General features: G+C 72.6%; 51 protein-coding genes (2 of these 51 running past the window's edge). 24 read left to right on the top strand and 27 right to left on the bottom strand.

The genetic code is table 11. From position 1 onward, the window contains the following. Positions 1–374 carry the 5' end (the start) of an alpha/beta fold hydrolase gene (locus tag OHT61_RS26670; RefSeq protein WP_329041701.1) on the bottom strand. It extends 457 nt beyond the left edge of the window, so the window shows 374 of its 831 coding nt (coding positions 1–374); its start codon is at positions 372–374; its stop codon lies beyond the left edge, outside the window. Between the two features lie 324 nt (positions 375–698). On the opposite strand from OHT61_RS26670, the gene OHT61_RS26675 reads away from it, so the two are divergent. From OHT61_RS26675 to OHT61_RS26700, 6 genes are all read left to right on the top strand, one after another. Continuing rightward, on the top strand, positions 699–1679 hold the full coding sequence (locus tag OHT61_RS26675; RefSeq protein WP_329041702.1) for an alpha/beta fold hydrolase: 981 nt from the start codon (positions 699–701) through the stop codon (positions 1677–1679). A 559-nt stretch (positions 1680–2238) separates the two neighbouring features. Continuing rightward, positions 2239–3240 carry a TIGR03842 family LLM class F420-dependent oxidoreductase gene (locus tag OHT61_RS26680; protein WP_329041703.1) on the top strand — a complete coding sequence of 334 codons (1002 nt, stop codon included), beginning with the start codon at positions 2239–2241 and terminating at the stop codon, positions 3238–3240. Between the two features lie 91 nt (positions 3241–3331). After that, positions 3332–4885 (top strand): NCS1 family nucleobase:cation symporter-1, encoded by a 1554-nt coding sequence (locus OHT61_RS26685; RefSeq protein ID WP_329041704.1) that lies wholly within the window; start codon positions 3332–3334, stop codon positions 4883–4885. A 240-nt stretch (positions 4886–5125) separates the two neighbouring features. Then, positions 5126–5473, top strand: coding sequence for a hypothetical protein (locus tag OHT61_RS26690; protein WP_443049539.1), 348 nt, complete (start codon positions 5126–5128; stop codon positions 5471–5473). Between the two features lie 175 nt (positions 5474–5648). Beyond that, positions 5649–7148: an amidase gene (locus OHT61_RS26695; RefSeq protein WP_329041706.1), complete on the top strand. Its 1500-nt coding sequence runs from the start codon at positions 5649–5651 to the stop codon at positions 7146–7148. 138 nt (positions 7149–7286) lie between these two features. Continuing rightward, positions 7287–9506: an NADP-dependent isocitrate dehydrogenase gene (locus tag OHT61_RS26700; protein WP_329041707.1), complete on the top strand. Its 2220-nt coding sequence runs from the start codon at positions 7287–7289 to the stop codon at positions 9504–9506. A 225-nt stretch (positions 9507–9731) separates the two neighbouring features. On the opposite strand, the gene OHT61_RS26705 is transcribed toward OHT61_RS26700, so the two are convergent. Continuing rightward, complete coding sequence (locus OHT61_RS26705; protein WP_329041708.1) at positions 9732–10283, bottom strand: DoxX family membrane protein; 552 nt, start codon at positions 10281–10283, stop codon at positions 9732–9734. A gap of 286 nt (positions 10284–10569) precedes the next feature. Between OHT61_RS26705 and OHT61_RS26710 the strand changes: the two genes are divergently transcribed. Together OHT61_RS26710 and OHT61_RS26715 are read left to right on the top strand one after the other, a co-directional pair. Next, on the top strand, positions 10570–11853 hold the full coding sequence (locus OHT61_RS26710) for a YncE family protein (protein ID WP_329041709.1): 1284 nt from the start codon (positions 10570–10572) through the stop codon (positions 11851–11853). Between the two features lie 118 nt (positions 11854–11971). Continuing rightward, positions 11972–12478, top strand: a complete 507-nt coding sequence (locus tag OHT61_RS26715) for a nucleoside deaminase (RefSeq protein ID WP_329041710.1) — start codon at positions 11972–11974, stop codon at positions 12476–12478. 197 nt (positions 12479–12675) lie between these two features. On the opposite strand, the gene OHT61_RS26720 is transcribed toward OHT61_RS26715, so the two are convergent. Both OHT61_RS26720 and OHT61_RS26725 read right to left on the bottom strand, forming a co-directional pair. Then, complete coding sequence (locus OHT61_RS26720) at positions 12676–13860, bottom strand: spore photoproduct lyase family protein (RefSeq protein ID WP_329041711.1); 1185 nt, start codon at positions 13858–13860, stop codon at positions 12676–12678. A gap of 240 nt (positions 13861–14100) precedes the next feature. Further along, on the bottom strand, positions 14101–14646 hold the full coding sequence (locus tag OHT61_RS26725) for a tellurite resistance TerB family protein (RefSeq protein WP_329041713.1): 546 nt from the start codon (positions 14644–14646) through the stop codon (positions 14101–14103). Positions 14647–14815: 169 nt separating this feature from the next. Between OHT61_RS26725 and OHT61_RS26730 the strand changes: the two genes are divergently transcribed. Both OHT61_RS26730 and OHT61_RS26735 read left to right on the top strand, forming a co-directional pair. Further along, positions 14816–16474 carry a PucR family transcriptional regulator gene (locus OHT61_RS26730; RefSeq protein ID WP_329041714.1) on the top strand — a complete coding sequence of 553 codons (1659 nt, stop codon included), beginning with the start codon at positions 14816–14818 and terminating at the stop codon, positions 16472–16474. Between the two features lie 81 nt (positions 16475–16555). Further along, positions 16556–17998 carry a diaminopimelate decarboxylase gene (locus OHT61_RS26735; RefSeq protein ID WP_443049541.1) on the top strand — a complete coding sequence of 481 codons (1443 nt, stop codon included), beginning with the start codon at positions 16556–16558 and terminating at the stop codon, positions 17996–17998. 18 nt (positions 17999–18016) lie between these two features. On the opposite strand, the gene OHT61_RS26740 is transcribed toward OHT61_RS26735, so the two are convergent. Next, complete coding sequence (locus OHT61_RS26740) at positions 18017–19081, bottom strand: lipoate--protein ligase family protein (RefSeq protein WP_329041717.1); 1065 nt, start codon at positions 19079–19081, stop codon at positions 18017–18019. Positions 19082–19371: 290 nt separating this feature from the next. On the opposite strand from OHT61_RS26740, the gene OHT61_RS26745 reads away from it, so the two are divergent. Further along, positions 19372–21177, top strand: a complete 1806-nt coding sequence (locus OHT61_RS26745; RefSeq protein ID WP_329041718.1) for a gamma-glutamyltransferase family protein — start codon at positions 19372–19374, stop codon at positions 21175–21177. Positions 21178–21222: 45 nt separating this feature from the next. Then, complete coding sequence (locus tag OHT61_RS26750; RefSeq protein WP_329041720.1) at positions 21223–22092, top strand: inositol monophosphatase family protein; 870 nt, start codon at positions 21223–21225, stop codon at positions 22090–22092. Positions 22093–22099: 7 nt separating this feature from the next. Here the strand turns inward: OHT61_RS26750 and OHT61_RS26755 are convergent, their stop codons facing one another. Further along, positions 22100–23014, bottom strand: a complete 915-nt coding sequence (locus tag OHT61_RS26755; protein WP_329041721.1) for a nucleotidyltransferase domain-containing protein — start codon at positions 23012–23014, stop codon at positions 22100–22102. A gap of 86 nt (positions 23015–23100) precedes the next feature. Between OHT61_RS26755 and OHT61_RS26760 the strand changes: the two genes are divergently transcribed. Further along, positions 23101–24516, top strand: a complete 1416-nt coding sequence (locus OHT61_RS26760; protein WP_329041722.1) for a phytoene desaturase family protein — start codon at positions 23101–23103, stop codon at positions 24514–24516. Between the two features lie 22 nt (positions 24517–24538). On the opposite strand, the gene ssuE is transcribed toward OHT61_RS26760, so the two are convergent. From ssuE to OHT61_RS26810, 10 genes are all read right to left on the bottom strand, one after another. Beyond that, entirely contained in the window at positions 24539–25096 is a 558-nt protein-coding gene (gene ssuE / locus OHT61_RS26765; protein ID WP_329041723.1) for an NADPH-dependent FMN reductase, read from the bottom strand. Positions 25097–25207: 111 nt separating this feature from the next. Next, a complete protein-coding gene (locus tag OHT61_RS26770) occupies positions 25208–25978 on the bottom strand; it encodes an alpha/beta hydrolase (RefSeq protein ID WP_329041724.1) in 771 nt (256 codons plus the stop codon). 61 nt (positions 25979–26039) lie between these two features. Next, entirely contained in the window at positions 26040–27380 is a 1341-nt protein-coding gene (locus tag OHT61_RS26775) for an NtaA/DmoA family FMN-dependent monooxygenase (protein ID WP_329041725.1), read from the bottom strand. A 48-nt stretch (positions 27381–27428) separates the two neighbouring features. Beyond that, entirely contained in the window at positions 27429–28292 is an 864-nt protein-coding gene (locus OHT61_RS26780; protein ID WP_443049631.1) for an ABC transporter ATP-binding protein, read from the bottom strand. Positions 28293–28297: 5 nt separating this feature from the next. Next, positions 28298–29188, bottom strand: a complete 891-nt coding sequence (locus OHT61_RS26785; protein ID WP_329041727.1) for an ABC transporter ATP-binding protein — start codon at positions 29186–29188, stop codon at positions 28298–28300. Then, the gene (locus OHT61_RS26790; RefSeq protein WP_329041728.1) at positions 29185–30066 is read right to left on the bottom strand and encodes an ABC transporter permease; all 882 of its coding nucleotides are present in this window, start codon (positions 30064–30066) and stop codon (positions 29185–29187) included. Before OHT61_RS26790 ends, OHT61_RS26785 begins: the two co-directional genes overlap by 4 nt. A 1-nt stretch (position 30067) precedes the next feature. After that, entirely contained in the window at positions 30068–31096 is a 1029-nt protein-coding gene (locus OHT61_RS26795) for an ABC transporter permease (protein WP_329041729.1), read from the bottom strand. Positions 31097–31128: 32 nt separating this feature from the next. Beyond that, positions 31129–32697, bottom strand: a complete 1569-nt coding sequence (locus OHT61_RS26800) for an ABC transporter substrate-binding protein (protein ID WP_329041730.1) — start codon at positions 32695–32697, stop codon at positions 31129–31131. A gap of 476 nt (positions 32698–33173) precedes the next feature. Next, positions 33174–34091 (bottom strand): DsbA family oxidoreductase, encoded by a 918-nt coding sequence (locus tag OHT61_RS26805; protein ID WP_443049543.1) that lies wholly within the window; start codon positions 34089–34091, stop codon positions 33174–33176. Beyond that, positions 34088–34522: an RrF2 family transcriptional regulator gene (locus OHT61_RS26810; RefSeq protein ID WP_329041732.1), complete on the bottom strand. Its 435-nt coding sequence runs from the start codon at positions 34520–34522 to the stop codon at positions 34088–34090. Before OHT61_RS26810 ends, OHT61_RS26805 begins: the two co-directional genes overlap by 4 nt. 141 nt (positions 34523–34663) lie before the next feature. Between OHT61_RS26810 and OHT61_RS26815 the strand changes: the two genes are divergently transcribed. Beyond that, positions 34664–35173 (top strand): cupin domain-containing protein, encoded by a 510-nt coding sequence (locus tag OHT61_RS26815; RefSeq protein WP_329041733.1) that lies wholly within the window; start codon positions 34664–34666, stop codon positions 35171–35173. A 96-nt stretch (positions 35174–35269) separates the two neighbouring features. On the opposite strand, the gene OHT61_RS26820 is transcribed toward OHT61_RS26815, so the two are convergent. Both OHT61_RS26820 and OHT61_RS26825 read right to left on the bottom strand, forming a co-directional pair. Further along, a complete protein-coding gene (locus OHT61_RS26820; RefSeq protein ID WP_329041734.1) occupies positions 35270–35608 on the bottom strand; it encodes a P-II family nitrogen regulator in 339 nt (112 codons plus the stop codon). Further along, positions 35605–36927 carry an ammonium transporter gene (locus OHT61_RS26825; RefSeq protein WP_329041735.1) on the bottom strand — a complete coding sequence of 441 codons (1323 nt, stop codon included), beginning with the start codon at positions 36925–36927 and terminating at the stop codon, positions 35605–35607. The genes OHT61_RS26820 and OHT61_RS26825 overlap by 4 nt, the downstream gene beginning before the upstream one ends. A gap of 260 nt (positions 36928–37187) precedes the next feature. Between OHT61_RS26825 and OHT61_RS26830 the strand changes: the two genes are divergently transcribed. After that, on the top strand, positions 37188–38729 hold the full coding sequence (locus OHT61_RS26830) for an AlkA N-terminal domain-containing protein (RefSeq protein ID WP_329041736.1): 1542 nt from the start codon (positions 37188–37190) through the stop codon (positions 38727–38729). Positions 38730–38771: 42 nt separating this feature from the next. Then, positions 38772–39290: a methylated-DNA--[protein]-cysteine S-methyltransferase gene (locus tag OHT61_RS26835; protein WP_329041738.1), complete on the top strand. Its 519-nt coding sequence runs from the start codon at positions 38772–38774 to the stop codon at positions 39288–39290. A gap of 145 nt (positions 39291–39435) precedes the next feature. On the opposite strand, the gene OHT61_RS26840 is transcribed toward OHT61_RS26835, so the two are convergent. Continuing rightward, entirely contained in the window at positions 39436–40017 is a 582-nt protein-coding gene (locus OHT61_RS26840) for a TMEM165/GDT1 family protein (protein WP_329041739.1), read from the bottom strand. A 315-nt stretch (positions 40018–40332) separates the two neighbouring features. On the opposite strand from OHT61_RS26840, the gene OHT61_RS26845 reads away from it, so the two are divergent. Next, positions 40333–40734: a (2Fe-2S) ferredoxin domain-containing protein gene (locus tag OHT61_RS26845; RefSeq protein ID WP_329041740.1), complete on the top strand. Its 402-nt coding sequence runs from the start codon at positions 40333–40335 to the stop codon at positions 40732–40734. A 90-nt stretch (positions 40735–40824) separates the two neighbouring features. Here the strand turns inward: OHT61_RS26845 and OHT61_RS26850 are convergent, their stop codons facing one another. Beyond that, entirely contained in the window at positions 40825–41559 is a 735-nt protein-coding gene (locus OHT61_RS26850; RefSeq protein WP_329041741.1) for an SIR2 family NAD-dependent protein deacylase, read from the bottom strand. A gap of 78 nt (positions 41560–41637) precedes the next feature. Between OHT61_RS26850 and OHT61_RS26855 the strand changes: the two genes are divergently transcribed. Continuing rightward, the gene (locus tag OHT61_RS26855; protein WP_329041742.1) at positions 41638–41838 is read left to right on the top strand and encodes a type II toxin-antitoxin system VapB family antitoxin; all 201 of its coding nucleotides are present in this window, start codon (positions 41638–41640) and stop codon (positions 41836–41838) included. A gap of 87 nt (positions 41839–41925) precedes the next feature. On the opposite strand, the gene OHT61_RS26860 is transcribed toward OHT61_RS26855, so the two are convergent. Continuing rightward, on the bottom strand, positions 41926–42462 hold the full coding sequence (locus tag OHT61_RS26860; RefSeq protein ID WP_443049544.1) for an NUDIX domain-containing protein: 537 nt from the start codon (positions 42460–42462) through the stop codon (positions 41926–41928). 89 nt (positions 42463–42551) lie between these two features. Here OHT61_RS26860 and OHT61_RS26865 point away from each other — a divergent pair, with 89 nt between their 5' ends. After that, the gene (locus OHT61_RS26865) at positions 42552–43667 is read left to right on the top strand and encodes a glycerate kinase (RefSeq protein WP_329041744.1); all 1116 of its coding nucleotides are present in this window, start codon (positions 42552–42554) and stop codon (positions 43665–43667) included. A 154-nt stretch (positions 43668–43821) separates the two neighbouring features. Here the strand turns inward: OHT61_RS26865 and OHT61_RS26870 are convergent, their stop codons facing one another. After that, positions 43822–44571 carry a PucR family transcriptional regulator gene (locus OHT61_RS26870; RefSeq protein ID WP_329041745.1) on the bottom strand — a complete coding sequence of 250 codons (750 nt, stop codon included), beginning with the start codon at positions 44569–44571 and terminating at the stop codon, positions 43822–43824. Between the two features lie 184 nt (positions 44572–44755). On the opposite strand from OHT61_RS26870, the gene OHT61_RS26875 reads away from it, so the two are divergent. From OHT61_RS26875 to OHT61_RS26895, 5 genes are read left to right on the top strand one after another with little or no spacing between them, the layout of a single operon-like run. After that, positions 44756–45553 (top strand): ABC transporter ATP-binding protein, encoded by a 798-nt coding sequence (locus OHT61_RS26875; RefSeq protein ID WP_329041747.1) that lies wholly within the window; start codon positions 44756–44758, stop codon positions 45551–45553. After that, entirely contained in the window at positions 45550–46326 is a 777-nt protein-coding gene (locus OHT61_RS26880) for an ABC transporter ATP-binding protein (RefSeq protein ID WP_329041749.1), read from the top strand. Before OHT61_RS26875 ends, OHT61_RS26880 begins: the two co-directional genes overlap by 4 nt. Further along, the gene (locus OHT61_RS26885; protein WP_329041750.1) at positions 46323–47213 is read left to right on the top strand and encodes a branched-chain amino acid ABC transporter permease; all 891 of its coding nucleotides are present in this window, start codon (positions 46323–46325) and stop codon (positions 47211–47213) included. The genes OHT61_RS26880 and OHT61_RS26885 overlap by 4 nt, the downstream gene beginning before the upstream one ends. Beyond that, positions 47206–48336, top strand: a complete 1131-nt coding sequence (locus tag OHT61_RS26890) for a branched-chain amino acid ABC transporter permease (RefSeq protein WP_329041751.1) — start codon at positions 47206–47208, stop codon at positions 48334–48336. The genes OHT61_RS26885 and OHT61_RS26890 overlap by 8 nt, the downstream gene beginning before the upstream one ends. After that, positions 48333–49592 (top strand): ABC transporter substrate-binding protein, encoded by a 1260-nt coding sequence (locus OHT61_RS26895; protein WP_329041753.1) that lies wholly within the window; start codon positions 48333–48335, stop codon positions 49590–49592. Before OHT61_RS26890 ends, OHT61_RS26895 begins: the two co-directional genes overlap by 4 nt. A gap of 69 nt (positions 49593–49661) precedes the next feature. Here OHT61_RS26895 and OHT61_RS26900 read toward each other — a convergent pair whose 3' ends face one another. From OHT61_RS26900 to OHT61_RS26920, 5 genes are all read right to left on the bottom strand, one after another. Beyond that, positions 49662–52028, bottom strand: coding sequence for a discoidin domain-containing protein (locus OHT61_RS26900; RefSeq protein WP_329041754.1), 2367 nt, complete (start codon positions 52026–52028; stop codon positions 49662–49664). A gap of 231 nt (positions 52029–52259) precedes the next feature. Then, a complete protein-coding gene (locus tag OHT61_RS26905) occupies positions 52260–54395 on the bottom strand; it encodes a SpoIIE family protein phosphatase (protein WP_329041755.1) in 2136 nt (711 codons plus the stop codon). Between the two features lie 153 nt (positions 54396–54548). Then, positions 54549–55400 (bottom strand): CDP-diacylglycerol--serine O-phosphatidyltransferase, encoded by an 852-nt coding sequence (gene pssA / locus OHT61_RS26910; protein ID WP_329041757.1) that lies wholly within the window; start codon positions 55398–55400, stop codon positions 54549–54551. Next, complete coding sequence (locus OHT61_RS26915; RefSeq protein ID WP_329041759.1) at positions 55387–56034, bottom strand: phosphatidylserine decarboxylase; 648 nt, start codon at positions 56032–56034, stop codon at positions 55387–55389. The genes pssA and OHT61_RS26915 overlap by 14 nt, the downstream gene beginning before the upstream one ends. A 181-nt stretch (positions 56035–56215) precedes the next feature. Then, positions 56216–56756: the 3' portion of an acyl-CoA dehydrogenase family protein gene (locus tag OHT61_RS26920; protein ID WP_329041760.1), read on the bottom strand. 674 nt of this gene lie beyond the right edge of the window; the window shows 541 of its 1215 coding nt (coding positions 675–1215); its start codon lies off the right edge, out of view; it ends in the stop codon at positions 56216–56218.

A 56756-nucleotide genomic window follows, 5' to 3' on the forward strand; every position in this document is an offset into this window, starting at 1 on the left:
GGGACGGAGCTGACGAGCACGGCCTTGGCGACCCGTCCGGGCTCGGCGCGGGCGACGTACCTGGCGACCTCGCCGCCGCCGGTGGAGTGGCCGATGTGCACGACTCCGCGCAGGTCGAGCGCCTCCACCACCGCCGTGACGTCGGCGGCGTACGTGTCCATCTCGTGGCCGGTGGCGCTCTGCGAGGAGCGTCCGTGTCCCCTCCGGTCGTGGGCGATGACGCGATAGCCCTTGGAGAGGAAGAACAGCATCTGGTTGTCCCAGTCGTCCCCGCTCAGCGGCCAGCCGTGGTGGAACATGATCGGCTCGCCGTCGCGCGGGCCCCAGTCCTTGTAGTAGATGGTCGTGCCGTCGATCGTGGTGACCGTACCCATGGTCGATCCTTCCGCTTGAACCACTGGGGGAGGGGGACGTGCGGCGGTGCGCCCGGCTCATGGGCGTGGGGCGTCGTTGCCGCCGCCGAGGGGCCGGGATCGCGAGCAAACGCCACAAACGATACCGCTAAGTGGCATAAGTCTCATTTTGTGCCCACCGATCGCCGAGGCGACCTCCCCACCGGGACGAGGGCGCGCTCCCCGCGCGGAGCCGGGGCCCGTGGACACGGTGTTCACCCGCCCGGACCGCCTGACGGTGCCGGGCGCTTTCCCCGGCGGCAGTGTCATCAGCGTTCAGCCTTCCTCCTCCTCGAAAGAGTGACCATGACGCAGCTACGGCACGCCCGGACCCGACGGTTCCTTCCTCTCGCGCTGCTCCTGCCGACGGCGGCGCTCATCACCGCCGGCCCCTCCCTGGCGTCCGAAGGCGCGGGCGACGCGCCGGCCCGCGAGCGTGCGAAGCCGACGGTCGTGCTGGTGCACGGCGCCTGGGCCGACGCCTCCGGGTGGGACCAGGTCTCGGAAAGCCTCCAGGCCAAGGGCTATCCGGTGGTCGCCACCGCCAACCCGCTGCGCGGCCTGTCCGACGACTCCGCCTATCTCGGGGCCCGGCTCAAGGCGATCAAGGGACCGATCGTCCTCGTCGGCCACTCCTACGGGGGCGCCGTCATCACCAACGCGGCCACCGGCAACCCCGCCGTCGAGTCCCTCGTCTACATAGCCGGCTTCGCCCCGGACAAGGGTGAGGAGACGCTGTCGCTCGCCGCCAGGTTCCCCGGCAGCCGCCTCACGGACGACCCGTCAGCCCCCGTCCCCACCGCGGTCGACGCCGTGCCGATCGGTACCGGCCCCACGGACGTGGACCTCTACATCAAGCCCGACAAGTTCGGCGAGGTGTTCCTGAGCAACCGTCTCGACGCGGCCAGGACGGCCGTCCTGGCCGCGTCCCAGCGTCCGATCACGCCCCTGGCAGGTGCGGAACCGTCCGGCACGCCCGCCTGGAAGACGATCCCGTCGTGGTACCTCGTGGCCACGGACGACCACACCATCGGCACCGAGAACCTGCGCTACATGGCCAAGAGGGCCGGCTCCACCACCGTCGAGGTGGACGCCCCGCACGCGGTCATGGAGACCGACCCCGGTGCCATCACCGACCTGATCCTGCGGGCCGCCCACGACAGCGGCCCCGGCCTCGCCAGGACCGGCATGTCCACGCAGGCCATCGCGCTCACCGGCGCCGCGCTCCTCGCGCTCGTGACCGGCACCGCTCTGGTACTCGGCGGCCGCCGCTCGAAGCGGGGCTGAAGCCCTCGAAGCCCGTCCGAGGGGGCGGGAGCCGGTTCCGCTCCCGGGGCGGCACGAGACCGGCCCGGGAGCGGCCCGGCCCACGCCGGCAAGCCGCGCCCGTCCGACACCCCTGTGCCGTACTCCGCCCCGCCCGCGCCCCGTCGTCCACGACGGGGCGCGGGCGGGGCGCGGTCGTGCGTGAGCTGCCGGGGTGTGCCCGCCGGACGCCGCCCCCGCCCGCGCCTGCCGCCCACCCGGTGCTCCCTTCGGGCACCTCGCCGCCGCGCCTCGCGCCCATGCCCGGGACACCGGACGCATCGCGCGTAGAGTGCCCCTTCCCAAAGCCCGCCGACAGGTCCAGGATTGTCCCCCCGCGACTCGCCTCCGCGCGGGGCCGCGGTGCCGGACCGGCCGCTGCCCCGTGTGGAAAGCTCACCCGGAGCGCACCACCGGGGGCGCCCCGCAGCCCCTCCTCCGGCGTGCCGCCGCCCGGCCGGCGGGACGTGCTTCTGCCGGCCAGGGCACGGCGGTTCCGCCCGCGCGCCATGTGTCAGTACTTCGACTAGGAGCATCTGTCATGGATTTTGGACTCGTCCTCCAGACCGACCCGCCGGCCTCGGCCGTCGTCGGACTCATGCGCCGCGCCGAACGGAACGGCTTCCGGTACGGCTGGACCTTCGACTCGGCCGTGCTCTGGCAGGAACCCTTCGTCATCTACAGCCGGATCCTCGAACACACCGAACGGCTCGTCGTGGGACCCATGGTGACCAATCCGGGTACCCGCACCTGGGAGGTCACCGCCTCGACCTTCGCCACCCTCAACGAGATGTACGGGAACCGCACCGTCTGCGGGATCGGGCGCGGGGACTCCGCGATGCGGGTGGCCGGCCGCAAGCCCAACACACTCGCCAGGCTCGGCGAGGCCATCGACGTCATCCGCGACCTCGCGGAGGGACGCGAGGCCACCGTCGACGGACAGCCGGTGCAGATCCCCTGGGTGAAGGACGGCAGCCTGCCGGTCTGGATGGCCGCCTACGGGCCCAAGGCCCTCGCGCTCGCCGGGCAGAAGGCCGACGGCTTCATCCTCCAACTGGCCGACCCCTACCTCACGGAGTGGATGATCAAGGCCGTGCGGCAGGCGGCCACCGACGCCGGCCGCGACCCGGACTCCGTCACCATCTGCGTGGCAGCGCCCGCCTACGTGGGCGAGGACCTGGCACACGCCCGCGAGCAGTGCCGCTGGTTCGGCGGGATGGTCGGCAACCACGTCGCCGACCTCGTCTCCCGCTACGGGGAGCACTCCGACCTCGTGCCCGAAGCGCTCACGGCCTACATCGCCGGACGTTCCGGATACGACTACAGCCATCACGGCCGTACCGGCAACCCGGACACGGCCTTCGTCCCCGACGAGATCGTGGACCGTTTCTGCCTGCTCGGACCTCCCGAGGCGCACATCGAGAAGCTCCGCGTCCTGCGCGATCTGGGTGTCGACCAGTTCGCCGTCTACAACATGCACGACGCGCGCGAAGCGACCATCGACGCCTACGGCTCCACGATCATCCCCGCACTGTCCGCCTGACGCCCCTTCACCCGCCCGCAACGGCCCGCCAGGCACCCCCCCGCACTCGCGCCCCGCACGGCACATCCCCCGAGCGAAGGGTCACGCCACCATGACCGCCACCGTCCCGCCCGTCCCGCCGTCCTCGTCCGACGGACGGATAGCCGACCCGTCGGGCCGGATCGAACTCGCCCCCGGATCCCTCCCCGACGACCCGCGCTTCGTCAACGACGACCTGCTGCCGGTGCCCCTGGAACGGCGCCGCTGGACGACGTACAACTTCGCGGCCCTGTGGATCGGGATGGCCCACAACATCCCGTCCTGGCTGCTGGCCTCCGGACTCGTCGCCCTCGGAATGGACTGGAAGCAGGCCGTCCTCACGATCGCGCTGGCCAATGTGATCGTGCTGGCCCCGATGCTGCTCACGGGGCACGCCGGCCCCAAGTACGGCATTCCGTTCCCCGTCCTGGCCCGCGCGTCGTTCGGGCTGCGCGGCGCCAACCTCCCGGCCATGATCCGGGCGGGTGTCGCGTGCGCGTGGTTCGGCATCCAGACGTGGATCGGCGGCGTCGGCGTCTTCACGCTGCTGGGCAAGATGTTCGGCGGCTGGGCGCGGGCCGGTGAGATCGGCGGCCAGCCCTGGACGCTCTGGCTCTGCTTCGTCCTGTTCTGGGTGCTCGAACTCGCCATCATCCACCGGGGCATGGACACCCTGCGCCGCTTCGAGAACTGGGCGGCGCCGTTCGTCATCGTCGGTGCGGTGGTGCTCCTCGTCTGGGTCGCGGTCAAGGCGGGCGGGTTCGGACCACTGCTGGACCAGCCCTCCGCCCTCGGGTGGGGCGCGGACTTCTGGCCGGTCTTCTTCCCCTCCCTGATGGGAATGATCGCCTTCTGGTCCACGCTCTCCCTCAACATCCCCGACTTCACGCGCTTCGGAGCCGGTCAACGGGCCCAGGTCCGCGGACAGTCGCTCGGCCTGCCCACGACCATGACCTTCTTCGCCCTGCTCTCCGTCCTCGTCACGTCCGGCTCGCAAGCCGTGTACGGGGAGGCGATCTGGGACCCGGTGCAGCTGGTGGCCAGGACGGACAACGTCTTCGGGCTGCTCTTCGGCCTGATCACCGTGCTGGTCGCGACGATCTCCGTGAACCTCGCGGCGAACGTCGTCTCACCGGCGTACGACCTGGCCAACCTCGCGCCGAAGCTCATCAACTTCCGTACGGGCGCCCTGATCACGGGGGTCGTCGGTGTCCTGATCATGCCGTGGAAGCTCACCGAGACACCCGAGCTGTACATCTTCACCTGGCTGGGACTGGTCGGCGGTCTGCTCGGCACGGTCGCCGGCATCCTCATCGCCGACTACTGGATCATCCGGCGCACGGTCCTCGACCTCCCGGACCTCTACCGGCGTGGGGGCCGCTACTGGTACACGGGCGGATGGAACTGGCGTGCCGTGGCCGCGTTCGGCGCCGGGGGCGTGCTCGCCGTCGGCGGCTCCCACTCGGCGCCCGGCAAGGGGCCGTTCCCCGACGGCGGACTGATCCCGTTCCTCAGGCCGCTGGCCGACTACGGGTGGGCGGTCGGCCTGGCCTCCTCGTTGGTGCTGTACGTCCTGCTGAGCCGCAACGCCAGGAGGGAACCGGCGTCCGGCCCGGCAGGGCACTGACGCCGGCCCCGCCCTCCGGGGGCCGGGTGGTCGTGGGCACCGGTGCGCCGAGCCGGGCAGGTCCACGGCCGCCTGCACCCCGTCGCCCTTGGGGTGGTGCCCGGGCCCTGCCGCGTGCCCGGCCGCCAGGTGTACGGAGGGTGAGGTTCGGCGCTGTTTTCGGCTACGGAACGTGGGGGAGGGGTGCCCTGAAGATCACCGGGAACGCCGGAACTCACCGGAAACAGGGGAGAGATGAACATGCACGTCAAGGGGAACGCCGTCCGCTCGCTCGCGCGCACCGCCGTCGTGGGGCTGACCCTCGCACTCGCCGTCCCGGCCACGGCGGCGGTGGCCGTCGCGCCCGCCGCCACACCGCCGGGACTGTCCTGCGACACGGGCAAGCACGCGATCGACGACTACACCGGCTACGCGCTCTGCCGGAACAACGGCTCGGCCACGCAGACCTTCTGGGTCCATCTGGTCTGCGGCTGGTCCCCGGACGTGGACGGGAATCACGTCACGCTCGGCCCGGGCCAGTCCGGTCAGTCGACCGCCCACTGCGCGGGGATCGGCACCGGCATCGGTGAGATCCACGTCCGTCCGTAGGACGCGCCGGGGGCCGCGCGCCCGTCCTCCGAGGGGCACGGGAGGACGGGCCGTGTGCCTGGTGCGGCGTGCTTGAGCGGGCCCCCACGCCTCGTTACTCTCCAGTAGATCCGCTCGGGCGGTCCCGGGGCGGCCCCGGGTCCGGTGCACGGGCGCACGCGAGGAGGCGGAAGCGATGTCCTCAGCAGACCCCACGGAGCGGACCGGGCCGGCCAGGCCGGAGGAGCCGTACACCGCGGAGCCCGGCCTCACCGACAGTGCGCGGGCCCTGGCCGAGGGCCGGACGACCTCCTCGGCCCTGGTCGCCGCGGCCCTCGCCCGCATCGAGGCGAGCCGCCACACCCTGAACGCCTTCCGTCAGCTGCGTACGGAGGCGGCGCTCGCCGAGGCCGCCGAGGCCGACCGGCGGCTCGACGCCGGGGAGCGCCTCCCGCTGCTGGGCGTGCCGGTCGCCGTCAAGGACGACACGGACGTCGCGGGCATGCCGACCTACTTCGGCTGCGACGGCGCCCTGCCGCCCGCCACCGCGGACAGCGAGGCGGTCCGCCGGCTGCGCGCCGCCGGAGCCGTCATCGTCGGCAAGACCAACTCCTGCGAGCTGGGCCAGTGGGCCTTCACCGAGGGGCCCGCCTTCGGCTGCACCCGCAACCCCTGGAGCACCGCGCACACCCCCGGGGGCTCCTCCGGCGGTTCCGCCGCCGCCGTCGCCGCCGGGCTGGTCCCCGCCGCGCTGGGTTCGGACGGCGCGGGCTCCATCCGCATCCCCGCGGCCTGGACCCACCTCGTCGGGATCAAGCCCCAGCGCGGCCGGATCTCCGTCCACCCCCAGAGCGACGCCTTCCAGGGCCTCACCGTCAACGGCCCCCTCGCGCGCACCGTCGCGGACGCCGCCCTCCTCCTGGACGCCGCGGCCGGCCCGCACCCGGCCGACCCGCACCGCCCACCCCGGATCGACGCGTCCGCCGCCGCCCGGCGGGACCCCGGCAGGCTGCGCATCGGCGTCGCCCTCCGTGCGCCGCTCACCCTCACCCGCAACGCCCCCCACCCCGAGGTCCTGCGCGCCGTCACCGAACTCGCCGAGGTCCTGGCCCGGCTGGGCCACCACGTGGAGGAGGCCCGCCCCCGCTACGGGCTCATCGGCCTCTCCTTCGTTCCCCGTGCCACCGCCGGCATCGCCGAACTCGCGGCCCTGCACCCCGAGCCGGGCCTGCTCGACCCCCGTACCCGCAGTGCGCTGCGCACCGGAACCCGGCTCGGCGGCCGGGTGGTGCGCGCCGCCCGCGCCAGGGAGGTACGCCAGCACGCGAGGCTCGGCGCCTTCTTCGACACGGCGCGCGGCCGACACGGTTACGACGTGCTGCTCACCCCCACGACGGCCACACCGCCGCCCCGCGTCGGCGAGTTCGACCGCCTCAGTGCCTGGCGCACCGACCTCGCGATGACGTCGGCCTGCCCCTACGCATGGCCCTGGAACGTCCTCGGCTGGCCCGGGATCAACGTCCCCGCAGGGTTCACCCGCGACGGCCTGCCCGTAGGGGCCCAGCTGCTGGGCCCCTCCCGCGGAGAGGCCCGGCTCATCTCGCTCGCCGCGCAGCTGGAGGCCGACCGGCGCTGGTACGAGCACCGGCCACCCGCTCCGGGGACGCCGCCGTCCGGCCCGGGCGGCGCCCGCTGAGGTGGGTGGGCCCCGCACCGCGGGTGCCGGGGCCCGGCCCCGCCTTCCCGCCGAAGGGCACGGGCCACTGTGGAGAGGGGGGCGGTCAGGAGATATCTTGATGTCAAGCAATGTTGCAGACGTGGAGCGGAGCACCCGGTGACTGACTCGACCATCATCTATACGCACACCGACGAGGCCCCTGCCCTGGCGACGTACTCGTTCCTGCCCGTCATCGAGGCCTACGCCTCGACCGCGGGTGTCACGGTCGAGCGCCGCGACATCTCGCTGGCAGGCCGGATCATCGCCGGCTTCCCGGAGCGTCTCGAGGCCGGCCAGCGTATCGATGACGCGCTCGCCGAGCTCGGCGAGCTGGCCAGGACTCCCGGCGCGAACATCATCAAGCTGCCCAACATCTCGGCCTCGATCCCGCAGCTCAAGGCCGCGATCGCCGAGCTGCAGGCGCAGGGCTACGCGCTTCCGGACTACCCGGACGACCCGCGGACCGACGAGGACAAGGACGTCCGCGCCCGCTACGACAAGGTCAAGGGCAGTGCGGTGAACCCCGTCCTGCGCGAGGGCAACTCCGACCGCCGTGCCCCCGCGTCGGTCAAGAACTACGCCAAGGCCCACCCCCACCGCATGGGTGCCTGGAGCGCCGACTCGAAGACGAACGTCGCCACCATGGGCGTCGACGACTTCCGCTCGACGGAGAAGTCCGTCGTCATCGGTGAGGCCGGCTCGCTGCGCATCGAGCTCGCGGGCGACGACGGCACGACCACCGTGCTGCGCGAGTCCGTACCCGTCCTGGCGGGCGAGGTCGTGGACGCCGCCGTCATGCGCGTCGCCGCGCTGCGTGAGTTCTTCACCGCCCAGGTCGCCCGCGCCAAGGCCGAGGACGTCCTGTTCTCCGTGCACCTCAAGGCCACGATGATGAAGGTCTCCGACCCGATCATCTTCGGCCACGTGGTCCGTGCCTTCTTCCCGAACACCTTCGCCAAGTACGGCGAGGCGCTCGCGGCGGCCGGCCTCACCCCGAACGACGGCCTCGGCGGCATCCTCAAGGGGCTCGACTCCGTGGACGCCGGCGCGGAGATCAAGGCCTCCTTCGAGGCCGAGCTCGCCGAGGGCCCGGCCCTGGCGATGGTCGACTCCGACAAGGGCATCACCAACCTGCACGTCCCGAGCGACGTCATCGTCGACGCGTCCATGCCGGCCATGATCCGCACCTCCGGCCACATGTGGGGCCCGGACGGCAACGAGGCCGACACCATCGCGGTCCTCCCGGACAGCAGCTACGCCGGTGTCTACCAGGTCGTCATCGACGACTGCCGCGCCAACGGCGCCTTCGACCCGTCGACCATGGGCTCCGTGCCCAACGTCGGTCTCATGGCCCAGAAGGCCGAGGAGTACGGCAGCCACGACAAGACCTTCGAGGTCCCCGCCACCGGCACCGTCCGCGTCGTCGACGGCAAGGGCGACGTCGTACTGGAGCAGGCCGTCGGTGCCGGCGACATCTTCCGGATGTGCCAGACCAAGGACCTCCCCATCCAGGACTGGGTCAAGCTCGCGGTCACCCGCGCCCGCGCGACCGGCAACCCGGCCGTGTTCTGGCTCGACGAGGGCCGCGCGCACGACGCCAACCTCATCGCCAAGGTCAACACCTACCTGGCCGGCCACGACACGGACGGCCTGGACATCTCCATCCGTACGCCGGAGGAGGCCACCGCCTTCTCCCTGGAGCGCATCCGCCGCGGCGAGGACACCATCTCCGTCACGGGCAACGTGCTGCGCGACTACCTGACCGACCTCTTCCCGATCCTCGAGCTGGGCACCAGCGCGAAGATGCTCTCGGTCGTCCCGCTCATGAACGGCGGCGGACTGTTCGAGACCGGCGCCGGCGGTTCCGCGCCCAAGCACGTCCAGCAGCTGGTCAAGGAGGACTACCTGCGCTGGGACAGCCTGGGTGAGTTCCTCGCGCTCGCGGTCAGCTTCGAGCACCTGGCCACCACCACGGACAACGCCCGCGCCCGCGTGCTCGGCGACACCCTGGACCGCGCGACCGGCACCTTCCTCAACGAGGACAAGTCCCCGAGCCGTAAGCTCGGCGGCATCGACAACCGCGGCAGCCACTTCTACCTGGCGCTGTACTGGGCCCAGGAGCTGGCGCGGCAGACCGAAGACGCCGCGCTCGCCGAGGCGTTCGGGCCGCTCGCCAAGACGCTGGCCGAGCAGGAGCAGACCATCGTCGACGAGCTCGTCGCCGTGCAGGGCAAGCCGGTCGACATCGGCGGCTACTACCAGCCCGACCCGGCGAAGGCGGAGGCCGTCATGCGTCCGTCGGCCACGTTCAACAAGGCCATCGCGTCGCTGGGCTGATCCCGGCCGCCGCGTCCGCGGACACGGCACCACCGCATGACGGCCGCCCCGGCAGGTGCAGACCTGCCGGGGCGGCCGTTCGCGTACCCGGAGAGGCGTGCGCGGGGAAACCGCGTGACCTGCGCGGGAAGCGTGCGCGGCCTGCGCGGGGAGCGTGCCCGGTCACCGGGGCGGGGGACCCTGCGTACGGAAGCGGGCGGGCCGCCCCGCCCCGGGCGCGTACGGTCAGCCGCGGACGAGCAGGACGAGTCCCGCCGCCACGGCGCCGAGGACCACGGCCGCGACGCCGTGGGCGAGGCGGTGGGCCCGCAGGACCGGCAGGAAGCGGTCCACGGCGAGCCGCCCCGGACCGGTGAGGGCCAGACCCGCCGCGGCGACGGCCAGCAGCAGCTCGTACTCGACGCCCTCGGGAGCGAAGAAGCCACCGCCCCACTTGACGGCCAGGGCGTTGATCATCGTGCCGAGGACCGCGGCGCCGGCGAGGGGCGTGAGCAGTCCGGTCACCAGGCCGAGTCCGCCCAGGGTCTCGCTGAGCCCGGCGATCAGGGCCATCGTCGTGCCTGAGGGGTACCCGCTCATCGTGAAGAACTGACCCGTTCCCTCCAGGCCGCCGCCGCCGAACCAGCCGAAGAGCTTCTGCGTGCCGTGCGCCGCGACGGTGAGTCCGACGGCGAGACGCAGCAGGAGCAGTCCTCCGTCGTACGCGTGGGGCGAGGTGGTGCCGGGGCCGGCAGTGGCGGCGGGCGAACCGGCGGCGGCGCGCAGCGTGGCGGACATGGAGGGCTCCTTCGTGGGGGGAACGGCACAAGCTTGAAACTTCAAAATGATTCTCGAACCTAGCAGATGCGTGAAACTTCAAGAAAGATGTCGTCCGATCGGACCACCCGTCCGTCGGCCGGTCCGCACGGCGCGGGCCGGCCGCTCGGCCGATGGGCGGGCCCCGGAGGATGCGCGAGGCTCGGAGCAGCGCACGGCCACGGGTACCGCCGGTCCCCGGGGGCCACGCCCCCGGCGGGCGCATGACCGTGAGCGGGAGAAGGACGAGGAGACGGAGGTGTCCGCGATGACACGCAGGGCGGAAGAGGCGTCGTGGGGCGGGGCGGCCGTACCCGGCCCGGTCCCGTCCACCGCGCGACGCGACGCGGGCCGTCTGCGCCGGACGCACGAGCGCCGGGGCCCGGCCGCCGTGACGGCGCTCCTCCTCACGGCCCTCGCCGGATGCGGGGCGGACGGCACGAGCCGGCCGGCGCCCGCCGGGGAGCCGGTGCCGCCCGGCCGGTCCAGCACGCAGCCCGGTGGCCGCGAACCGGCGCGCACGGCCGAGGGCACGCTCGTGGTCACCGACTTCGGGGCGGACACCGTCACCTTCGTCGACCCCTCGAAGCCGGACGGCGGCTCCGGCGGGACCTCGCTGAAGGTCGGTACCGCGCCCTACGGAATCGCGCTCGGCACGGACGGCACCGCATGGGTGGCGACGGCCGAGGGCGTGGCGGCCGTGGACACCGGCGCGCGCGAGCGCACGGCGCTGATCCCCTACGCGACCGACACCGGGCCCGTGACGACCGGCGAGTACCGCGGCGGAGGCATGGGCATCGCGCTCTCGCCCGACGGGCGGCGGGTGTACGTCGGAGTGAACGTCCCCGGCGGCGACGGTGTCCTGGAGGTCGTCGACACCCGGCTCCGGAAGGTGGTCGCCACCGTGCCCGTCGGGCGGAGGCCCTTCGACGTCGACGTCTCCCGCGACGGGCGGCACGTCTACGCGACCGGCCACGACTCGTTCGACGTGACGGTCGTGGACGCCCGCAGCCGGGAGAGCCGGCGCATCGAGGTGGCGCCCTACGGTACGGAGGGCGGGCTCGGGTCCTGGCTCAAGCCGCACTACGCGGCCGTGCGCCCCTCCGACGGTGCGCTGCTCCTGCCGTTCGAGGGCGAGCGGCTCGCGGTGGTCGACCCGGACCGTGGCCGGATCCGCGTCGAGCGCATGTCCGCCGACACCCACCAGCACGGGGCCACGGTCACACCCGACGGCACCCTGTACGTCGTCGGGACGGGCCCGATCGACCCCGCCGAGGACGAAGGGCCTTCCCTCACCGTCCGTGCCCCCGGCGGCGGGGAGCGGGTGATCCCACTCGACGGGCCGCACGAGGACGTCGCCGTGTCGGCCGACGGGCGGACCGCGTACGTCTCGGGCGGCTTCACCCGGGACGGCTACTGGAACGGCATCAGCGTCGTCGACGTCCCCACGGGTGAGGTGAGGCGCCTGCCGGTCGGCGAGCGCCCGCTGGGCATCGCGGTGCTGCAGGCCGAGCGGCCTGCCCGTCACACAGCTGAGCAGGCCCGCCGCTGACGTCCCGCGGACGGGCTGACATGCTCCCGGCGCAGCCGCGCATCCCCCTGAGCCGGACCGGTCCCCGGCATCCTGGCGGTCCCTGTGGTGATTCCCGACGCGAGGAACGAGTACACGGATGACGACCGCACCGCTGAGCGCCGCCGAACTCCTGCATGTGGAACGGGCCGTGGACCTGGCGGGTGAAGCCCTCGCCGCCGGGGACGAACCCTTCGGTTCGGTTCTCGTGGACTCCGGAGGACAGGTGCTGCGCGAAGCGCGCAACCTGGTCCGCAGCACCGGGGACCACACCCGGCACCCCGAGTTCGAACTGGCCCGCTGGGCGGCGGGCGAGCTCGCCCCCGGGGAACGGGCGCGATGCGTGGTGTTCACGTCGGGCGAGCACTGCCCCATGTGCGCGGCGGCGCACGGCTGGGCGGGCCTTGGCAGGATCGTCTACGCCCATTCCTCCGCAGAACTCACGCGGTGGCTGGGTGAACTCGGCGTCCCGCCGTCCCCCGTGCGCCCCCTGGCCATCGGGGAGGTCGTGCCGGGGCTGGACGTCCACGGGCCCGTCGCCGCTTTCACCGACAGGCTGCGGTCGATGCACCGCGAACTCCACGCGCGGGGAGGCGGCCGGCCCTGACGGGGCTTTCGGTTCGTGCGCCCGTGGCGGCGGCAAGACCGCCCGGGGCGGAGCCCTACGCGATCCCCGGTCCGTTCGCGCCCCCGGTCGGTTGGTGCTCCGGTCGGTCCGGGTCTCGGGGCCGGTCGGTCCGGGCCAGGGGCCGTTCGCTCCCGCGGTCCCGTCCGGATCACGGTCCGGTCCTCGCCCCTGGCCGGTCAGAACGCGTAGCGGATCGGCATCCAGGGGGTGTGCGCGGCCACGAGGCCGCGGACCGTCTCCACCGCCTCCGCCTTGACGGTGCCGCGGTACCGGACGTTGAGGCTGCCGTTCTCCGAGCGTTTGGCCTGCTGGATCTCCGGGCGCCAGATCGCGTCCTCGGCACGCGGGTGCCACGCCATGTTGACCTCGTGGAGGTCCCGGTTGTGGGTCAGCATGATGACCTCGGCCGCGGCCTGCTCCTTCACCGACCGCGGCAGGACGTCGTCCATCTGCTGGAGCAGCTGTGCCCACGCCTGCTCCCACCCGGGCCTGATGACGACGGGGGAGAGGTTGAAGTGCACTTCGTAGCCCGCCTCGACGAAGTCCGCCGCGGCCTCGATGCGCCTGGCGACCGGGCTGGTCCGGATGTCCAGGAGGCGTGAGTCGTCCTGCGGCATCAACGAGAAGCGCACGCGGGTGCGCCCCCGGGGATCGAACGCCAGAAGATCGGGATTCACGAACTTGGTCGCGAACGAGGCCTTCGCCGTGGGCCAGCGCGTGAAGGCGTGCACCAGGTCGGCGGTGTTGTCACTGATCAGTGCGTCGACCGAGCAGTCGTTGTTCTCGCCGATGTCGTAGACCCACGCGGCCGGGTCGCACTGGTTCGGCTCCCGCTTCGGGCCCTGCGCGATGACATGGCGCCGCAGCCGGCCGATCAGCGCGTCGATGTTCGTGAACACGGTGACCGGGTTGGCGTAGCCCTTGCGGCGGGGGACGTAACAGTAGGAGCAGGCCATGGCGCAGCCGTTCGCCGCGCCCGGGGCGATCCAGTCCGCCGACCGGCCGTTGACCCGCACGGTCAGCGTCTTCTTCTCGCCGAGGACGAGGACCGTGCTCTTGATGCGCACCCAGCGGTCCGCGTTTCCCTTGTTGCCGTGCAGTTCCGGGATGCGCCAGTGCGAATCCGCCGGGATGACCTCGGCGTCCGGATACCGCGCGATGATCGCCCGGCCGCGAGGGGAGGCGGCGGCGGCCGCCTCCGCGTGGATCTCCTTGACCGCGAGCATCCTCCGGGCCTCGTCGGAGTCGCGGAAGAGCGGTCCCGAGGGCCCGGGCGCCCCGGGACCGGCAGCGAGGTCGTCGAGAGCGAACAGCCCGTCCTGCTGCACGTCCGGGCCGCCGGACGAGTGGGGGGTGTGCATGGCCGCTCCAGGCTCGGTGGCATCAGGACCCCACCGTACGAGGAGTGACGCGGCACCGCGTCACGCGCTCTCCGCGGGGGACCCGTCCGGGGCGGCTCCCCCGCAGGCCGCGCGGCCCCTCCGGGCCTTCGTCGTCCCCCGAAGGAGACCGCCCGCCGGAGCGGCCTCGCCCCGGCACTCGTCCGGGCCTGTCCGCGCCGCTTCGGAGCCGGCCCCGAAGCGGATGCGGGCGAGCGGTCCTCAGAGCTGGAACTCGGCCGGCGAGAGCCCCAGCGCCGCGCACGCCTCCTGGAGCACCATGTGCTCGGCCTGCGAGAAGTCGCCGTCCGCCCCGGCGACGACGATGCCCGTCTGGACGACGGCCCTGGCCTCGACCGGCTTCTTCGCCGCCTTGGCGATCTCCTGCATCGCCTCCGCCTTGCCCTGGTGGAAGTCCCGGCTCAGCTGGTCCACATGCTTGTTGAACCGCTGGCGCAGCTGCTCCGCGGGGAAGTTCTGCAGGACGTCGTTGCCGAGGATCAGCGACTCCACGTGCTGACGCTCCGCAGCGTCCACGTGTCCGTCGGCGGCGGCCACGAGGGCGCACATCGCCATGCTCGCGTCGCGGTAGGCGCCGCTCTTGAGCTCGGTCTTGAGCGAGGTGAGCTGATTCTTGAGGGCGCCGACCAACTGGGCGCGCGAGCCGCCGCCGGACCGGGACCCTCCACGTCCGCCTGCCTGGGCGCGTCCCTGCTGACCCTGCTGCAGAGTCCTTGCCTGGTCCTTGAGCCGATCCCACACTGCCATCCGACGTCACCTCGGTCATCGTCTGAACTGCCGGTCGCGAAACCTCGCGTGTACACATGACCCAACGGCCCGCTGCGGGTAAAGGTTCCGCAAAGTGCGCTCACCGCCGTCCCACCGTCCGCGGCTCACCGCCCGCCGCACGGTTCCCTCCCGCTCGTATCCTCGGCGCATGACGTCAGGCACCAAGGGCAGCGGACCGGACCACGTCACCCTCAGGCAGATCCTCGACCACGACGAGGAGGGCGTCCTGCGCCTGCTGCTCGCCCCCACGGGGCAGGACGTGACGGTCGTCGGCGTGGTCATCGGTGACGAGGAGCCGGCCCGCACGCACGCCGGGCGGATCGTGCTGGCGGCGGGCCTGCCGCCCGATCCCGCCACCGCCGGCACGGCGGTACGGGAAGCGGCGCGGCGTGGCGCCTCGGCGCTCGTGCTCCGGGAGCAGGAAGGTGCGCCGCTGCCGGCACAGGCCCTTGCCGCGGCCGAGGAGTGCGGCATCGCGCTGCTCGTCCGTGCCTCGTGGGCGGACTGGGGGGACGCCCTCGCCCTGCTCCGGTCGGCGACCGCCTTCGCCGCGGCCGGGCGCGACGACCTCATGGCTGATGCCACCACCGGGGGTCTGGCAGCCCTCGCCGCGGCCACCGCACGGCTCTGCCGGGGTTCGATCACCGTGGAGGACCCGCAGTTCCGGGTGCTCGCGCACTCCGCCACGGGGCCCGAGGCCGACGGGCTGCGCCGGTCCACGATCCTGGGCGGCCGCGTACCGGAGTGGCGGGTCGCCGAACTGCGCCGCAGCGGGCTGGTGCAGACCCTCAGGACATCGGGTGACGTCATCCACCGGGCCGCCGACGGCGACACCCCCGAACGCCTCGTCGTGGCGGTCCGCGGCGGCGGCGAGATGCTGGGCTCGCTGTGGGCCGCCGCCGACGGCCGGCGGCTCTCGCCCGACGCCGCCCAGGTGCTCCGGCGTGCCGCCGCACTCGCCGTCCCCCACCTCCTGCGCCACCGGATGCGCGAGAGCGGCACCCTGCGGAGAGAGGCGCACGCCCTGCGCGGCCTCCTCCACGGAAGCGGTGACCGGCGGGCCCATCTGTGGTCGCTCGGACTGACGCCCGATGTTCCCTGCGCGGTCGTCGTGGGCGTGCGCGCGTCCCCCGAGGAGCCCGGATCGGAGGACCGCACCCTGGAGGCGCTTGCGGTCCAGGCCACCGCCCTGCGGCCCGACGCCCGTGTCCTGCGCGAGGTGGACACGATCGCCGTGCTGCTGCCGGCGCACGACGGCGGACAACCGCGTCACGACGCGGGACAACCGGGTGACGCACTCGCGCTGGCCCGGGAACTGGACGCACTCGCGGCCCGGACGCCCGGTGCGCCGCCCGTGTGGACCGGCGCCGGAGGGACGGTGGGTTCCGGCCTCGACGCCTCGCTGTCGTACGAGGAGGCGCTGCTGGTCGTGCGCGCGCTCCGGGACCGTGAGGGGCGGGGCCGGGACGCGCACCCCGTGCGCAGTGCCGGGCCCGACCAGGTCGGAGCGACGATCGAGGCCCTGCGCATGCTCGACGCGGTGCGGCCCGTATGGGAGTCGGGCACCGGCCCCGTGCACGAGCTGATCCGCACGGACCTCGCGGCGGGCGGCGAACTGGTGCGGTCCCTCGCCGCCTACCTCGAGACCCCGGGGGACGTCGCCTCCGCCGCCCGGCGTCTGACGCTGCACCCCAACACGCTCAGGTACCGCCTCCGCCGCGTCCGTGAACGCTTCGGCGTCGACCTCGACGACCCCGACACCCGGCTTGTCGTCACGCTCGCCGTTCGCCTGAGCGGGATGCCGTGAGGCACACCCTCCACGGCATGTGTCCGGCCCGCCAAAGCACGGGCGCCGCTTTGTGCGTGCCGACGATGACGCACAGGGAGCATGCGGGCCAGTCTGGATCCGTCCCGCCACGCGCCCGCCGGTGTGTGGCACGGCCCCACCGAAAGCCCTGCCGTGACCTCCGTGAGCACGTTCCCGACCGGACCCGCCGTCCCGACCACCGCGCACCGCGTTCCCGTGGTGCTGCGCCGGGCCCTCGCCACCGGGCTGGTGGGGGAGGAGCAGCCCGTCGCCGGGTTCCTGGACACCGACGGCATCCGAGCCTCGGTCGCGAGCCTCCAGGAGGCGTTCGCCCACGCCCCCGACGTGCTCCACACGTTCGCCGTCAAAGCGGCGTCCCTGGTCCCCGTGCTCCGGCTGCTCGCCCGGCTCGGCATGGGGTGCGAAGCGGCCAGCCCGGGTGAGCTGCGCCTCGCGCTCGACGCCGGTGTCCCCCCGTCGCGGATCGTGCTCGACTCGCCCGCCAAGACCCGGCAGGAGATCAGGGAGGCGCTCGCCCTCGGGGTGGCGCTCAACGCCGACAACCTCGACGAGTTGCGCCGCATCGACGCGCTGCGCCCCGCCGACAGCGCCTCCGTCATCGGTCTGAGGGTCAACCCCCAGGTAGGCGGCGGTTCCATCGGGGCGATGAGCACCGCGACCGCGACCTCGAAATTCGGCGTGGCGCTGCGCGACCCGGGCGCACGCGACCAGGTCGTGGCGGCGTTCGCCGAGCGGCCCTGGCTGACCCGGCTGCACGCGCACGTCGGTTCCCAGGGGTGCCCGCTCGAACTCATCGCCGAGGGCGTCGCGGAGACGTACCGGCTGGCCGAGGAGATCAACACCGCGCTCGGCGCACGACGGATCACCAGCCTCGACATCGGTGGCGGGTTGCCCGTCAACTTCGAGGACGATGCGACGCGCCCGGCGTTCGCCGACCACGCGCGGGTCCTGGGCGAGGCCGTGCCGGGGCTCTTCGACGGCCGCTACGCGCTCGTCACGGAGTTCGGCCGGTCGCTGCTCGCCAAGAACGGGTTCATCGCCGCGCGCGTGGAGTACATCAAGGAAGCGGGCGGCCGGCGCATCGCCGTCACCCACGCGGGAGCACAGACCGCCACGCGGACCGTCCTCATGCCCGACGCCTGGCCGCTGAGGGTGGGCGCCTTCGACGCCCACGGCGATCCGCGGACCGGACCGCACCTGCGCCAGGACGTCGCCGGGCCGTGCTGCTTCGCCGGTGACGTCGTCGCCCACGGCCGCGAACTGCCGGAACTGGCGGAAGGCGACCACGTCGTCCTGCACGACACCGGGGCGTACTACTTCTCGACCCCCTGGGCGTACAACAGCCTGCCCCGTCCGGCCGTGTACGGCTTCACCACGGGACAGGCCGGCGACGTACGGCTGGTCACCGTGCGGGCGCCGCAGACGCTCGACGAGATCGCCGCGGAGAGCGGACTGGCCCACGCCGACGCGCTGGTCGGCCCGGACGCCCCGGACGGGTCCTGAGCCCCGGCCGCCACGGCTCTACGGCACGCGCGCCGTCCACTCCGGGCTGCTGAACTTCGTGGCGGCCAGTTCCTCGGCGCGCGCCAGTTCCGCGGCGGTGACCTGTCCGGCGGCGAGCCCGTAGCGGCCCCGGAAGGAATCGACCATGCGGTCGATCACCGTCTCCCGGGGCAGACCCGTCTGGCGGCGCAGCGGATCCACGCGCTTCTTCGCGGACGCCGTCCCCTTGTCGGACATCTTCTCCTTGCCGATGCGCAGGACCTCCAGCATCTTCCCGGTGTCGATGTCGTAGGACATGGTGACGTGATGAAGGATCGCTCCGGGCCCGCCGTCCGGCCCGACCATGCGCTTCTGCGCGGCACCCGCGATCTTCCCGACGTCCGTCGCGATGTCGTTCAGCGGCTGGTACCAGGCCTTGATGCCCATGTCTCCGAGCGCCTCGAGCACCCACTCGTCGAGGTAGGCGTACGAGTCGGCGAACGACAGCCCCGAGACCAGGGACGCGGGGACCGAGAGGGAGTACGTGATCGTGTTGCCGGCCTCGACGAACATGGCCCCGCCGCCCGAGATACGGCGCACCACCGTGACTCCGTGGCGTGCCGCCCCCTCCGGATCCACCTCGTTGCGCAGCGACTGGAAGCTGCCGATGATGACGGCCGGCGCGCCCCACTCCCACACGCGCAGCGTGGGGGGCCGCCGCCCCGCGGCGACCTCGGCGGTGATCACCTCGTCGAGGGCCATGTGCAGCGCGGGCGACTGCGCACCCTCGCGGATGAGCTGCCAGTCGTAGTCGGTCCAGTCGGTGGCCTGGGCGAGCGCGCGGCGCACCGCCACGGCGACGCCTTCCGCGGTGATCCCGTACATGACGGTGCCCTCGGGCAGCGTGGCCTCGATGCGGGCCGTCAGGCCGGCGGCGTCGGTGTCGGCGGGGGCGCCCTCCAGGGCCTCGTCGATCGCGGTGATCGCCTCGTCGGGCTCCAGGAAGAAGTCGCCCGCCACCCGGACGTTGCGCAGTACGCCCGCGTGGTTCTCCAGATCGACCACGACGAGCTTGCCGCCAGGAACCTTGTATTCGCCGTGCATCGCCGAGCCTCCGCTGAGTGGAATCACCTTCAGCCCAGCGCACGGGCGCCCCGATATCTTCCCGGCGCGCCGTCCCGCGCCTGTCCCGTGCTGTCCCGTACGACTGCACGGCGGACCGGTGGCGGGGCGGGGAGGCCCCGACAAGCTCCGGCGGACGGCGGCCGGCCGGGTCGGTACGGTCCGCGAACGGCCGCCGAAGCACCTGGACCCCCGGGCCTGGATCCCGGCCATCGACCGTGACCCCGAACCCCGTACCTGAACTCCGAACGCCCCGGCAAGGAGCAGCATCCGTGTTCACCACCCGCCCCACCCTTCAGGGCACCTTCGGCATGGTGTCCTCCACCCACTGGCTCGCCTCGCAGTCCGCGATGGCCGTCCTGGAGGACGGCGGCAACGCCTACGACGCGGCCGTGGCCGCCGGATTCGTCCTGCACGTCGTCGAGCCGCACCTCAACGGTCCGGCGGGTGAGGTCCCGATGATCCTGGCCCCGAGGGACGGCGAGGTGCGGGTGCTCTGCGGCCAGGGCCCCGCCCCCGCCGGTGCCTCGGCCGCGCACTACCGGTCGCTCGGTCTCGGCCTGGTCCCCGGTACCGGGCCGCTCGCCGCCGCCGTGCCGGGTGCCTTCGACGCCTGGATGCTCCTGCTCCGCGACCACGGGACGAAGACCGTCGCGGAGGTCCTGCGGTACGCCGTCGGGTACGCCGAGGACGGCCACCCGCCCGTCGAGCGCGTCGGCCTGACCGTGGAGAGCGTCCGTGAGCTCTTCGAGACGGAGTGGCAGAGCTCCGCCGACGTCTACCTCCCCGGCGGTAAGGCGCCCACGCCGGGTGAGCTCTTCCGCAACCCCGCGCTCGCCGCGACCTGGCGCCGCCTCATAGCCGAGGCGGAGAGGACGGGCGGCGACGACCGCGTCGCCCAGATCGAGGCCGCCCGCGCCGTGTGGCGCACGGGCTTCGTCGCCGAGGCGCTCGTCCGCCAGGCCGGCGTCCCCACCCTGGACACCAGCGGGATCCGCCACACCGGCACGCTCACGGCGGCGGACCTGGCCGGCTGGTCCGCATCGTACGAGGCCCCCGCCACGTACGAGTGGAACGGCTGGACGCTGGCCAAGGCCGCCGCCTGGAGCCAGGGCCCCGCCTTCCTCCAGCAGCTCGCCCTCCTCCCCGCCGAACTCCCGGCGTACGGCTCCGCCGCGTACGTCCACCTGCTCGTCGAGGGCTGCAAGCTCGCCATGGCCGACCGCGAGGCCTGGTACGGAGACGCGGCCGGAGTGCCGCTGGACACCCTGCTCTCCGAGGCGTACAACGACGAACGCCGGGCGCTGATCACCGGCAGCGCGTCCCTGGAACTGCGCCCCGGCAGTTCCGACGGCCGCACCCCGGTCCTCAGCGCGCACGCCCGGGCCGTCGCCTCCGGGGACGCCGGTCCCGGCGTCCTGGGTGCGCCGGCCGCCGGGGCGGGCGAACCGACGGTCGCCAAGGACGGCGCGACCCGCGGGGACACCTGCCACCTCGACATCGTCGACCGCTGGGGCAACATGGTCGCCGCGACCCCCAGCGGCGGTTGGCTCCAGTCCAACCCGGTCGTGCCCGAACTCGGCTTCCCCCTCGGGACCCGTCTTCAGATGGCCTGGCTCGACGAGGGCCTGCCGAACACGCTGACCCCCGGACGCCGCCCGCGCACCACCCTCACCCCCTCGCTCGCCCTCCGGGACGGGGTCCCCGTCATGGCGTTCGGGACGCCCGGCGGCGACCAGCAGGACCAGTGGCAGCTGCACTTCTTCCTCGCCGTGGCACTCCGCGGCACCGTACGCGGAGGCCTCGACCTCCAGGGGGCGATCGACGCCCCGAACTGGCACAACGACAGCTTCCCCGGCTCCTTCTTCCCGCGCGGGATGCGGCCGGGCAGCCTGACGGTCGAGGAGGGCACGGACCCCGGGGTCGTCGCGGAACTGCGCCGCCTCGGCCACGACGTGACGGTCGGCGAACCCTGGTCCGAGGGCCGCATGTGCGCCGTCGCCCGGGACCCGGAGACCGGCATCCTGTCCGCCGCGGCCAATCCGCGCGGCATGCAGGGCTACGCCGTGGGCCGCTGACCTCCTGGCGGGAGCCGTTCCGGCGGACCGTGCTTAGCTGGAGGCATGATCGATGACTTCCTGTACGGGACCGCCGGGACCTCCGGCCAGCTGACCGAGGTGGAAGCGGCGGTGCGGGCAGCGGTCGCCGCCGAGATCCTGCCGCGCTACCAGCAGCTCGCCGCGCACGAGATCGTCGAGAAGAGCGGCCCGCACGACCTGGTCACCGCCGCCGACCGCCTGGCCGAGGAGCACCTCACGGCCTCCCTGACCCGGCTGCTGCCCGGTTCGGTCGTCGTGGGCGAGGAGGCCGTCCACGCCGACCCCGCCGTCTACGACGCGCTCGGCGGCGACGCACCCGTCTGGATCGTCGACCCGGTCGACGGCACCCGGCAGTTCGTCCACGGCGAGCCCGGCTTCTGCACGCTGGTGGCCCTCGCCCTCCACGGGCAGGTGCACGCCTCCTGGACGTACGCCCCCGTCCTCGGAGAGATGGCCGTCGCCCTCAGGGGGCGCGGCGCCACGCTCAACGGCACCCGGCTGCACAGCGGTTCGCCCGCACCCGGCGCGGTGCTCAAGGTCGCCATGTCCCACCCGGACTACACGTCGGACGCCCAGAAGCGGGCCCTGCTCGGCCTGCGTACCGATGGCATCGACGCCCGCGCGTGCGGATCTGCGGGCCTGGAGTACCTCGCCGTCGCCATGGGCGCCCAGGATGCCGTGGCCTTCAACTGGGAGTTCGCCTGGGACCACGCGGCGGGGCTGCTGCTCGTCACCGAGTCGGGCGGTGCGCAGTCCACCCTGTCGGGTGCCCCCTACCGCCTCACCGGTGGCAACGACCTGCCGTTCACGGCGGCCAGGGACGCGGCCACGGCCGAGCGGATCCTGCACGCGCTGCGCACCGGCCGCCAGGGATCGGGCTCCACAGGTAACTGACGGGGCGTCACTCGTCGGAGTGGCCTCCCCGGCCGTCGGCTCGCAGGCTGCGGACACCTTCCGTGACGGAGGCGTCCGGGCGCCCCGGGCCGGCAGGGGGAGGGGCGGCGCGGTCCAGCACCGCGCGCACGTCCCGTACGACGCGGGCCGCCGTCTCCACCGCGGGCGCGTCCAGGCCGCGCAGGGCGGAGGAGACCGCGTCGGCGAAGCCCGCGGGGGTGTCCGGCAGGGCGGCGGCGGAGGCGAGCGCGCCCTTCTCGTTGAGGCACCACGCGCGGTGGTGGGCGTGCAGGGCCTGGGCGAGGACGCCGAAGGCCCTGGACAGGCACAGGGCGACGTGGAGCGTGTCGCCGGACGGGGCCGACTTGCGGGCCGAGGCCACCAGGAAGTCCGCCTCCCACGCTGCCTCGACGAGCGCGCGGCGCAACGGCTCCGGATAGGCGCGTACCGCGTCCTGAAGGGCCGTCAGTTCGCCCTGCGGGTCCTGGAGCACCCGGCCCAGCGCGACCTCGCCGACGTAGCACGGAGACCAGAAGCCCAGCGGGTGGCCGGGCTGCGTCCCCACCTCGAAGCGGCCTTCGCGGCAGTCCGACCGGACCGACTCCACCCGGTCCAGGTCGCGCAGGATCCAGTCGACCGCGACACCGTCCACCGTGAGCCAGGCGCCGCCGTTCACCCACGGGCCCCAGCCGCCGGGGCCCGCCACCTGGACCGGAGCCCCCTGGACCTCGGACGCCAGCGCGGTGAGAGCGGCCAGGTCGAGGGCGCCCCGGTAGTACACGCCCAGATCCCAGTCGGAGTCGGGGCGGTGGGTCCCCCGGGCGCGGCTGCCGCCCAGGACGACAGCCCTGACCCCCGGCACGCGGACGAGCCGCGGAGCCATGGCGGCGACGGCGGGAGTGGGTGCGTATGAGTCCTTCATCGGGCCGGAGGCTACCCGGAGGTCCGTCGCCGGTGCGCCCGAATATCCTGGGTGCCCTGGCCATCGGCTGACGAAGGAGTCCGAAGGTGCCATCGATGCTTGATGCCGTCGTCGTCGGGGCGGGCCCCAACGGCCTCACGGCCGCGGTCGAGCTGGCCCGCCGGGGCTTCTCCGTGGAGGTCTTCGAAGCGCGGGACACGATCGGGGGCGGCGCCCGGACCGAGGAGCTGACCCTCCCGGGGTTCCGCCACGACCCCTGTTCCGCCGTACACCCCCTCGGCATCGGCTCACCGGCATTCCGCGCCATGCCACTGGCCCGCCACGGCCTCGAATGGCTCCACGCGCCGCTCGCCCTGGCCCACCCCTTCCCGGACGGCTCCGCCGCCGTGCTCACCGGGTCGGTCGGCGAGAGCGCGATGTCGCTCGGACCGGCCGACGCGGGCGCGTACCGCCGTCTCGTCGCCCCCTACACGGGCCACTGGGACACTCTCGCCGCGGACATGCTGCGCACCCCCTGGGACGGGATGCCGAGTGACCCGTACCGCTGGGCGCGGTTCGGGCTGGACGCCGTGCAGCCGGCCTCGCTGCTCTCGCGCCGCTTCCGGGGGGAGAAGGCGCGCGGTCTCGTCGCCGGGCTCGCCGCCCACGCCATCGCCCCCGCGAGCGGCCTGGCGACGGGCGGGATCGCCCTGATGTTCGCGCTCGCCGCGCACGAGAACGGCTGGCCGATGCCCCGGGGCGGCTCGCAGGCCGTCTCCGACGCCCTGGCCTCCTACCTGCGCGAGCTGGGCGGTGCGATCCGTACGGGCACGGAGGTGAGGCGGCTCGACGAACTCCCGCCCGCCCGCGCCTACGTCTTCGACACCTCGCCGAGCGCGCTCGCACGGATCGCGGGCCTCGGCGGCGCCTACGACCACTACCGCTACGGCCCCTCCTGCTTCAAGATCGACTACGCGCTGTCGGGTCCCGTGCCCTGGACGGCCGAGGAGGCCCGGCGCGCCGGCACGGTCCACGTCGGTCCCACGGCCGCCGAGATCGACGCGTCCCTGCGCGCAGCGGGGGCCGGCCGCGACCCGGGCGTCCCCTTCCTGATCACCGCGCAGCCCAGCCTCGTCGACCCCGGCCGCGCCCCCGAGGGCCGCCACGTCTTCTGGGTGTACGGGCACGTCCCGGCCGGCTGGGAAGGCGACGCGACGGACGTGATCGAACGTCAACTGGAGCGATTCGCACCCGGGTTCCGCGATCTGGTGCTGGCCCGGGCCGTCGCCGGACCGCCGCAGCTCGCGGCGCGGAACGCCAACTACGTCGGCGGGGACATCGCCTGCGGAGCCTTCGCGGGGCTGCAGACGGTGATACGGCCCCGGCTCGCCCGGGTGCCGTACGCCACCGCCCACCCCGCCGTCTTCCTCTGCTCCTCGGCCACGCCCCCCGGCCCCGGTGTGCACGGCATGTCCGGTCACCACGCGGCCAAGGCGGTGTGGCGGCGCCTGCGGGCGGCGTGAGCGCGGTCCCGGCCGTGCGTGCTCAGCCGGTGGGCGCCAGCACCGCCGTCCGGCCGCCGAGCGCCGCCGAGAAGGTGTCCGTGACCTGGGCCAGGGCTTCGGCGGCAGCCGGAGCGACCCCCAGCCTGCCGTCCGTGCCGGTCGTGATGTCGGTGTCGAGGGTGAACCAGCCGGGGACGATGTGCGCGGCCCCCATCGAACTCAGCACGGGACGCAGTGCGTAGTCGATGGCGAGCACATGGGCCGTGCTCCCGCCGGTGGCCAGTGGCAGCACCGTCTTGCCCGCCAGCGCGAACTGGGGGAGCAGGTCCAGCAGGGACTTCAGCAGCCCCGAATAGGCGGCCTTGTAGACGGGGGTGCCTATCACCACCCCGTCCGCCCCGGCGAACAGCGCCGTGGCGGCCACGACGGCCGGATGCCCGAAATCGGCACCGAGCAGCGCATCGGCGGGCAGGGTGCGCACGTCCAGCGGGGTCACGTCGTGGCCCTGGTCCCGGAGCCGGTCGTCCAGGTGACGCAGGAGCCGTGCGGTGCGCGAGGTGGCGGAGGGACTTCCGGAGACGGACAGGATGGTCGCCATGGGGGCGGGCCCTTTCTCTTCGGGTCGGGTCAGGGGCAAGGGCGGTAGCAGGAGCGGCTCAGCGGCCGCGTCGACGGATGCGGGCCGGCCCGACGGACGCCGGGACGGCGCTCACCAGGCGCTCGAATCGACGGTCACCACCGGCACCAGCTCGTTGCGCACGGTCTCCAGGAAGGTGACGATCTCCGCGGCCACCGAGCGGTGCTGCAGGTCGTTCAGTACGTCGTGGTGCGCCCCGTGCACGACGGAGAGGCGGGCGCGCGGCAGCGAGGACGCCGTGCGGGCGAGCGCCTCGCGGTCGGCGAGCGGGTCGGCGTCCCCGACCAGGAACAGCGCGGGGACGCCCGTGCCACCGCCGTACGCCGCTGCCAGCAGGGACTCGCCGACCGGCTCGTCGAGTGCTCCGCGCCGGACCCCGCCGTCCTCGGACAGGGTCCCCCGGTGAGCCGGGCATGAGGTACGCACGTCGAGTTCGTCCTCCCAGGTGGCGGCGGACGCGGCGCCCCGGCCGGGGACGCCCGCGAGCACCAGGGCGTCGGGCCCCCAGGCGTCGGGCGCGCCGCCCTTGGCGGCGAGCGCCGCGACGGCGGCCGCCCCGCTGTCGGCGGCCACCACGACGAGGGGCCGGGCCACCCCGTCCGCCCCGGTGGCGGTGCCCTCGGCGGCGACGGCGAGACGCTCACCGAGCAGCGTCAACGACGTTCCGGGGTCCGCGGTGTCGAGGGCGGGCGCGTCGACGACCCGCACCCGGTAGGCGTCGGCGGCCAGCCGCCTGCCGAGCCGGGCATAGGTCGCGCGGGTCTCGCCCCGCCCGGGTACGACGAGGACGGTGCCGCGCGTACGGAGGCCCTGGGGGCCGAGGTGGTCGGTGTACTCGGTCATGTCGGCTCCTGCGTGTGCGGGTCTGCGGGTTGCGTGCCTGGCCGGGGGTGTACGGCCCGCTTCAGGCCCCCGCGGGCTCACGCCCGGCGGTGTGGCGGTTCGCGGGGACGGGCAGGCCGAGGTTGCCGCGGAGGGTGTCCGCCTCGTACTCGGTGCGGAACAGGCCGCGCTTCTGGAGGAGCGGTACCACCCCGTCCACGAAGCGGCCGAGGTCGTCGTTGTTCCGGAAGGCGAGGTTGATGCCGTCCAGCGTGCCGGCGTCGTACCACCGCTCGATGGTGTCGGCGACGGTCTCGGGGGCGCCGACGAAAGGGGACCGGCGGAACGCGTTCGCGGATTCCGCGACTTGACGCAAGGTCAGGTTTTCGGCCGCCGCCCGTTCGATGATCTTCGCCGCACCCGTCCGGCCCCCCTTCTCGGCGAGGTGGGCGACGTCCGGGAAGGGTGCGTCCAGGTCGTGGGCGCTGAAGTCGTAGGCGCCGAACGAGCGGCCCAGGAGCGCGAGGTTGCTCGCGAAGTCGTTGTCCTCCTCGAAGATCTCCCGCTCCCTGCGCCGGGCCTCCTCGTCGGTCGCGCCGACGACCGGACCGCCGTGGATGAAGACCTTGATGTGGTCGGGGTCGCGCCCGTGGGCCGCGGTGCGCTTCTTGATGTCGGCGTAGTACTCCCTCGCCTGTTCCAGCGTGCCGCCGGGCGCGTAGATGCCCTCGGCGACGCGCGCGGCGAGGTCCCGGCCCTCGGGGGAGACGCCTGCCTGGAAGATGACCGGCTGGCCCTGCGGCGAGCGCGAGAGGTTCAGCGGGCCGGCGACCTTGAAGTGCTCACCCTCGTGGTCCAGGGCGTGCAGCTTCGACGGGTCGAGGAAGACGTCGCGTTGCACGTCGGCGGGGAACGCGTCGTCCTCGTAGGAGTCCCACAGCCCCCGCGCCACCCGCACGAACTCCAGGGCCCGGCCGTAGCGGGTGGCGTAGTCGAGGTGTTCGTCGAGCCCGAAGTTCCTCGACGTCCCGGTGTCGAAGCTGGTGACGACGTTCCAGCCGGCGCGCCCGCCGCTGATGTGGTCGAGCGAGGCGAACCGGCGGGCCAGGTTGAAGGGCGAGTTGTACGTCGAGCTCGCCGTGCCGACCAGGCCGATGTTCCGGGTGTGGGTGGCGACCGCCGACAGCAGGGTCAGCGGCTCCAGCCGGTTGAGGTAGTGCGAGGGGTAGGTGGCGTTGATGAACTGGCTGTCCACGACGAACAGCGCGTCGAACAGGGCGTGTTCGGCCGCCTGGGCCTGCTGGATGTAGTAACCGATGTCGATGCTGGCGTTCTTCGCGACGGCCGGGTCCTTCCACAGGCCGTGCTGGCCGGGGCCGCCGACGCCGTACGGGTGCAGTGCGAGGTGGATCCTGCGGGACATGGTTGTTCCTCTCGGTGGTCTCGGGACGTGCTGCCGGGGCGCCGGCGGTCAGCCGCTCAGCTGCGCGCGGAGGGCCTCGCGCTCGGTCCGGTCGGCGGTGCGCGTGTGGAGCGTGGGGGCTGAACCGACGAGCAGCCGGGTGTACGGGTGCCGCGGGTGGTTGACGACGTCACGGGCCGTGCCCACCTCGACGAGCTCACCCCTGTAGAGCACGGCGATGCGGTCGGCGGTGCCGGCGACGGACCCGAGGTCGTGGGAGATGAGGACGAGGGCGGTCCCGGAGTCGCGCAGTTCCTTCAGGATCTCCAGGACCTGTACCCGGTTGGCGGAGTCCAGGGCGCTGACCGGCTCGTCGAGGAGGACCAGGGCGGGCCCGGTGACCAGCGCACGGGCCACCGCCACCCGTTGGCGCTGCCCGCCCGACAACTCCCCGGGCAGGCGCCGGAGCAGGTCGTCGGACAGCCGGACCCGGTCGAGGTACGCACGCGCCCGCCGCCCGGCCTCCTTGCCCGGGACGCCCTGGACGAGCAGCGGCTCGGTCAGGGAGTCCTCGACCGTCAGGTCGGGGTCGAGGCTGCGCAGGGGGTCCTGGAAGACGTACTGCACCACGCCCCGGCGCCGCAGCGCCCGCCACCGGCGGGCGCCGTAGCCGGTCACGTCCTCGCCGCCCACCCGGATCGAACCGGCGGACGCCTCCACCAGGCCGAGCACGGCGCGGGCCAGGGTGGACTTCCCGGAACCGGTCTCGCCGATCAGCCCGACGGTCTCGCCGGGTGTGACGCTCAGCGACACCCCCCGCAGCGCGTGCCGGCTCCGGCGGGCCCAGCCGTAACGGACGTCGAGGCCGTCGATCTCCAGGACGGGGGCTGCCGCCTCGTGGTCCCGCCGGGCCGTGTCCGCCCGGGGTGACAGGGCCGTCACGACGCCTCCTTCACGGTGAGGAACCTGTCCAGGCCGTACTGCTCGTGCTCGGCGATGAGCAGCCGCGTGTACGGGTGCCGGGGGTCGTGCAGCACCGACCGCGTCGGGCCCTGCTCCACCACCTCGCCCTGGCGCATGACGAGGACCTCGTCGCACAGCTGGGCGACGACGGCGAGGTCGTGCGAGACGACGACGAGTGCGAGGCCGGTGCGCTCCCTCAGCTCGGCCAGCAGGTCGAGGATCTCGGCCTGCACGGTGACGTCCAGGGCCGTGGTGGCCTCGTCGGCGATGAGCGCCCGGGGTTCGACCGCGATCGCCGCCGCGATGAGCACGCGCTGCAGCATGCCGCCCGAGAGCTCGTAGGTGTACTGGCCGTAGACCAGCTCCGGGTCCCTCAGCCGCACCGCCGCGAGCAGGTCGAGGGCGCGGCGCCGCGCCTCGCGCCGCTTGACGCCCTGCTTGACCCGGATCACCTCGGCGATCTGTGCGCCCACCCGGATCGAGGGGTTGAGGTAGGACGCGGGGTCCTGGAAGACCGCGCCGACCGTGGTGCCCCGCAGGGCCGTCCACTGCCGGGGTGTCAGGGTGGAGATGTCGGTGCCCTCGATCTCGACCGACCCCGCCGACACGCCGAAGTGCGCAGGCAGGATGCCGAGCACCGCCCGGCAGGTGAGCGTCTTGCCGCTGCCCGACTCACCGACGATCCCGATCGCCCGTCCCGGTGTGAGCTCGAAGCCGACGCCGTGGACGATCTCCCGGCCGGTGACGCCGTCGCTGATGCGGACGTCGCGCACCGCGATCACCGGCGGACCGGGCGGGGCGTCAGGTACGCCGCTCCCGGACACCCCGGCGGCGGCGTGCACCGGGTTCTTCGACAGCGTCCTCATCGGGAACCTCCTGCGGATACGGGTACGGATGTGCCGCTACGGGCCTCGCGGCTGCGGACCAGCGCCCGGCCGGCCTCGCCGGAGACGTCGCGGATGGCGTCGGCGAGCACGTTGCACGCCCAGACGGTGACCATGATCAGCAGGGCGGGTGCCACCGGAGCCCACGGCTGGTGGCTGAGATAGCCCAGGTCGGAGGCCAGCAGCCCGCCCCACGTGGGAGCGGGTGGCTGCACGCCGATGCCGAGGAAGGTGAGGCTGGAGACGATCACGAAGCCGACGCCGATGGTCTGGGCGAGTGCGACCGCGATCGGCGGCAGCACCTTGACCCACACGTGGCGGCGCACGATCCAGCCGACGGACGCGCCGGAGACGATGGCGGCCTCCACGTACGGCGAGCGCGCCACGGCCAGGGTGGCGGCGCGCGCCACCCGGTAGAACAGGGGCGAGACCAGGACTCCCGTGACGAGCATGGCCTGCGTGATGCCGTTGCCCAGGAGGGCGATCACCGCGATGGCGAACAGCATGAAGGGCAGTGCGACCAGGGTGTCGGCCAGACGGAGCGTCAGCCATTCGAAGACCCGGCCCGAGTACACCGACAGGATGCCAGGGACCGCGCCGGTGACCAGCGCGGTCAGCGCGACTTCGAGTGATCCGAGGACGCTGATCCGCGAACCGTCGAGGAGACGGCTGAACACGTCGCGGCCGAGGTAGTCCGTGCCCAGCCAGTGGGCGGCCGAAGCGGACGCGAGCGGGTTGTCACTGGTGGCCAGCGGGTCCTGCGGAGCGAGCCAGGGGCCGCAGACGGCGAGCACGGCGACCAGGAGGAGCACGGCCAGGGCGATCCGGCCGGAGGCGAGCGAGAGAACGCGGCGCACCATGTCAGACCCCCCGCTGGGATGCCGGCATGACGCGCGCCAGCACCAGGTTGATGACCAGGTTGAAGGAGACGACCAGCACGATCGACACCACGAGCACCCCCTGCACCGCGGGCACGTCGCCGGCCTGGGCGGAGTCGTTGGCGAACCGGCCGAAGCCCTGCAGGCCGAAGATCCACTCCGTGACCACGGAGGCACCGACGAGCGCCGGGAACTTCTGCCCGACGGTGGCGAGCGCCGGCCCGAGGCCGTTGCGCAGGACATGCCCGAAGAAGATCCGCCGGGGGCTCAGCCCCCGGACCACCGCGCCCGTCACGTAGTTCTCCCCGTACGCGGCGATGAGGCTGGACCGCAGCTGGCGTGCGACGTCGGCGACGACGTCGAAGCTCAGAGCGAGCGCGGGGAGCGTGATGTGGGCGAGCCACGGGCCGAATCCCTGCTCGGCCGGGATGTAGCCGGCCGAGGGGAAGAGGCCGAGTCCGACCGCGAGGACGGAGACCAGCACGATGCCCACGACGAAGGCCGGCATCACCGAGATCACGGTGACGAACCCGGTGATCGCCCGGTCCACGGCCGTGGTGCGGCGCAGGGCCGCCACCGTGCCCAGGACGAATCCGGCGACGACTCCGATGACCAGCGCGAGGGCCGCGACCGAGAGGCTCACCCCGAGGCCGAGCCCGATCAGCGTCGAGATGTCCGCGCCGTTGACCCAGCTGGTCCCGAGCTGTCCGCGCAGGACGTCCGCGAACCAGTCGCCGTACTGCGTGAGGAACGGCTTGTCGAGCCCCCACTGGGCCTCGACGCGCTGGATCGCCTCCGGGGTGGCGTCCTCGCCCAGCTGGATCCGCGCCGGGCTGAGGCCGCTCAGCGACCGGAGCGCGAAGGTCACGAAGGTCGCCACCAGGAACACCGGTACGAAGATCGCGACCGTCCGGCCGAGGGCGGCGGAGATCCGCCCCGCCGCGTGCCGCGTCCTGCTCCCGGCGGCCCGGCGACGGCGTTCGGCGGTGACCTGTGGTGGGGTCGTGGTCATGAGGCTGCCTCCTCTCTGCGGTGGACGGATCGTCAGGAGGTGCCGGCGATCTTCACGCCGGTCCAGTCGATGTGGGCGGGGTTCTTCGGCAGGCCGGAGACCGACGGGCTCTTGGCGAACAGGTTCGGCGAGGAGAAGGTGAAGATGAGGGCCCTGCTCCGCAGGCCCGCCCGCGTCGCCTCCTGGAGCGTCCGGGCGTACCCGGGCGCGTCCAGCGGTGTCCGGCGGACCTTCGCCACGGCCTCCTTGAAGCCGTCCGGCTCGTACGGGCTGCTGAGGTTCAGCGGGCCGTTCGGGCCGAAGTGGGCGGTGAGGGTCTGCACCGCGGAGTCCCGGCCCGTCGTCGAGTACAGGGAGAAGGCCAGGTCCTTCGCGAAGAACGGGGTGGCCCAGTTCTTGTCGATCTTGATCGTGACCTTGACGCCCACGGCTGCCAGCTGGGACTGGACGATCTCGGCCTGCGGATCCTCGGCGGGGATGACCAGGTCCAGCTTGATGTCACCGGGGGAGTGGCCCGCGTCGGCGAGCAGCTTCCTCGACTTCGCCGGATCGTAGGGGTAGGCCCCCTCGGACCGGCCGTCGTAGGCGACGTACCCCTTCGGGAAGGGCTGGTCGGTGGTCTCGCCGTGACCGAAGGTCAGCTTCTTGACGAACTCCTCGCGGTCGACGGCATGGCGGAGGGCGTCGACGACCCTGTCGTCGTCGAACGGGGCCTTGTTGACGTTGAGGCTGATGTTCGACGCGTTGAAGCCGGGCTGGGAGAAGACGTCCAGCCCCGCCTCCGAGGCGGCGTCGGCCTGGCTCGGGGCCAGGTCGGCGAAGTTGTAGACCCCGGTCCGCAGACCGGAGACGACGGTCGAGGCGTCGGGTGCCGAGACCAGCTCCACGTGGTCGATGTGGATGTTCGCGGCGTCCCAGTAGTCGGGGTTCCTGCGCAGGACGGCCTTGGTGCCGGGGACCAGCTGGTCGACGACGAACGGGCCCGCGCCGACCGGGTTGCGGTCCAGCTTCGCGGGATCCGCCGAAGCCTTGGGACTGGCGATCTGCAGGACGCGCTCGCCGAGCAACTGCGGTATCTGGTAGTCGACCTGAGTGAGGTTCAGTGTCGCGTCGAGGCCGTGCGCCTCCACCGAGCCGATCGACGTGAGGTCTCCGAAGAGCGCCGAGTTCTTCTGCTTCTGCGCCCGTTCGATGGCCGCCTTGACCGCTGTGGCGTCGACGGGCTCGCCGTCGCTGAATTTCAGGCCGGGACGTACGTGGAAGGTGATCCGGTCGCCCTCGGCGTTGTACTCCCAGCTCTCGGCCAGGTCGGGGACGGCCTTCCCCTCCTCGTCGGTGCGCGTCAACGACGCGTACACCAGAGCGAGTTCGCGGAACTGCGCGCCACTGCCCGATACCACCGGGTCCCAGTGCGCGGGGAAGTAGGAGGAGGCCCATTTCAGCCGCGCGTCACCGGAGGCGGACGCGGCGCCGCCGCAGGCGCTGAGCGCCGGGATGAGCAGGGCGACGAAGGCGGTTCCGAGGGCGGCGGCCCTCAGGCCGCCCGCCCGGCGGGCCGACCGGTCGTCCGGTCGGTGGCGGATCGTGTGTCGTGCGGACATCGCGTTCTCTCTCGTGGGTCCCGGCCCGGAACAGGGCAGGGAGAAGCGGGAGGGCCGCGGGGGAAGGCGCACGGCACTCTCACGGAGACGTCGTCACCCGTGCGGGCAGGGGCGCCGGAGGAAGCGGGCGCATGGCCGGGCAGGGCAGGGTCCGTCCGGGGCGTCGAAGACTCGCGAACCGGTACGGGGGTGCGACGACAGGGCGCGACGGGAAGCTGAGACCGGCGCGGAGGGCAGGCACGGATCGGTGGACCGGCTGGAGGCCGGTGCTGCCGACGGAGGTCGGGCAGTGCCTGCGGAACAGGACAGGTGCGGGGTCAGCGACAGAGTGCGCTGGAGGTGCGCCGCAGGTCCACGTAGCGGCACACCACACCGGGGTGCGTCGTGAGCATGGGCTCATCCTGGCGCCGGGATTCCGCGCCTGTCAATGGACACCCTTTGGTGTCTCATTGGGCGGGACGGCGCTCAACCGCAGCTCAGCGCCCTGCGTGAGGTGACGCGGCCGTCGCGGGGTGCACTGATGCCTCGTCAGGATGCAGCCAGAGGACACCGTTCGCACTTCCGGCCGGCACGGCTCCGGGGGGCGGCCAGGCGCCCGGTGCCAACTCCCGCCGCTCCGGCTCGGTCAGGCTCCTGTGATGCTCCAGCGCCCGGCCGGGAGAGAGCCGGGCCGCCGTCTCCAGCAGTCCGGGGACCAGTTCCTCGAACGCCGCCGCGTACGCCTCGTACGGCCGCCAGCCGGGGACCGCGCGGTACCCGGACGGGGCACGCACCAGGAGCGTCGGCAGCGCGTAGCGCAGATCCCCGTCGGGAGTCTCCCTGGCGGCTCCGGGATGCGGTGATCCGCCCCGTACGGACAGGACTTCGGGGACCGGTGTGCGTGCCTCCGCGCGGTCGGCGCGGACCCGTTCCAGGACCCCGGGCGAGGACGCGTCCGCCCGCAGCCGCTCCGCGTCGAGCCCGGGGACGCCCCGTACGGCCGCCGTCGCGCGTGCGGTCGTGTCGGCGGGATCACCCAGGACGAACACGCTCTCCCGCAGCCGGCGCAGTACATGCCGCGCCACCTCCTCCCCCTGGAGTTCGGCGGCGGCGGCCACCAGCGAGGAGGGCCAGGAGCTCGCCGCGACGCGCCTCAGCCGGGGCGCCCGCGGAGCGCCCGTATGGGAGCTGATCTCCTCGACGTGCCGCGCGTACCAGGCGGTCTCGGCCGCCGGGTCGGGCGCCGGGTCGTCCGTGTCGTCGAAGAGGATCGCGTACACCCGCCGCCATCCGGCCCGGTCCCCGAGTCCGGCACGCAGCCTGCGGAACACCGGCTCCGAGCCCCACGCCCAGGGGCACATCGGATCGGTGAACTCCACCACCTGCACGGGCGGTTCGCCCGGGTGGCCGGTCACGCGGCACCGGGTACGGGCTGTCGCGCGGCCGACCCGGCGGGCAGCAGGGAGGCCACCGTCAGCCCGCCGAGGACCGCCGCCGCGTCCGACTCGACCTGGCGCCAGACGCCCGGCAGGCCCGCGGCGGGCCCGGGGTAGTCGAGCCCCGCCAGCGACTCACCCCGGAGGGTGATCAGTTCACCGTCCACGGCACGCACGACGTCCAGCAGCGGGATCTCGTCGGCCGGCCTGCCGAGCCAGTAACCGCCCTCGCAGCCGCGCTGACTGCGCACCAGCCCGGCCTTGCGCAGCTCGCCCACCACGGACTTGAGGAATCTGAACGGAATGTCCTGCGAAGAGGCGATGGCTTCGCAGGAGAGCGGACGGCCGGGATCACTCGCGAGCTCCAGAAGGGCGCGCGTGGCGTAGTCCGCCTTCGCGGAGATATGCATGCGCCCATCATGCCCCGGAGCGGGACGCCGGGCGAGGCTCGCCCGGCGGGCGGGCTCGATTCGTTGCGGGAACATTGCCGCAGGTGAAGCACAAAGGACACCTCTTGACATCCTTTTCGCCGCGCCTCTAGCGTCCCTGCCATGAGCGAGCCGTCGACCATCCCCGGCGAGGGGTTCCACCCTCACCTCCACGGCGCCCCCGGCAGCCCCGCGGTGCCCCTGCGCAGTCGTCTGCACCACATCCGTGCGGACGCCCTCGACGGCGACACGGCGCAGACGGGCGGTATGCGCAGATTCAGCGCCGTCAGCGGGAGGACCGTCGGCTCCGAGAAGCTGTGGATGGGGCAGACCCACGTCGCACCCTCGACCGCCTCCTCGGACCACCATCACGGCGAGTCCGAGACCGCCATCCATGTGGTCAGCGGTCACCCGGAGTTCGTCTTCGTCGACGACTCGGGGGGCGAGCCGGAGGAGATCCGGCTGCGCACCTCACCCGGCGACTACATCTTCGTCCCGCCGTTCGTGCCGCACCGCGAGGAGAACCCCGACCCGGCGGAAGAGGCCGTGGTGGTCATCGCGCGCAGCACCCAGGAGGCGATCGTGGTCAACCTGCCGGGCCTCTACGCGCTCCCGCCCGACGGGACGCGCTGACCCCCCGCTCCGCACCCCTCGGTCGGCTCCGGCGCGGGGGCGGTACTCCCAACCCGCCTGCCCGCGTCCGGAGTTCGCCGGCGCGGCCGGCGGCGGTCACAGTGCGTCGGGACCGCGCTCACCCGTGCGCACCCGCACCGCCGTCTCGACGGGCAGCGCCCACACCTTGCCGTCACCTATCCTGCCCGTCCGCGCGGCACGGACCACCGCGTCCATGACCGGTTCCGCGTCGGGGTCCTCGACGAGCACCTCTATACGGATCTTCGGCACCAGGTCCACGCGGTACTCGGCTCCGCGGTACACCTCGGTGTGACCGTGCTGGCGCCCGTAACCGCTGGCCTCGGTGACCGTCATGCCGTGTACTCCGAGATCCCGCAGGGCGGTCTTGACCTCGTCGAGGCGGTGCGGCTTCACGACCGCGGTGATGAGCTTCACGGGGCGGTGCTCCTGTTCCTGGAGAGGGGTGCGGAGTGGCCCGGAGCGAGCGACGCGGCATGCCCGGGACCGCCGTGATCGTAGGCGCTCTCCGCGTGCACCGTCTGGTCCAGGCCCGTGAGTTCGTCGTCCTCGGAGGCACGCACCCCCATGACCGCGTCGATCGCCCTGCCGATCCCGTACGTCACCAGGAACGTGTACGCGGCCACCGCCAGGACGGCCACGGCCTGCCGTGCGAGCTGGCCCGCCCCGCCGCCGTAGAACAGCCCCTCCGCGCCGCCGGTCATCGCGGCCGTCGCGAACAGGCCGACGAGGAGGGTGCCGACGACGCCTCCGACGAAGTGCACGCCGACGACGTCCAGCGAGTCGTCGTAGTCGTAACGGAACTTCCACGCCACCGCGTAGGAGCAGACCACACCGGCCACGAGACCCACGGCGGCGGCGCCGAGGACGCCGACGGTGCCGCAGGCGGGTGTGATGGCCACCAGCCCGGCGACGACCCCGGACGCCGCACCGAAGGTGGTCGGATGGCCGTCGCGCCGCTGCTCGACGAAGAGCCAGCCGAGCAGGCCGGTGCACCCGGCGACCAGGGTGTTGAGGACCGACGCGGCCGCCAGCCCGTTGGCGCCGAGGGCCGAGCCCCCGTTGAAGCCGAGCCAGCCGAACCACAGCAGGCCGGCGCCGAGCATCACCATCGGCAGGTTGTGCGGCCGCATGGCGTCCTTCTTGAAACCGATGCGCGGTCCGATCACCAGGGCGAGGGCGAGGCCGGACGCCCCGCAGGCGATCTCGACGACGAGGCCGCCGGCGAAGTCCAGGGCGCCGAGCGAGTCCCTGATCCATCCGCCCGTCCCCCACACCCAGTGGGCCACGGGAACGTATACGAGGAGCGTCCACACCGGCACGAACACCAGCCACGCCCCGAACCTCATGCGGTCCGCGACCGCCCCGCTGATCAACGCCGCCGTGAGGATCGCGAAGGTGAGCTGGAAGGTGGTGAACAGCAGGGTGGGTACGCTGCCGGTCACGTCGTCGGGGCCGATGCCGGCCAGGCCCACCTGCCCGAGACCGCCGATGAGCCCGCCGAACACGTCGTCGCCGAAGGCCAGTGAATAGCCGGCGACCAGCCAGACGACGGTGACCAGCGCGATCGACACGAAGCTCATCATCAGCATGTTGAGGACGCTCTTCGTGCGGACCATCCCGCCGTAGAACAGGGCGAGGCCCGGTGTCATCAGCAGGACGAGAGCGGTGGCGGCGAGCAGCCAGGCGGTGTCGCCTGTGTCGAGGCCCGCCGAGGCCAGGGGCACGGCATTCAAGAGGGTTCCCTCCTCGGGGAGGCGTGGGGGACGGCCCTGAGAGGGTCGCGGGCGCTCGTTTCACCGAGGACGCCGTCAGGTTTCCGGCGTGTTTCATTGCGGCGAGGTGACCGAATCCTCACGGTGGACACACCCCAGGGCTCAGGTGCCGTACGGGAGGGGCGATCGAGGCCGGCCGGACCTGCGCGCACCGGTCGCGGCGTGAGGCTCATGTCGCATTTCCGCCAGCCGCGGCGTCCGCCGTGCCCGATCCTGGATACATGCACACCGACACCGAGCGCTGCGTGCGAGCCGTGCAGTCGAAGGACTCCCGATTCGACGGCTGGTTCTTCACCGCCGTCCTGACCACCCGCATCTACTGCCGGCCCAGCTGCCCGGTCGTGCCGCCCAAGGTCCGGAACATGACCTTCTACCCCAGCGCCGCCGCCTGCCAGCAGGCCGGCTTCCGGGCCTGCAAGCGCTGCCGCCCCGACACCAGTCCCGGTTCCCCGGAGTGGAACGCCCGCGCCGACTCCGTGGCCCGTGCCATGCGGCTCATCCAGGACGGGGTCGTCGACCGGGAGGGCGTCACCGGGCTCGCCTCACGGCTCGGCTACTCCACCCGGCAGGTCGAGCGCCAGCTCCTCGCCGAACTCGGCGCGGGCCCGCTGGCGCTGGCCAGGTCGCAGCGTGCCCAGACCGCCAGGGTGCTCATCGAGACGACCGCGCTGCCGATGGCCGAGGTCGCCTTCGCCGCCGGGTTCTCATCCATCCGTACGTTCAACGACACCGTCCGCGAGGTCTTCGCGCTGGCCCCGGGCGAACTGCGCGCCCGGGCCGGACGCGGGGTGAGCGAGCCCCGGACCCCAGGCGTCATCGCCCTCCGGCTGCCGTACCGCGCCCCGCTCAACCCCAGCAACCTCTTCGGCCACCTGGCCGCGACCGCCGTGCCCGGGGTCGAGGAATGGCGCGACGGTGCCTACCGCCGCACGCTCACGCTCCCGCACGGGCACGGCATCGTGGCGCTCACCCCGCGCTCCGGGCACATCGAGTGCAGGCTTTCCCTCACCGACCCCCGCGATCTCGCCCAGGCCATCAGCCGGTGCCGCCGCCTCCTCGACCTGGACGCCGATCCCGTGGCCGTGGACGACCAGCTGCGTGCCGATCCGCTGCTCGCCCCACTGGTGGACGCGGCTCCCGGCCGCCGGGTGCCGCGCACCGTCGACGCGGCGGAGTTCGCCGTACGCGCGGTGCTCGGCCAGCAGGTCTCCACGGCCGCGGCCCGGACCCACGCGGCCAGACTGGTCCGCGCCCACGGGGTGCCGGTCGACGACCCCGAAGGCGGGCTGACCCACCTCTTCCCGGCCGCCGACGCGCTCGCCGGACTCGACCCCGAGGCGCTCGCCCTGCCGCGCAGCCGCCGCACCACGCTCACCACCCTCGTGCGGGCGCTCGCGGACGGGTCACTGCACCTGGGGGAGGGCACCGACTGGGACAGGGCCAGGGCGGAGCTGACCGCGCTCCCGGGGTTCGGTCCCTGGACGGTCGAGGTGATCGCCATGCGTGCCCTCGGGGACCCGGACGCCTTCCTCCCCACCGACCTCGGCATCCGCAGGTCCGCCGCCCGCCTCGGCCTGCCCTCGACCCCGGCGGCCCTCACCGCCCGCGCCGCCCGGTGGCGCCCCTGGCGCGCGTACGCCGTGCAGTACCTGTGGACCGTCGACGACCACCCGATCAACCACCTGCCCGCCCGGGAGCGGGAGGAGCGACCCGTGACCGCCGCGCGGGCGGAACCTGTGACCGGCGCAAGGACGAACTCGTGACCGCCGTGAGGACGAACCCATGACCACCGTGAGGACGAACCCATGATCACCGCATCCACGACGACACGGGCGCACACCGTCGTCGACAGCCCCTACGGGGCGCTCACCCTGGTCGCCACGGACGGGACGCTCTGCGGCCTCTACATGACCGGACAGCGGCACCGCCCGTCCGAGGAGACCTTCGGCCTGCCGGACCCCCGGTCCTTCGGGGAGGCGATCGCCCAGCTGGAGGCCTATTTCGCGGGCGAACTGACGGAGTTCGACCTGCCGCTCCGACTGGAGGGAACCCCGTTCCAGCGCAGCGTGTGGGCCGAGCTCGCACGGATTCCGTACGGCGAGACCCGCTCGTACGGCGAACTGGCCGACATCCTGGGCAAGCCCGGCGCGTCCCGCGCGGTGGGCCTGGCCAACGGGAAGAACCCGGTCGGGATCATCGTCCCCTGCCACCGGGTCATCGGCGCCTCGGGGAGCCTCACGGGGTACGGCGGCGGGCTGGAACGCAAGCAGCGGCTGCTGGCCTTCGAGAGGGGCGCGGAGACCGAGGCACCGGTGCTCTTCTGAGCCCGCAGGCGGGCCGGGCGGGCGGGCGGCCGGCGTGACGCGCGGCCCCCGCACCGCCGCTCCCGCCAGGCCTCCCGCGCCGCCGGGCCGCTCCCGCCGGGCCTCCCGCTCGGTGCGGCCCACCCGCCCCGGTCCTCGCAGCCGCTCAGCCGGTGAAGATCTCGACCACCGACCAGATCGCCAGCCCGAGCATGCACACACCGCCGATGCGCTGCACCGTCTTCAGCGGGACCCGCTTGGCGATGAAGCGGCCGGCCAGCAGCGCCAGCGCCGACACCGACATGAGGGCGGCGGCCGAGCCGATGGCCGTGGACCAGGCCCCGTTGCTCGCGGCCAGGTTCGCCGTCGTGATCTGCGTCAGGTCGCCCCACTCACTGATGAACACCGCCATGAACGCCGTCGAGTAGACGGGCCAGAAGCCGGTGACCGTCTTGATCTCCTCGTCCTCCTCGTCGCCACCGCTGCCGCGCAGCAGCATGAAGGCGCCGAAGGCGAAGAGGACCGCCGAGACCAGCCTGACGACCCAGTCGGGGAGCAGGCCGATCAGCCCGCCCGCGCCCACCGCGATGGCGACGTGCACGATGAAGGCGGACGAGGTGCCGAACCAGACGTAGAGGGGACGCATGCGTGTGCCCATGGCCAGCGACGCGAACATCGTCTTGTCGGGGAGCTCCGCGAGGAAGATCAGCCCGAAGGCGGTGACGATCGCCAGGAGGTCGAGATGCATTCCGGGTGGCTTTCTGTGAGAGCCGGGCCCGGGTCTTCCGCGAAGTGCCGTACGGGCTTTTCGGAGGACCACTCGGCCCGGCATGACCGCAGCGCCCGCAGGGCGCGGGCGTGTCATACCTGACCGAAGGTCTCGCCCACCCGTAAGCATCTACGAGCCCGGCCACCGGGAACCCGAAGGCTCCAGTGTGTCGACGACCGGTTTGCGGGGCTACTCCCCTTCGCAGCCGTCAACACTACCCCATCCGAGCTGCGGGAACGCGGGCCGGTACAGTCCTGCGGTGATCATCGCCGAAGACATCCGGAGCGTCCCCGCATGACCCGCCGCCCCCGCAAGCCGGCCGGTACGGGCCCGTCGAAGCCCACCGTCAGCGTGTGCCGGGGCTGCTGCTGCGGCACGGCGAAGATCCCCGGCGTGGACCACGCCGGTCAGCTCGCGCGCCTGCGCGAGGGCGTCGGCGGCGCGGCCACCGTGCGTGCCGTGAAGTGCCTGGACGCCTGCGAGCACGGCAACGTCATCGTGGTGCAGCCCTCGGCCGAGGGCCGGCTGGCGGGTGGCCGTCCGGTCTGGTTCGGGCTCGTCAACGACCCCCGGGCCGTTGACGACATCGCCGTCTGGGCGGGCGCCGGCGGACCCGGCGTCGCGGAGGCGCCGGAGATCCTCGACCTGTACGCCTTCAGCCCGTCGCGCCGGGTCCGGGCGGGCCTGGACGACTGAGCGGAGCGCAGGCACCGTACGGACGGGCCCGGGCGGCTGACCGGGTCGCAGCGCGCCCGGACCGCAGGGGCGGCGCCGCGCCCGCCCGCCTCAGCCCGCTCCGTGCTCCGCCGACAGCCGTTCGAGCAGGGCGGGCAGGGCGGTCCCGATGGGCTCGCGCACGATCTCCTCGGCCAGTTCGTCGTACGGCGTCGGTTCCGCGTTCACCACGACGAGCCGCGCCCCGTGCTCCACCGCGATCCCCGCCAGCGAGGCCGCGGGCTGCACCTGGAGTGACGTGCCCACCGCGATGAACACCTGGCTCGCCTTGGTGATCGCCATGGCGTCCGAGAGCACCTGGGGATCGAGGCGTTCACCGAACATCACCGTCGCCGGCTTCAGGATCCCGCCGCAGACCGTGCACGGCGGATCGGCCTCGCCCGCCTCGACCCGGCTCAGGGCGTCCGCCATGGGCGACCCGGCGTGACACCGCGTGCACACCACCCGGTGCACCGTGCCGTGGAGTTCGACGACCTTGCGGGCGGACAGACCGGCCCGCTGGTGCAGGCCGTCGATGTTCTGGGTGATCACCCGGACCGGCGTGCCCGAGCGTTCGAGCGCGGCCACGGCGCGGTGTGCGGCGTTCGGTTCGGCGCCCACGGCCGCACCCGCGCGGCGCATCTGCCAGGAGCGGCGGCGGATCTCCGGGTCGGACATGTAGGGGGCGTAGGTGACGAGCTTCTCCGCCTCCGGGTCCTTCCGCCAAAGGCCCTGCGGCCCGCGGTAGTCGGGAATGCCGGAGTCCGTGGAGATGCCGGCGCCGCTGAGGATCGCGACGAGAGTCATGGGGCCCGAGCGTACGCACCGCCCCGGATACCCGCGATCACATTATTCCGGTGCCGAGGCGCTGCTAGATTGCCGCCCATGGCCAAGGTGACCGTACATCTCGACGCGGAACTCGTCGTGGAGGCGATGGTGCTCGCCGGAGTCGGCAGCGCGCAGGACGCGGTCGAACTCGTCGTGCGGGACTACATCGCGCGCGGACACCGGACCGAGGCCCGGATCGCCGCCCGCGACGACGCGCTGCGCGAGACCGTGCAGCGGCCGCAGGAGCCGCAGGGCTGACCGCGCGGCTCACCGCACGGTGGTGACCACCCTCTCCGGCCGCGCGCCGGTGCGGCACAGGGTCGGGCTCGTCCGAGCGCGCCGCTCTCAGGACGGGACCCGTACGCCGTCCTCCAGTTCCGCCGTCCCGGCGCCGTCGTCGAGCACCTCCAGGGCGACGAGGACACGCTGCAGGAGCCGGTCGGGCAGGAAGCGGGGAAGTTCGCCGCGGTCCACGAGCCGCCAGGACAGCAGTTCGGCCTCCTGGAGCTCGATCGCGTCGAACCGCTCCCTGCCCAGGACGCCGCCGTCGTACAGGTAGGCGACGATCGGCGGACGGCCCCCGGCGCGTGCCCAGTCGACCGCCAGGAGCCTCCCCGGCGCGATGTCGAGCCCGATCTCCTCCGCCGTCTCCCGCCGCGCCGCCTGCCGGGGCGTCTCGCCCTCGTCGGACTCGACCGTGCCGCCCGGCAGCGTCCAGCCCTCCCGGTAGTTCGGCTCGACGATCAGGAGCCGTCCCTCCTCGTCCCTGAGGAGGGCCGCGGCTCCCGCGAGCACGCGAGGCAGGCCGGCGATGTACGTGGCGTAGTCGGAGAGAGTCACAGGGGCAGCGTAGGTGCCCGGACGGTGGTTTTGGACGGGCATGGGCAGATCAGGGGTGGTGCGGATAAGGTCGGAGCGGCGCGACTGCCTGTTCGAATGCAAAGGGATACATGGTGACGGACGGAGCAGCGATGGAGACCGCCCACGTGCTCGTGGCGGCGGACAAGTTCAAGGGCTCGCTCACGGCGGTGCAGGTCGCCGAGCGGGTGACGGCCGGACTGCGGCGCGTCGTTCCCGGCGTGCGGGTGGAGACCCTGCCCGTCGCGGACGGCGGCGACGGTACGGTCGCGGCGGCCGTGGCCGCCGGTTTCGAGCGCCGCGAGGCGCGGGTCACGGGGCCGCTGGGGACCCCGGTCACCGCGGCGTACGCGGTGCGCGGCAGCACCGCCGTGGTGGAGATGGCCGAGGCCTCGGGCCTCCAGCACCTCCCCGAGGGGGAGTTCGCCCCGCTCACGGCGACGACGTACGGCTCGGGCGAACTCCTCGCCGCCGCGCTCGACGCGGGCGCCAGGACGATCGTGTTCGGCGTCGGGGGAAGCGCCACGACCGACGGCGGCGCGGGCATGCTCGCCGCGCTCGGCGCGCGCTTCCTGGACAAGGAGGGCGAGCCCGTCGGCCCGGGTGGCGGTGGACTCGCGGGACTCGCCGAGGCCGACCTGTCGGGGCTCGATCCCCGGCTCGCCGGTGTCGACCTGATCCTGGCCAGCGACGTGGACAACCCGCTGACCGGACCGAAGGGCGCCCCCGAGGTCTACGGGCGGCAGAAGGGCGCCACCGAGGACGACATCGCGGTCCTCGACGCGGCGCTGGCCCATTACGCGTCCGTCCTGGGACCCGAGCACGCCGGACTGCCCGGAGCGGGCGCGGCGGGAGGCATCGGCTACGGCGCGCTCGTCGCGCTCGGCGCCCGCTTCCGCCCCGGCATCGAGGTCATGCTCGACGTCCTCGGCTTCGCCCCCGCGCTGGCCGAGGCCACGCTCGTCGTCACCGGGGAGGGTTCGCTGGACGAGCAGACCCTCCACGGCAAGGCTCCGGCGGGCGTCGCCGCCGCGGCACGCGAGGCCGGCGTGGAGGTCGTCGCCGTGTGCGGACGGCTCGCCCTGCCGCAGGAAGCGCTCGACGGGGCCGGTATCCGGCGGGCCTACGCGCTGACGGACCTGGAGCCCGACCCGGCCGTCTGCATGGCGCAGGCCGGCCCGCTGCTGGAACGCGCGGCCGAGGCGATCGCCCGCGACTTCCTGTCCTGACGCGGCACCGTGAGGGGATCCCCTTCCCGGGCTCCCCTCACGGCCGCGCCGGCATGAAACATCTGGTCACGGCCGCGTCAGGGCCAACGCGTCGAGTCACCGCCGCTTCGGTGTGAAGCACCGGGTCACGGCCGCGTCGGTGTGACGCGTCTCGTCACCGCCGCGTCAGGGTGAACGCGTCGAGCGCGAGCGTCACCTCGGTCAGTTCGCGCGGGCGCGACAGCGACCGGGAGGTCAGGCGCTCCAGCCTGCGCAGGCGGTTGAGCACGGTGTTGCGGTGGCAGTACAGGCGCCCGGCCGCCCGCCCCGCGGAACCCCCGCACTCCAGCCACGCCTCCAAGGTCCCGACCAGCACGGCCCGGTCCGCCGGGTCCAGCGCCAGCAGCGGACCGAAGACGCCGGTGAGCAGCCGGTCGGACAGCTCCGGCTGGCTCACCACCAGCGCCGCGGGCAGCCGTTCCTCCAGCCGTACGATTCCGGTCGTGCCCGGCGGACACGTCGTCAGAGCCACCTCGGCCAGCCGGCGTGAGGCGCCCAGTCCGGCCAGACCCTCCGCCACCGGCCCGATCCCCCCGGGCCCCGGGCACCACCGCCCCAGAAGCGCGGCGAGCCCGGCCGTGTCCCCGTCGCCCAGGGCGACGACGGCGATCTCGCGTTCCTCACGCCTCCGCCGCAGGACCCGCAGGCCGTGTACGTCCGGCCGGGTGCCCGGAGCCGTGCCACCGCCCGCCGGCCACACGGCCACGGCGTAACGCCCCAGTTCCGGCAGGCCGAGCGCGGTCGCCGCCCGCGCCGCGAGGCCGGGTTCGGCCCGGTCCTCCAGCAGGGCGTCGAGCAGCGCCCGGCCCCGCTCGTCGCCGCGCAGCCCCATGTCCCCGCTCCGTCCCGCGGCCGAGCCGCCCATGGCTGGTGAGGATGCCACCGGCCGCGCGGCGGGCGGCACTCCCGCGCCCTGCCTCTGTGCGCGTGCACAACGGGGCCGTTCCCTCACTGGTCGGGCGCAGCGGAAGCGCCCCGCAATGTGGACGCCCGGCTCGCCCGCTGCTGGTCTGTGGCACCACGACGACCAGTCGGAAGGAGGAGGACGCATGGCAACGCTCGAGATCCGCGGACTGTCCGTGGGCTACGGCCCGGTACGGGCACTGCGCGACGTCTCCGTCGACGTGCCGGCCGGCGCGATCACCGCGGTACTCGGCGGCAACGGCGCCGGGAAGACCACACTGCTGCGGGCCGTATCGCGGACCCTCGGCTTCCACCGCGGCACGGGCACGGGCACCATCCGCTTCGACGGCCGCCCCCTGGAAGGGCTCCGCCCCGCCCAGGTGGTGGCGGCGGGAGTGGTCCAGGTCCCGGAGGGCCGGCAGGTGTTCGCCCGGATGACGGTGGCCGACAACCTGCGGGCGGGCGCACTCGGGGCGAAGGGCGGGCGGCGCACGACGGCCGCGGCCCTGAAGCGCGTACACGAACTGTTCCCCGTGCTCGCCGACCGCGCGCACCAGCGCGCCGGGCTGCTGTCCGGTGGGGAGCAGCAGATGCTGGCGATGGGCCGCGCCCTGATGGCCGGGCCGCGCCTGCTGCTGCTCGACGAACCGTCCCTCGGCCTCGCCCCGCTGATGGCGGCGAGGATCGCCGAGACGGTCCAGGAGATCAACGCGGCCGGTACCTCCGTCATGCTCGTCGAGCAGAACGCGGCCATCGCCCTGCGCCTGGCCTCCACCGCCTACGTCCTGGACGTCGGCGAGGTCGCGCTGAGCGGCCCGGCCGGCGAACTCGCCGCCTCCGACGAGGTGCGCCGCCGCTACCTCGGCGTCGTCGACGAGACGGCCGCCGAGGACGCCGCACAGGCCGCCGACACCGCCCGCACCCTGAGCAGGTGGTCCGCGTGACGACCGCTCCGGCCCCGCTCACCGTGCGGGACGTGACCGTGCGCTTCGCCGGGCTCACCGCCCTCGACGCGGTGTCCTTCACCGTCGAACCGGGCAGCGTGCACGCCGTGATCGGACCCAACGGTGCGGGCAAGTCCACCACCTTCAACGTGCTGTCGGGCGTCTACCGCGCCACCTCGGGCAGTGTGCACCTGGGCTCCACCGAACTCACCGGCCTCGCACCGCACACGATCGCCGGACTCGGCGTCGCCCGCACCTTCCAGAACATCGCCCTGCCCCCGCACGCCACCGTCGCCGACAGCCTCATGCTCGGCCGCCACCGGCTGACCCGGGCCGGCTTCCTGGCGACCGGGCTGCGGCTGCCCTCCGCGACCCGTGAGGCGCACCGGCACCTCGAACGGGTGCGGGAGATCGCCGGGTTCATCGGCCTGGAGAAGGAACTCGACCGCCCCGCCGGGGCGCTCCCGTACGGCAAGCAGAAGCTCGTCGAGCTCGGCCGCGCCCTGTGCATGGAACCCGAGGTCCTGCTCCTGGACGAGCCGATCGCCGGCATGACCGCGGACGAGCGGCGGCGCACCGCGGCCGTCGTCGCGGGCGTACGCGACAGCCTCGGCATCTCGATCGTCATGGTCGAACACGACATGGGGGTGGTGATGCGGCTCGCGGACGCGGTGACCGTACTCGACTTCGGACGCAGGATCGCGGGGGGCACGCCCGCCGAGGTGCAGAACGACCCGGCCGTCGTGCAGGCCTACCTGGGGGCACAGGAATGACCACCTTCATCGAACTCCTCCTCGGCGGCCTGTCCATCGGCTCGGTGTACGCGCTGATCGCCCTGGGCTTCGTCGTCATCTTCAAGGCGACCGAGGTCGTCAACTTCGCCCACGCCTCGCTGCTGCTGGCGGGCGGCTACGTCACCGCGGTCCTCCACGACGACATCGGGTTCTGGCCCGCGCTCGGCGTCGGCATCGCGGGCGCGGCCGTCGTCGGGTCGGCCGTCGAGTTCCTCGTGATGCGCCGCTACCGGGGGAGCGACCAGAGCGTCCTGGCGATCGTCACCATCGGCGTCGACATCCTCCTGACCACGGAACTCACCCGGCGCATGGGGACGGACGTGATGGCGCTGGGCGACCCCTGGGGCGACGACGTCGTCACCATCGGCGGCGTCACCCTGGCCGAGACCCGCATCGCGGCCTTCCTCGTCGCCGGACTGCTCATCACGGTGTTCCTGCTGGCCTTCCGCTTCACCACCTGGGGCGTCTCCATGCGGGCCGCGGCCGAGAACCCGCAGACGGCCGCGCTGATGGGCATCCGGCTCGGCCGGGTCTCCCTCTCCGCGTGGGCGGTTGCGGGCGCCCTCGCCGCCGTCGCCGCGCTGTTCCTCACGGTGTTCCCGACACCCGGCCTCGAACGGGCCACCTCGCTCGCCGCGCTCAAGGCGTTCCCCGCCGCGATCCTCGGGGGCCTCGACTCGACGACCGGCGCCCTCGTGGGAGGGCTCGTCGTCGGAGTCACCGAATCACTCGCCACCGGCTACCAGAGCGACCTGTCCTTCCTCGGCCGCGGCATCGGCGATCTCGCGCCGTACCTGGTGATGGTGGTCGTCCTGCTCGTCCGGCCGGCGGGACTCTTCGGCACGAAGGAGCTGTCCCGTGTCTGATGCCACCAAGGACGCCACCGCACCCGCACCCTCGGGCGTCGCACCGCCCGTCGCCGGCACCCCGCTCGCGGGGCGGCTGCGCCGGCCCGCCCCCTACCTGTGGCTCGCCGGCTCGGTCGTGCTCCTCCTGGTCCCGTTCTACCTGGACCGGTTCTGGCTCCAGGCCGGACTGTTCGCCATGGCCGCCGCGATCGGGGCCATCGGCCTCAACCTGCTCACCGGCTCGACCGGACAACTCTCCATGGGACACGCCTTCTTCCTCGCGGTGGGCGCCTACGGCTACTGCGTCCTCGCGGGGGAGAGCAGTACGGAGAACGGTCACGTCCTCACCGGACTCGGGCTGCCCACCTGGCTCGCGGCGATCCTCGCCGTGCTCCTGGCGGGCGCCGCGGGAGGACTGTTCAGCCCCATCGCGGGACGCCTCAGCGGCGCGTACCTCGGTATCGCCACGCTGGCGCTGATCTTCATAGGCCAGCACGTGCTGTTCAACGCGGACTCGCTCACCGGGGGCTTCAACGGACGCCCCGTGCCGCCGCTCTCGCTGTTCGGGTTCACCTTCGACGACGCCGAGGTCGTCGTCGCGGCGGTGCCCTTCCAGTCGTCGGAGAAGCTCTGGTACCTCGGTCTGGCCGCACTGCTCGCCGGCGGGCTCTTCGCCCGCGGGGTGCTCCGCGGCCGGCCCGGCCGGGCGCTCAACGCCATCAGGGACCACCGGATCGCCGCCGGTGTGATGGGTGTCCCGGTGGCGCGCTACCGGGCCGGCGTGTTCGTCCTGTCCTCCATGTACGCGGGCCTCGCGGGCGTCCTGCTCGCGCTGGTCTTCCAGCGGACCGTGCCGGAGTACTTCGGCATGATCCTGTCCCTCGAATACCTCGCCATGATCGTCATCGGCGGGCTGGGCAGCGTCGCGGGAGCCGTCATCGGCGCCGCGTTCGTGTCGCTGCTCCCTCAGGTGCTCACCCACTACAGCGACTCCCTGCCCCTGGTGTCCGCCCCGGGTACGGGCGGAATCGCACCGGGTGAGGCGTCCCGCTATCTCTACGGCGCCGCGGTCGTCGCGGTCGTCCTGTTCCTGCCCGGCGGCATTGCGCGTCTGAAGAATCCAGGGGAGAAGAAGAAATGAAGCCACGTGTCACCGGAGCCGTCGTCGCGGCTCTCACCCTCACCCTCGCCCTCGCGGGATGCAGCGGGAAGGCGAAGCCGTCGGACGACGGAGCCGCGGACAAGGGCGGTGTGAAGACCGGGGAAGGGGTCACCGACTCCAAGATCACCCTCGGCGCCCTCACCGACATGACCGGGGTGTACGCCTCGCTCGGCAAGAGCGTCACCCAGGCCCAGCAGCTCTGGGTGAAGGAGACCAACAAGGCAGGCGGCATCTGCGAGCGGCAGATCGAACTGACCGTGCGCGACCACGGGTACGACCCGCAGAAGGCGATCGGTGCCTACACCGAGCTGGAACCGGAGGTGCTGGGCTTCACCCAGTTCATCGGCTCCCCGTTCGTCGCCGCCGTCGAGTCGCGGATCGACGGCCAGGACAAGGGCATCGTGCTGCCGCAGGCCTGGTCGGCGAGCCTGGTCGGATCCAAGTACGTCCGCGTCATCGGGGCGACGTACGACGTGGAGACGATCAACCTGGTCGACTTCCTGCTCGCCGAGAAGCGCATCGCCAAGGGCGACAAGATCGGCCACGTGTACTTCGAGGGCGACTACGGCGAGAACGCCCTGGCCGGCTCCAAGCACGCGGCGAAGGAGGCGGGCCTCACGGTCGTCGAGCAGAAGATCAAGCCGACCGACAACGACATGACCGCCCAGGTCTCCGCGCTCAAGCAGGCCGGTGTGAAGGCGGTCGTGATCAGTGCGGGACCGCGCCAGGCGGCCTCACTGGTCGGTGTCGCGGCGGCGACAGGGTTCGACGTCCCCGTCGTCGGCAACAACTCGGCGTACGCCCCGCAGCTCCTGGCGACCCAGGCGGGTGCCGCGCTGCAGAAGGACTACTACATCGGCGCCTCCACCCTGCCCATCGGCGACGCGGGCGCAGGCCCGGCGAAGCTCGCCGCGGCGTACGGCGCCGCGTACCCGAAGGACGGCCTCGACAACGGCGTCATCGCCGGCTACAACGCCGCGACCGTCTTCGGGGAGGCGCTGAAGAAGGCCTGCGCGTCCAAGGACCTGACCCGCGAGGGTGTCGACAAGGCCCTGCTCACCATCAAGGACTTCGGCGCGGACTTCGGCATCTCGCACGACTTCACCGACCCGTCGGCGCCGTCCACCCGCGAGACCGTCGTCATGAAGCCCGACGCCAAGACGCCCGGCGGTCTCAAGGTGGTCCGCCCGGCCGAGGTGTCGGCGGCGGCCGAGTCGTTCACACCCGCGTCCTGACCTCCCCGCACGGCGACGGGCCCGGCCTCCTCGGCCGGGCCCGTCCGTGTGCTGTGGGGAGGTGTGCGGTCAGGAGGTGTAGGCCTCCAGTTCCGAGAGCTGACCGGCGGGCCAGCCCGTGTTGGCGGTGAACGTCAGCCGCAGGTAACGGACCGGCGTGCCGGTGAGGCTCACCGTCGCCGTGTTGCCGCTCGCCGGGTTGAAGGTGTAACCCGTCGCCGCCTTCAATGAGTTGTACGTGGAGTTGTCTGTGCTGCCCGTGACCCCGATGGTCTGGGTGCGCGTCCCCCAGGCGGAGGCCGGGGGCAGCTTCAGGACCAGTCGCTTGACCGCCTTGGCGGCTCCGAGGTCCACGGTGACGGACTGCGGGAAGGCGTTGTTGCGGCTCTCCCAGTAGCTGTTGGTGTTGCCGTCGACCGCGTTGCCCGCGCCGTACACGTCGGCGTGGCTCGTCTCGGTGATCGGGCGGCCCTGGGCGAGGTTGCCCGTCTCCTCGGGCGGGTCCGTCGGGTCCGTGGGATCGGTCGGATCGGTCGGGTCCGTGGGGTTGCCGCCGCCGGGAACCCCGCCGTTGGTCCACACCGGGTCGGGCCAGACACCCGTGCAGGCGGGCGGGTTGGCGTACCAGCCCGAGTTGCCGGTGCCCTGGGTGATCTGGAAGCCGCTGCCGACACAGTTGTGGATCGGGTTGGACTGGGCGATGTGGGTGGCGACGACCTTGTTGAAGGACGCCGTGCCCGGAGCCTGGATCTGGAGGGCGTAGGTACCGGCGCCGTCGATCTTGATGTTGTCGAAGTGCAGCCCGTTGCTGGCGCCCTCGATCAGGTGGATCGCGGCGTAGGAGCTGTCCAGGACCTCGCTGTCGGTGATGTTGATGGTCGCGTTGTTGATCGGCTCGTTGAGTCCGCTGAACCAGATCGCGCCGACGCCGAAGCGCCAGTTGTAGTCGTTGTTCCCGGTGCGGATCAGGGTGTTGCGGGCCGCGGTGTGCGTGCCGGACACCGCCGTGCCCTGGCCCGAGTTGACGCCCGGGTACCGGTTGGCGATGTGCAGCCCGCCACCGTTGGTGATGGTGTCCGACATGACGTTGTCGGAGATCGTGATGTCCTTGCCGCCGTACGTGACGATGTTGTTCGCGAGGATCGGCAGGATCACGGTGTTGAACGTGAACTTGTTCTTCACGTTCGGGACGTTCTCCGCCCACATGGCCAGACCGTCGTCACCGGTGTTGCGGACGAAGGTGTTGGTCACCGTGGAGTTCGTGACGCCGTAGTGGAAGTTCACGCCGTCGGCGGTCTGGTCCAGGATCCGGCTGTTCCTGATGGTGAAGTTGTCCATCGGGCCGTCCATCCAGGCGCCGCACTTGGTGTGCTGCATCCAGACGTTGTCGACGACCGAGTTGGACATGGCCCCGCCGATGGCGTTGACCTGGTCGTTGTCCTCGCGCTCACGGATGTCGCCGATGATGGCGAAGTCCTTGAGGCTGACGTTGCTGCTGCCGCCCTGCGCCGCGTACTTGCCGTAGACGCCGACCGCCTTGCTGCGGTCCGTGGGGTGACGGCCGGTCAGCACGCTGTACCAGGGGCCCGCCCCGCGCAGGGTCACCTTGTCGACGACGATGTGGTCCTGCACCTTGAAGGTGCCCTGCGGGATGTACACCTCCTTGCCCTGGGTGCGGCCCGCGTCGACCGCAGCCTGGATCTTCGCGGTGGAGTCCGCGGCGCCCGACGGGTCGGCCCCGAAGTCGCTCACCACGTCCAGCGCCCCCGAAGGCTTGCCGATCGGTGCCGCGACCTGCTCGAAGTCCGCCAGGTCGATGGTGAACGTCGGCGACGCCGCGGTGGAGGTGACCTGGAGCCTGACCTTCGTGCCGGCGGCCAGGGTCGACCCGAACATGGTCCGTGTCTCGTCGTAGAAGTGGTGCGGGTTGGTGTCACCGGGGTTGTTGTTGAAGGGGTAACCCCCGTAGTACCAGCCGTACTTCGACGTCACCGGGACGCTCTTCAGCGAGGAGCCGTTGATCCGCAGGTCGAGGGAGGCGTCCCGGCCCGTCCCCGCCGCGTTGTCCGGCAGCGAATAGCGGAACGTCATCGCGTTCGCCGGTGCGGTGAGCGTGAACTCGACGTACTCGCCCGCGGCGTCGAGCGTGACGGCCTGGCGGCCCGACGCCTCGGACGGCAGCGTGCCGTACAGACGGTTCGGGCCGATCAGGGAGCCGTTGGTGGCGGCGTACTCGGCTTCCTGTTCCTTGAACGGGACGGTGGCGCCGCGACCGGATATCCCGACGGGCGACGGGGCGGGTACGGCTGCGGCCTGGGCGGGGGGAGCGCCGGCCAGCACGACCGCGGCGGCGGTGCCCGCGGCGGCGAGTGCGACGGAGAGGGAGGCGGACAGGGAGCGTCTGAACAGACGCGGTCCTGGGAGTGGTGGGGTCACGTGTGGGACGTCCTTGCGGCTCGACGGGCTCTTCGGACGCCCCACAGGCTAGGAGAGCCGCAGTAAAGAAGTCCACGGTGCTGCGCAAGATTTCGTCTTCATCGCTCAAATAAGTGACTCGCGTACGGGAATACTGAGCGGGGAGCACGGGCACACATGCTCGGGAAGGGAGGTTGTCATGTCCATCGACGGTCGTGCGGCGTCGTTCCGGGCGAGCGGCGGGAGCCGTCGTCAGCTCTCGTCCCGCAGTGCGTTGATGAGCAGCAGCGCGATGTCGTCGGTGCCCGGCGTGGCCCCGCGCGCGTAGCGCACGAGTGTGTCCGCGACGGAGTCCATGTCCTGGTCCAGGGCGAGGGCGAAGTGCTCGGCCAGGTCCGAGGTGGCGTCGTCGAGGTCCACTCCCGGGGCCTCCACGAGTCCGTCCGTGAACAGGGCGAGGGCCGCGCCCAGCGGCAGGGGCACCTCCGCCGTGGGATAGCGGGCCGCGGGGTCGATGCCCAGCAGGATGCCCGGCGGCAGACGCAGGGCCTCGGTCTGGCCGTCCGGCTGCCGCAGCAGCGGTGGCGGGTGGCCGGCGGTGGCCAGCACCGCGCGCCGCCCGGCCAGATCGAGGTGGACGTAGAGACAGCTGGTGAACAGCCCGGGGTCCAGGTCCATGACCAGCCGGTTCGTGCGCGCCAGTACCTCGTCGGGCGGCGCCCCCGCCGAGGCGTGCACGGCGGTGCGGACCTGCCCCATGAGCGCGGCGGCGTTCTCGTTGTGCCCCTGTACGTCGCCGATCGCGGCGGCGACGGTGTTCTCGTCGAGCCGGATCAGGTCGTAGAAGTCACCGCCGATCCCCATGCCGCGGGTGGACGGGAGGTAGCGGGCAGCGACGTCCAGTCCGGGGACGGCGGGGAGGGTCTGCGGCAGGAGGTGGGCCTGCAGACTGTGCGCCAGCCGGTCCTTGGCGTCGTAGAGGCGTGCCCGGTCGAGGGCCTGGGCCACCAGCCCGGCGATCGAGGTCAGCAGGGCGCGTTCCTCGTCCCCGAAGTGATGGGGCCGGTCGTACGCGAGGACCAGCGAGCCGATGGGCCGCCCGGAGACGACCAGCGGAAGGAAGGCGCAGGCCGCGACGGCGTGGCGCAGATCCGCGGACGGATAGGCGCGCCGCAGGTCGTCGAAGCTCGCGTAGAAGTCGGGGCTGCCCGTCGTCAGCACATGCGCGGCCGGTGTCCCCGAGGTGAGGGGTGCACCGTCGAAGCGGTCCATGAGCGCGGGCCGGCTGCCCAGGCTGCCCTCCACCCGCAGCCTGCCCTCCGCCGACGTCATCACCACGAGGGTCTGGATCCGGAAGGCGGGCATCAGCTGGTCGCCGGCCAGCTCGATCACGTCCTTGGTGGCGACCGCCTCGGTGAGGGTCGCTGCCAGATGCATCAGGTGGTACAGCGCACCGGCCCGGGTGGGGACGGTCGAGATCGGGGGCAGCGGGGGTGTCGGATCGTCCGTGGGCCCCGGCTCCGTGGTGGGGATGATGCGGACGCTGATGCCGGTGTTGTCCGGGAAGAGGTGAAAGGTCAGCCATCGGTCCGGGGGCCGCAGCACGGTGAAGGACGTCTGCTGACGGCCGATGACGGCAGCCCGGTAGTGGTCCTCGACGGCCGGATTGTTCAGCCAGGGGAGCGACACCCAGGGCAGGGTCCCCAGCACGTCCTCGGCCCTGGCCCCCAGCAGGGCGGAGGCGGCGTCGTTGAGGAAGGTGATCGAACCGTCCATGGCCAGCGCGCAGCTTCCTCCGGGGAGCCGCTGGACGAACTCCGCGGCGCCAAGGGCTTCGGCCGGCCCGGGCGGCACCGGTTCCGGTCGGGGCAGCACCCGCGGCTGGGCGCCGGGAAGAACCGGGGAGCCTCTGCTCTCGGCCTGCTGCAGGAGCATCCCGATGGAGTGGCAGCCCGCGAGGAAGGCCCGGCGCTCGTCGGACGACAGCTCCGGCGAGTGGGATCCGGGCCACAGCAGGACCACCCCGCCCCGGTCGGAGGCGCCGGTACGGACCGGGGCGGCGCAGAGGGCGAAGCGGTACGGCAGGACGAGAGCGGTACGCGGATAGCGTCGGGCCAGCTCCTCCTGGCTGCCCAGCCAGATCGGACAACGCAGGCGTACGGCGTCGGCCACCGGCATGGGCGCGGACAGCGGGACCCTGGTCCACAGGGCGGCGAGCTGAGCCGGCGCCCCGGCCAGGACCGTCAGGTGCAGCGTCGTGCCGTTCCTCGGCAGCAGGTACAGCATGGCCACCGAGGCGCCGGACTCGCGCACGACACGGGCCACGGCGCCGTCCAGCAGCTCCGTACCCGGATCGGTGGCGGCGACAGGTGCCGCGTGGTCGTGCACGTTCTCCAGCGTCCCCCGGGAGAAGCGGCCCCGCACCCGCTGCCGCTCACGGTGTGCGCGGACGGTGAGCCGGCGGGCACGCGGGCGGCCCGGGCACGCGAAAGGGCCCGGATGCCGGGGAGCATCCGGGCCCTCTCACACGGGCACAGGAGGTTACGGGAGCTGGGCCGCCCGCGCCTCACGCCTGTTGTCACGGAAGGTGTTCACCCGCCGCGCCGTGGCGAAGAGCGGGATCACCGCCCCCAGGACGACCTGGAGCGCACAGCCGGTCTGCAGGAGCAGCTGGCCACCCGGGGCGTCGAACGCCCAGGCGGCGAGGAGCCCCATCGCGGAGACGATCCAGCTCAGCATGGCCACCGCGAGGACACCCCGCGGCTTGGGGTACTCGACCCTGCTGACCATCAGCCACGCCACGCCGACGATGGCGAGCAGCGTCGGCACGAAGGGCAGCTCCAGGAGCACGATCGAGACGACCGTCAGCGCTCCGAAGGGGCTCGGCATGCCCTGGAACATGCCGTCCTTCAAGGTCACGCAGGAGAATCTGGCGAGCCTGAGCACCACGGCCAGCAGCACCACGATCGCCGCGAGCGCCGACACGCGCTGGTGCGCGTCGTCGGCGACCATGCCGTACACCAGCACGAAGTACGCCGGTGCGAGGCCGAAGCTGATCAGGTCGGAGAGGTTGTCCAGCTCCGCGCCCATCGGCGAGGACCGCAGCTTGCGTGCCACGAGCCCGTCGAAGAGGTCGAACACCGCCGCCATGAGCATGAGGATCACGGCGGTGGCTGCGGAGTGCCGGGCCATGCCCGACTCGTCACTGCCGGTGAGGTGCGGGATGAGGATTCCCGTGGTGGTGAAGTACACCGCCATGAACCCGCACGTGGCGTTACCGAGCGTGAGGGTGTCCGCTATCGACAGCCGCATCGAGAGCGGCATGTCCTCGGCGTCCTCCTCCTCGGCCTCCGGAACCCAGCCGGCCTGCGTCTCAGGATCAACTACGGTCAATTCGAGTCACCCCCGCGGTCGTGGCCTGGCCGACCTCGACCGCGACCTCGACACCTTCCGGAAGGTAGATGTCGACGCGCGAGCCGAAGCGGATCAGACCGATGCGTTCGCCCTGCTCCACCTTCGTACCCTGCGGGATGTAGGGGACGATGCGACGGGCGACCGCTCCCGCGATCTGCACCATCTCGATGTCGCCGAGCTCGGTGTCGAAGTGCCAGACAACGCGTTCGTTGTTCTCGCTCTCCTTGTTGAACGCCGGAACGAACCCGCCAGGGATGTGTTCGACCGAGGTCACGGTGCCGGCCAGGGGGGCCCGGTTCACGTGGACGTTCAGCGGGCTCATGAAGATCGCGACGCGGGTGCGCCCGTCCTTCCACGGCATGATGCTCTGCACCACGCCGTCGGCCGGCGAGATGACGCGGCCCTGGGTGATCTCGCGCTCGGGGTCGCGGAAGAACCACAGCATGCCCGCCGCGAGCGCGGTGGTGGGCACGGCCACGGCCGCCCAGCGCCCGGACCGGCGGGCCCGGGCGAGGCTGAGCGCCGCGGTTGCGACGGTCGGGAGGAGCCACGGCGATGCTCCGCGGGCGAGGCGGACCCCGCCGCGGGATGCAGAGTTCTGACTGTCGGGCATGGATGACCTTCGTAGCGGATGATGCCGCGCTGGCAACGGGGGGACGGCGGCTTTCCGGCGATGCTATCGGGTGCGAGCGGCAACTGGGCAAGCCAGCAGCCGAGTCGGACAGCTGAAAGGCTCCGGACGAGGTTGACAGGGTGTGATGTTCTTCGCCACCAAATCATCTCGAAGGGGACAATCAGCCCTGGAGTCGGTACTCCTCGAGCAGCCGGCGACCGATGATCATTTTCTGGATCTCGGCGGTACCTTCACCGATCAGCAGCATCGGGGCCTCACGGTAGAGGCGCTCGATCTCGTACTCCTTGGAGAAGCCGTAGCCGCCGTGGATACGGAAGGCGTCCTCGACGACTTCCTTGCAGTACTCGGAGGCGAGGTACTTCGCCATCCCTGCCTCCAGGTCGTTCCGCTCCCCGGAGTCCTTTTTGCGTGCTGCGTTGACCATCATCGCATGGGCCGCTTCGACCTTGGTGGCCATTTCGGCCAGTTTGAACTGGATCGCCTGGTGCTGGGCGATGGGTTTTCCGAAGGTCTCACGCTGCTGGGCGTACGAAACACCCAGTTCGAATGCACGTTGCGCGACACCGCAGCCACGTGCGGCGACATTCACCCGTCCTACCTCGACACCGTCCATCATTTGGTAAAAACCTCGGCCGGTGGTGCCGCCCAGAACACGATTGGCCGGAATGCGCAGTCCGTCCATGATGAGTTCGGTCGTGTCG

Source organism: Streptomyces sp. NBC_00178 (assembly GCF_036206005.1).
Lineage (GTDB): Bacteria > Actinomycetota > Actinomycetes > Streptomycetales > Streptomycetaceae > Streptomyces.

What these genes read in the sequence shown, in the direction of transcription:
- OHT61_RS26675 (WP_329041702.1), top strand. Translation starts at nt 699, where the DNA reads ATGACGCAGCTACGGCACGCCCGGACCCGACGGTTCCTTCCTCTCGCG.
- OHT61_RS26680 (WP_329041703.1), top strand. Translation starts at nt 2,239, where the DNA reads ATGGATTTTGGACTCGTCCTCCAGACCGACCCGCCGGCCTCGGCCGTC.
- OHT61_RS26685 (WP_329041704.1), top strand. Translation starts at nt 3,332, where the DNA reads ATGACCGCCACCGTCCCGCCCGTCCCGCCGTCCTCGTCCGACGGACGG.
- OHT61_RS26690 (WP_443049539.1), top strand. Translation starts at nt 5,126, where the DNA reads ATGCACGTCAAGGGGAACGCCGTCCGCTCGCTCGCGCGCACCGCCGTC.
- OHT61_RS26695 (WP_329041706.1), top strand. Translation starts at nt 5,649, where the DNA reads ATGTCCTCAGCAGACCCCACGGAGCGGACCGGGCCGGCCAGGCCGGAG.
- OHT61_RS26705 (WP_329041708.1), bottom strand. Translation starts at nt 10,283, where the DNA reads ATGTCCGCCACGCTGCGCGCCGCCGCCGGTTCGCCCGCCGCCACTGCC.
- OHT61_RS26710 (WP_329041709.1), top strand. Translation starts at nt 10,570, where the DNA reads ATGACACGCAGGGCGGAAGAGGCGTCGTGGGGCGGGGCGGCCGTACCC.
- OHT61_RS26715 (WP_329041710.1), top strand. Translation starts at nt 11,972, where the DNA reads ATGACGACCGCACCGCTGAGCGCCGCCGAACTCCTGCATGTGGAACGG.
- OHT61_RS26720 (WP_329041711.1), bottom strand. Translation starts at nt 13,860, where the DNA reads ATGCACACCCCCCACTCGTCCGGCGGCCCGGACGTGCAGCAGGACGGG.
- OHT61_RS26725 (WP_329041713.1), bottom strand. Translation starts at nt 14,646, where the DNA reads ATGGCAGTGTGGGATCGGCTCAAGGACCAGGCAAGGACTCTGCAGCAG.
- OHT61_RS26730 (WP_329041714.1), top strand. Translation starts at nt 14,816, where the DNA reads ATGACGTCAGGCACCAAGGGCAGCGGACCGGACCACGTCACCCTCAGG.
- OHT61_RS26735 (WP_443049541.1), top strand. Translation starts at nt 16,556, where the DNA reads ATGCGGGCCAGTCTGGATCCGTCCCGCCACGCGCCCGCCGGTGTGTGG.
- OHT61_RS26740 (WP_329041717.1), bottom strand. Translation starts at nt 19,081, where the DNA reads ATGCACGGCGAATACAAGGTTCCTGGCGGCAAGCTCGTCGTGGTCGAT.
- OHT61_RS26750 (WP_329041720.1), top strand. Translation starts at nt 21,223, where the DNA reads ATGATCGATGACTTCCTGTACGGGACCGCCGGGACCTCCGGCCAGCTG.
- OHT61_RS26755 (WP_329041721.1), bottom strand. Translation starts at nt 23,014, where the DNA reads ATGAAGGACTCATACGCACCCACTCCCGCCGTCGCCGCCATGGCTCCG.
- ssuE (WP_329041723.1), bottom strand. Translation starts at nt 25,096, where the DNA reads ATGGCGACCATCCTGTCCGTCTCCGGAAGTCCCTCCGCCACCTCGCGC.
- OHT61_RS26770 (WP_329041724.1), bottom strand. Translation starts at nt 25,978, where the DNA reads ATGACCGAGTACACCGACCACCTCGGCCCCCAGGGCCTCCGTACGCGC.
- OHT61_RS26775 (WP_329041725.1), bottom strand. Translation starts at nt 27,380, where the DNA reads ATGTCCCGCAGGATCCACCTCGCACTGCACCCGTACGGCGTCGGCGGC.
- OHT61_RS26785 (WP_329041727.1), bottom strand. Translation starts at nt 29,188, where the DNA reads ATGAGGACGCTGTCGAAGAACCCGGTGCACGCCGCCGCCGGGGTGTCC.
- OHT61_RS26790 (WP_329041728.1), bottom strand. Translation starts at nt 30,066, where the DNA reads ATGGTGCGCCGCGTTCTCTCGCTCGCCTCCGGCCGGATCGCCCTGGCC.
- OHT61_RS26795 (WP_329041729.1), bottom strand. Translation starts at nt 31,096, where the DNA reads ATGACCACGACCCCACCACAGGTCACCGCCGAACGCCGTCGCCGGGCC.
- OHT61_RS26800 (WP_329041730.1), bottom strand. Translation starts at nt 32,697, where the DNA reads ATGTCCGCACGACACACGATCCGCCACCGACCGGACGACCGGTCGGCC.
- OHT61_RS26810 (WP_329041732.1), bottom strand. Translation starts at nt 34,522, where the DNA reads ATGCATATCTCCGCGAAGGCGGACTACGCCACGCGCGCCCTTCTGGAG.
- OHT61_RS26815 (WP_329041733.1), top strand. Translation starts at nt 34,664, where the DNA reads ATGAGCGAGCCGTCGACCATCCCCGGCGAGGGGTTCCACCCTCACCTC.
- OHT61_RS26830 (WP_329041736.1), top strand. Translation starts at nt 37,188, where the DNA reads ATGCACACCGACACCGAGCGCTGCGTGCGAGCCGTGCAGTCGAAGGAC.
- OHT61_RS26835 (WP_329041738.1), top strand. Translation starts at nt 38,772, where the DNA reads ATGATCACCGCATCCACGACGACACGGGCGCACACCGTCGTCGACAGC.
- OHT61_RS26840 (WP_329041739.1), bottom strand. Translation starts at nt 40,017, where the DNA reads ATGCATCTCGACCTCCTGGCGATCGTCACCGCCTTCGGGCTGATCTTC.
- OHT61_RS26845 (WP_329041740.1), top strand. Translation starts at nt 40,333, where the DNA reads ATGACCCGCCGCCCCCGCAAGCCGGCCGGTACGGGCCCGTCGAAGCCC.
- OHT61_RS26850 (WP_329041741.1), bottom strand. Translation starts at nt 41,559, where the DNA reads ATGACTCTCGTCGCGATCCTCAGCGGCGCCGGCATCTCCACGGACTCC.
- OHT61_RS26855 (WP_329041742.1), top strand. Translation starts at nt 41,638, where the DNA reads ATGGCCAAGGTGACCGTACATCTCGACGCGGAACTCGTCGTGGAGGCG.
- OHT61_RS26860 (WP_443049544.1), bottom strand. Translation starts at nt 42,462, where the DNA reads ATGCCCGTCCAAAACCACCGTCCGGGCACCTACGCTGCCCCTGTGACT.
- OHT61_RS26865 (WP_329041744.1), top strand. Translation starts at nt 42,552, where the DNA reads ATGGAGACCGCCCACGTGCTCGTGGCGGCGGACAAGTTCAAGGGCTCG.
- OHT61_RS26870 (WP_329041745.1), bottom strand. Translation starts at nt 44,571, where the DNA reads ATGGGCGGCTCGGCCGCGGGACGGAGCGGGGACATGGGGCTGCGCGGC.
- OHT61_RS26875 (WP_329041747.1), top strand. Translation starts at nt 44,756, where the DNA reads ATGGCAACGCTCGAGATCCGCGGACTGTCCGTGGGCTACGGCCCGGTA.
- OHT61_RS26885 (WP_329041750.1), top strand. Translation starts at nt 46,323, where the DNA reads ATGACCACCTTCATCGAACTCCTCCTCGGCGGCCTGTCCATCGGCTCG.
- OHT61_RS26895 (WP_329041753.1), top strand. Translation starts at nt 48,333, where the DNA reads ATGAAGCCACGTGTCACCGGAGCCGTCGTCGCGGCTCTCACCCTCACC.
- OHT61_RS26915 (WP_329041759.1), bottom strand. Translation starts at nt 56,034, where the DNA reads ATGCCCGACAGTCAGAACTCTGCATCCCGCGGCGGGGTCCGCCTCGCC.